The organism is Piezobacter thermophilus (assembly GCF_055386745.1).
In genome coordinates this window covers 1096008-1149148 of the sequence record NZ_AP042380.1, presented here as the reverse complement: position 1 = coordinate 1149148, position 53141 = coordinate 1096008, and the positions used below count along the sequence as shown (strand labels likewise).

The 53141-nt window shown below is 66.1% G+C and carries 64 protein-coding genes and 1 tRNA gene (2 of these 65 cut by a window edge); 36 read left to right on the top strand and 29 right to left on the bottom strand.

Annotated elements, in window-relative coordinates:
• From ACZ5CM_RS05530 to ACZ5CM_RS05480, 11 genes are all read left to right on the top strand, one after another.
• Positions 1–284: the 3' portion of a paraquat-inducible protein A gene (locus ACZ5CM_RS05530; RefSeq protein WP_464642505.1), read on the top strand. Its footprint begins 148 nt before the window's first position; only the last 284 of its 432 coding nucleotides appear in the window; the start codon falls outside the window, past its left edge; its stop codon occupies positions 282–284.
• Positions 281–1645 carry a DNA repair protein RadA gene (gene radA, locus ACZ5CM_RS05525; protein ID WP_464641713.1) on the top strand — a complete coding sequence of 455 codons (1365 nt, stop codon included), beginning with the start codon at positions 281–283 and terminating at the stop codon, positions 1643–1645. Before ACZ5CM_RS05530 ends, radA begins: the two co-directional genes overlap by 4 nt.
• 38 nt (positions 1646–1683) lie before the next feature.
• Positions 1684–2244, top strand: coding sequence for a CvpA family protein (locus ACZ5CM_RS05520; RefSeq protein ID WP_464641712.1), 561 nt, complete (start codon positions 1684–1686; stop codon positions 2242–2244).
• Between the two features lie 153 nt (positions 2245–2397).
• The gene (gene purF, locus ACZ5CM_RS05515; RefSeq protein WP_464642503.1) at positions 2398–3867 is read left to right on the top strand and encodes an amidophosphoribosyltransferase; all 1470 of its coding nucleotides are present in this window, start codon (positions 2398–2400) and stop codon (positions 3865–3867) included.
• A 186-nt stretch (positions 3868–4053) separates the two neighbouring features.
• The gene (locus tag ACZ5CM_RS05510) at positions 4054–4326 is read left to right on the top strand and encodes a hypothetical protein (protein WP_464641711.1); all 273 of its coding nucleotides are present in this window, start codon (positions 4054–4056) and stop codon (positions 4324–4326) included.
• 42 nt (positions 4327–4368) lie between these two features.
• Positions 4369–5004, top strand: coding sequence for an SDR family NAD(P)-dependent oxidoreductase (locus ACZ5CM_RS05505; RefSeq protein WP_464641710.1), 636 nt, complete (start codon positions 4369–4371; stop codon positions 5002–5004).
• 127 nt (positions 5005–5131) lie between these two features.
• Entirely contained in the window at positions 5132–5926 is a 795-nt protein-coding gene (surE, locus tag ACZ5CM_RS05500; protein ID WP_464641709.1) for a 5'/3'-nucleotidase SurE, read from the top strand.
• Entirely contained in the window at positions 5923–6570 is a 648-nt protein-coding gene (locus tag ACZ5CM_RS05495) for a protein-L-isoaspartate(D-aspartate) O-methyltransferase (RefSeq protein ID WP_464641708.1), read from the top strand. Before surE ends, ACZ5CM_RS05495 begins: the two co-directional genes overlap by 4 nt.
• Positions 6571–6629: 59 nt before the next feature.
• Positions 6630–7811, top strand: coding sequence for a peptidoglycan DD-metalloendopeptidase family protein (locus ACZ5CM_RS05490; RefSeq protein ID WP_464641707.1), 1182 nt, complete (start codon positions 6630–6632; stop codon positions 7809–7811).
• Positions 7812–8022: 211 nt separating this feature from the next.
• A complete protein-coding gene (locus tag ACZ5CM_RS05485) occupies positions 8023–8430 on the top strand; it encodes a DUF983 domain-containing protein (RefSeq protein WP_464641706.1) in 408 nt (135 codons plus the stop codon).
• 25 nt (positions 8431–8455) lie between these two features.
• The gene (locus tag ACZ5CM_RS05480; RefSeq protein ID WP_464641705.1) at positions 8456–9157 is read left to right on the top strand and encodes an NUDIX hydrolase; all 702 of its coding nucleotides are present in this window, start codon (positions 8456–8458) and stop codon (positions 9155–9157) included.
• A 9-nt stretch (positions 9158–9166) separates the two neighbouring features.
• Here ACZ5CM_RS05480 and ACZ5CM_RS05475 read toward each other — a convergent pair whose 3' ends face one another.
• From ACZ5CM_RS05475 to ACZ5CM_RS05465, 3 genes are read right to left on the bottom strand one after another with little or no spacing between them, the layout of a single operon-like run.
• Positions 9167–10069 (bottom strand): EamA family transporter, encoded by a 903-nt coding sequence (locus tag ACZ5CM_RS05475; protein WP_464641704.1) that lies wholly within the window; start codon positions 10067–10069, stop codon positions 9167–9169.
• Positions 10070–10088: 19 nt separating this feature from the next.
• On the bottom strand, positions 10089–10997 hold the full coding sequence (locus ACZ5CM_RS05470; RefSeq protein WP_464641703.1) for a fatty acid desaturase: 909 nt from the start codon (positions 10995–10997) through the stop codon (positions 10089–10091).
• Complete coding sequence (locus ACZ5CM_RS05465; RefSeq protein WP_464641702.1) at positions 10990–11193, bottom strand: DUF2061 domain-containing protein; 204 nt, start codon at positions 11191–11193, stop codon at positions 10990–10992. The genes ACZ5CM_RS05470 and ACZ5CM_RS05465 overlap by 8 nt, the downstream gene beginning before the upstream one ends.
• A 105-nt stretch (positions 11194–11298) precedes the next feature.
• Here ACZ5CM_RS05465 and ACZ5CM_RS05460 point away from each other — a divergent pair, with 105 nt between their 5' ends.
• On the top strand, positions 11299–12159 hold the full coding sequence (locus ACZ5CM_RS05460; protein ID WP_464641701.1) for a helix-turn-helix domain-containing protein: 861 nt from the start codon (positions 11299–11301) through the stop codon (positions 12157–12159).
• A gap of 91 nt (positions 12160–12250) precedes the next feature.
• Here the strand turns inward: ACZ5CM_RS05460 and ACZ5CM_RS05455 are convergent, their stop codons facing one another.
• From ACZ5CM_RS05455 to bcoG, 3 genes are read right to left on the bottom strand one after another with little or no spacing between them, the layout of a single operon-like run.
• Positions 12251–12397 (bottom strand): hypothetical protein, encoded by a 147-nt coding sequence (locus ACZ5CM_RS05455; RefSeq protein WP_464641700.1) that lies wholly within the window; start codon positions 12395–12397, stop codon positions 12251–12253.
• Positions 12394–13869, bottom strand: coding sequence for a carnitine 3-dehydrogenase (locus ACZ5CM_RS05450; protein ID WP_464641699.1), 1476 nt, complete (start codon positions 13867–13869; stop codon positions 12394–12396). The genes ACZ5CM_RS05455 and ACZ5CM_RS05450 overlap by 4 nt, the downstream gene beginning before the upstream one ends.
• 46 nt (positions 13870–13915) lie before the next feature.
• Entirely contained in the window at positions 13916–14833 is a 918-nt protein-coding gene (gene bcoG / locus ACZ5CM_RS05445) for a 3-dehydrocarnitine:acetyl-CoA trimethylamine transferase BcoG (RefSeq protein ID WP_464641698.1), read from the bottom strand.
• Positions 14834–14914: 81 nt separating this feature from the next.
• Here bcoG and ACZ5CM_RS05440 point away from each other — a divergent pair, with 81 nt between their 5' ends.
• Both ACZ5CM_RS05440 and ACZ5CM_RS05435 read left to right on the top strand, forming a co-directional pair.
• Entirely contained in the window at positions 14915–15895 is a 981-nt protein-coding gene (locus ACZ5CM_RS05440; protein WP_464641697.1) for a GlxA family transcriptional regulator, read from the top strand.
• 56 nt (positions 15896–15951) lie between these two features.
• On the top strand, positions 15952–16653 hold the full coding sequence (locus tag ACZ5CM_RS05435; RefSeq protein ID WP_464641696.1) for an RlmE family RNA methyltransferase: 702 nt from the start codon (positions 15952–15954) through the stop codon (positions 16651–16653).
• 5 nt (positions 16654–16658) lie between these two features.
• Here the strand turns inward: ACZ5CM_RS05435 and ACZ5CM_RS05430 are convergent, their stop codons facing one another.
• From ACZ5CM_RS05430 to ACZ5CM_RS05420, 3 genes are all read right to left on the bottom strand, one after another.
• Positions 16659–16859: a hypothetical protein gene (locus ACZ5CM_RS05430; RefSeq protein WP_464641695.1), complete on the bottom strand. Its 201-nt coding sequence runs from the start codon at positions 16857–16859 to the stop codon at positions 16659–16661.
• A 319-nt stretch (positions 16860–17178) separates the two neighbouring features.
• A complete protein-coding gene (locus ACZ5CM_RS05425) occupies positions 17179–18471 on the bottom strand; it encodes an MmgE/PrpD family protein (protein ID WP_464641694.1) in 1293 nt (430 codons plus the stop codon).
• A 182-nt stretch (positions 18472–18653) separates the two neighbouring features.
• Complete coding sequence (locus ACZ5CM_RS05420; protein ID WP_464641693.1) at positions 18654–19106, bottom strand: type II toxin-antitoxin system RatA family toxin; 453 nt, start codon at positions 19104–19106, stop codon at positions 18654–18656.
• Positions 19107–19182: 76 nt separating this feature from the next.
• Between ACZ5CM_RS05420 and hpt the strand changes: the two genes are divergently transcribed.
• Positions 19183–19722: a hypoxanthine phosphoribosyltransferase gene (hpt, locus tag ACZ5CM_RS05415; protein WP_464641692.1), complete on the top strand. Its 540-nt coding sequence runs from the start codon at positions 19183–19185 to the stop codon at positions 19720–19722.
• The gene (locus ACZ5CM_RS05410; RefSeq protein WP_464641691.1) at positions 19719–19883 is read left to right on the top strand and encodes a hypothetical protein; all 165 of its coding nucleotides are present in this window, start codon (positions 19719–19721) and stop codon (positions 19881–19883) included. The genes hpt and ACZ5CM_RS05410 overlap by 4 nt, the downstream gene beginning before the upstream one ends.
• Before the next feature lie 124 nt (positions 19884–20007).
• Here the strand turns inward: ACZ5CM_RS05410 and ACZ5CM_RS05405 are convergent, their stop codons facing one another.
• Complete coding sequence (locus ACZ5CM_RS05405; protein ID WP_464641690.1) at positions 20008–20439, bottom strand: DsrE family protein; 432 nt, start codon at positions 20437–20439, stop codon at positions 20008–20010.
• Between the two features lie 89 nt (positions 20440–20528).
• Between ACZ5CM_RS05405 and ACZ5CM_RS05400 the strand changes: the two genes are divergently transcribed.
• A protein-coding gene (locus tag ACZ5CM_RS05400; RefSeq protein WP_464637742.1) for an IS3 family transposase occupies positions 20529–21688 on the top strand; the annotation gives its coding sequence in 2 pieces (ribosomal slippage) (positions 20529–20778 and positions 20778–21688; 1161 coding nt in all).
• Between the two features lie 160 nt (positions 21689–21848).
• Here the strand turns inward: ACZ5CM_RS05400 and ACZ5CM_RS05395 are convergent.
• The 3 genes from ACZ5CM_RS05395 to ACZ5CM_RS05385 all read right to left on the bottom strand — a co-directional run bounded on the left by ACZ5CM_RS05395 (position 21849) and on the right by ACZ5CM_RS05385 (position 23980).
• On the bottom strand, positions 21849–22331 hold the full coding sequence (locus ACZ5CM_RS05395) for a cytochrome b (protein ID WP_464641689.1): 483 nt from the start codon (positions 22329–22331) through the stop codon (positions 21849–21851).
• 135 nt (positions 22332–22466) lie between these two features.
• A complete protein-coding gene (locus ACZ5CM_RS05390; RefSeq protein WP_464641688.1) occupies positions 22467–22649 on the bottom strand; it encodes a hypothetical protein in 183 nt (60 codons plus the stop codon).
• A 122-nt stretch (positions 22650–22771) separates the two neighbouring features.
• Positions 22772–23980, bottom strand: coding sequence for a pyridoxal-phosphate-dependent aminotransferase family protein (locus ACZ5CM_RS05385; RefSeq protein WP_464641687.1), 1209 nt, complete (start codon positions 23978–23980; stop codon positions 22772–22774).
• A gap of 244 nt (positions 23981–24224) precedes the next feature.
• On the opposite strand from ACZ5CM_RS05385, the gene ACZ5CM_RS05380 reads away from it, so the two are divergent.
• Positions 24225–26081, top strand: a complete 1857-nt coding sequence (locus ACZ5CM_RS05380; protein ID WP_464641686.1) for an ABC transporter ATP-binding protein — start codon at positions 24225–24227, stop codon at positions 26079–26081.
• Positions 26082–26122: 41 nt separating this feature from the next.
• Here ACZ5CM_RS05380 and ACZ5CM_RS05375 read toward each other — a convergent pair whose 3' ends face one another.
• The gene (locus ACZ5CM_RS05375; protein WP_464641685.1) at positions 26123–26806 is read right to left on the bottom strand and encodes a TIGR04283 family arsenosugar biosynthesis glycosyltransferase; all 684 of its coding nucleotides are present in this window, start codon (positions 26804–26806) and stop codon (positions 26123–26125) included.
• A 61-nt stretch (positions 26807–26867) separates the two neighbouring features.
• Between ACZ5CM_RS05375 and ygfZ the strand changes: the two genes are divergently transcribed.
• Both ygfZ and ACZ5CM_RS05365 read left to right on the top strand, forming a co-directional pair.
• Positions 26868–27620 (top strand): CAF17-like 4Fe-4S cluster assembly/insertion protein YgfZ, encoded by a 753-nt coding sequence (ygfZ, locus tag ACZ5CM_RS05370; protein ID WP_464641684.1) that lies wholly within the window; start codon positions 26868–26870, stop codon positions 27618–27620.
• A gap of 88 nt (positions 27621–27708) precedes the next feature.
• Complete coding sequence (locus ACZ5CM_RS05365) at positions 27709–28611, top strand: ABC transporter transmembrane domain-containing protein (protein ID WP_464641683.1); 903 nt, start codon at positions 27709–27711, stop codon at positions 28609–28611.
• A gap of 116 nt (positions 28612–28727) precedes the next feature.
• On the opposite strand, the gene efp is transcribed toward ACZ5CM_RS05365, so the two are convergent.
• Positions 28728–29291, bottom strand: coding sequence for an elongation factor P (gene efp, locus ACZ5CM_RS05360; RefSeq protein WP_464641682.1), 564 nt, complete (start codon positions 29289–29291; stop codon positions 28728–28730).
• Positions 29292–29512: 221 nt separating this feature from the next.
• On the opposite strand from efp, the gene ACZ5CM_RS05355 reads away from it, so the two are divergent.
• A complete protein-coding gene (locus tag ACZ5CM_RS05355) occupies positions 29513–29845 on the top strand; it encodes a DUF6280 family protein (protein WP_464641681.1) in 333 nt (110 codons plus the stop codon).
• Positions 29846–29958: 113 nt separating this feature from the next.
• On the opposite strand, the gene ACZ5CM_RS05350 is transcribed toward ACZ5CM_RS05355, so the two are convergent.
• From ACZ5CM_RS05350 to ACZ5CM_RS05340, 3 genes are all read right to left on the bottom strand, one after another.
• Positions 29959–31203 carry a hypothetical protein gene (locus tag ACZ5CM_RS05350; protein WP_464641680.1) on the bottom strand — a complete coding sequence of 415 codons (1245 nt, stop codon included), beginning with the start codon at positions 31201–31203 and terminating at the stop codon, positions 29959–29961.
• Between the two features lie 74 nt (positions 31204–31277).
• Complete coding sequence (locus ACZ5CM_RS05345; RefSeq protein WP_464641679.1) at positions 31278–32696, bottom strand: TolC family outer membrane protein; 1419 nt, start codon at positions 32694–32696, stop codon at positions 31278–31280.
• 113 nt (positions 32697–32809) lie between these two features.
• Positions 32810–33463: a protein-L-isoaspartate O-methyltransferase family protein gene (locus ACZ5CM_RS05340; RefSeq protein WP_464641678.1), complete on the bottom strand. Its 654-nt coding sequence runs from the start codon at positions 33461–33463 to the stop codon at positions 32810–32812.
• Positions 33464–33796: 333 nt separating this feature from the next.
• On the opposite strand from ACZ5CM_RS05340, the gene ACZ5CM_RS05335 reads away from it, so the two are divergent.
• Positions 33797–33870: transfer RNA gene (locus tag ACZ5CM_RS05335), tRNA-Cys, on the top strand.
• Between the two features lie 135 nt (positions 33871–34005).
• Here the strand turns inward: ACZ5CM_RS05335 and ACZ5CM_RS05330 are convergent.
• The 11 genes from ACZ5CM_RS05330 to ACZ5CM_RS05280 all read right to left on the bottom strand — a co-directional run bounded on the left by ACZ5CM_RS05330 (position 34006) and on the right by ACZ5CM_RS05280 (position 40526).
• Positions 34006–35373: a hypothetical protein gene (locus ACZ5CM_RS05330; protein WP_464641677.1), complete on the bottom strand. Its 1368-nt coding sequence runs from the start codon at positions 35371–35373 to the stop codon at positions 34006–34008.
• Positions 35374–35494: 121 nt separating this feature from the next.
• Positions 35495–35707 (bottom strand): hypothetical protein, encoded by a 213-nt coding sequence (locus ACZ5CM_RS05325; RefSeq protein WP_464641676.1) that lies wholly within the window; start codon positions 35705–35707, stop codon positions 35495–35497.
• A gap of 177 nt (positions 35708–35884) precedes the next feature.
• Complete coding sequence (locus tag ACZ5CM_RS05320) at positions 35885–36130, bottom strand: helix-turn-helix domain-containing protein (protein ID WP_464641675.1); 246 nt, start codon at positions 36128–36130, stop codon at positions 35885–35887.
• 157 nt (positions 36131–36287) lie between these two features.
• On the bottom strand, positions 36288–37283 hold the full coding sequence (locus ACZ5CM_RS05315) for a tyrosine-type recombinase/integrase (RefSeq protein ID WP_464641674.1): 996 nt from the start codon (positions 37281–37283) through the stop codon (positions 36288–36290).
• On the bottom strand, positions 37280–37465 hold the full coding sequence (locus ACZ5CM_RS05310; RefSeq protein WP_464641673.1) for a hypothetical protein: 186 nt from the start codon (positions 37463–37465) through the stop codon (positions 37280–37282). Before ACZ5CM_RS05310 ends, ACZ5CM_RS05315 begins: the two co-directional genes overlap by 4 nt.
• Positions 37452–37745, bottom strand: coding sequence for a hypothetical protein (locus tag ACZ5CM_RS05305; protein WP_464641672.1), 294 nt, complete (start codon positions 37743–37745; stop codon positions 37452–37454). The genes ACZ5CM_RS05310 and ACZ5CM_RS05305 overlap by 14 nt, the downstream gene beginning before the upstream one ends.
• A 22-nt stretch (positions 37746–37767) precedes the next feature.
• Positions 37768–38082 (bottom strand): helix-turn-helix domain-containing protein, encoded by a 315-nt coding sequence (locus ACZ5CM_RS05300; RefSeq protein ID WP_464641671.1) that lies wholly within the window; start codon positions 38080–38082, stop codon positions 37768–37770.
• Positions 38079–38300 carry a hypothetical protein gene (locus ACZ5CM_RS05295; protein ID WP_464641670.1) on the bottom strand — a complete coding sequence of 74 codons (222 nt, stop codon included), beginning with the start codon at positions 38298–38300 and terminating at the stop codon, positions 38079–38081. The genes ACZ5CM_RS05300 and ACZ5CM_RS05295 overlap by 4 nt, the downstream gene beginning before the upstream one ends.
• 308 nt (positions 38301–38608) lie before the next feature.
• Positions 38609–38866: a hypothetical protein gene (locus tag ACZ5CM_RS05290; protein ID WP_464641669.1), complete on the bottom strand. Its 258-nt coding sequence runs from the start codon at positions 38864–38866 to the stop codon at positions 38609–38611.
• A gap of 56 nt (positions 38867–38922) precedes the next feature.
• Positions 38923–39216, bottom strand: a complete 294-nt coding sequence (locus ACZ5CM_RS05285) for a helix-turn-helix domain-containing protein (protein ID WP_464641668.1) — start codon at positions 39214–39216, stop codon at positions 38923–38925.
• Between the two features lie 150 nt (positions 39217–39366).
• A protein-coding gene (locus tag ACZ5CM_RS05280) for an IS3 family transposase (protein WP_464637742.1) occupies positions 39367–40526 on the bottom strand; the annotation gives its coding sequence in 2 pieces (ribosomal slippage) (positions 39367–40277 and positions 40277–40526; 1161 coding nt in all).
• A gap of 312 nt (positions 40527–40838) precedes the next feature.
• Here ACZ5CM_RS05280 and ACZ5CM_RS05275 point away from each other — a divergent pair.
• The 14 genes from ACZ5CM_RS05275 to ACZ5CM_RS05210 all read left to right on the top strand — a co-directional run.
• Entirely contained in the window at positions 40839–41462 is a 624-nt protein-coding gene (locus ACZ5CM_RS05275) for a hypothetical protein (RefSeq protein ID WP_464641667.1), read from the top strand.
• A gap of 194 nt (positions 41463–41656) precedes the next feature.
• Complete coding sequence (locus ACZ5CM_RS05270; RefSeq protein WP_464641666.1) at positions 41657–41878, top strand: helix-turn-helix transcriptional regulator; 222 nt, start codon at positions 41657–41659, stop codon at positions 41876–41878.
• A complete protein-coding gene (locus ACZ5CM_RS05265) occupies positions 41865–42728 on the top strand; it encodes a phosphoadenosine phosphosulfate reductase domain-containing protein (RefSeq protein ID WP_464641665.1) in 864 nt (287 codons plus the stop codon). The genes ACZ5CM_RS05270 and ACZ5CM_RS05265 overlap by 14 nt, the downstream gene beginning before the upstream one ends.
• Positions 42725–43069 carry a DUF1064 domain-containing protein gene (locus tag ACZ5CM_RS05260; protein ID WP_464641664.1) on the top strand — a complete coding sequence of 115 codons (345 nt, stop codon included), beginning with the start codon at positions 42725–42727 and terminating at the stop codon, positions 43067–43069. The genes ACZ5CM_RS05265 and ACZ5CM_RS05260 overlap by 4 nt, the downstream gene beginning before the upstream one ends.
• Positions 43066–43524, top strand: coding sequence for a DUF6362 family protein (locus tag ACZ5CM_RS05255; RefSeq protein WP_464641663.1), 459 nt, complete (start codon positions 43066–43068; stop codon positions 43522–43524). Before ACZ5CM_RS05260 ends, ACZ5CM_RS05255 begins: the two co-directional genes overlap by 4 nt.
• Positions 43525–43651: 127 nt before the next feature.
• A complete protein-coding gene (locus tag ACZ5CM_RS05250) occupies positions 43652–44668 on the top strand; it encodes a nucleotidyltransferase family protein (protein ID WP_464642501.1) in 1017 nt (338 codons plus the stop codon).
• A 587-nt stretch (positions 44669–45255) separates the two neighbouring features.
• Positions 45256–46524: a DNA methyltransferase gene (locus tag ACZ5CM_RS05245; protein ID WP_464641662.1), complete on the top strand. Its 1269-nt coding sequence runs from the start codon at positions 45256–45258 to the stop codon at positions 46522–46524.
• Between the two features lie 24 nt (positions 46525–46548).
• Positions 46549–47088, top strand: coding sequence for an elements of external origin (locus tag ACZ5CM_RS05240; RefSeq protein ID WP_464641661.1), 540 nt, complete (start codon positions 46549–46551; stop codon positions 47086–47088).
• Positions 47075–49063, top strand: coding sequence for a phage terminase large subunit family protein (locus ACZ5CM_RS05235; RefSeq protein ID WP_464641660.1), 1989 nt, complete (start codon positions 47075–47077; stop codon positions 49061–49063). Before ACZ5CM_RS05240 ends, ACZ5CM_RS05235 begins: the two co-directional genes overlap by 14 nt.
• A gap of 3 nt (positions 49064–49066) precedes the next feature.
• Entirely contained in the window at positions 49067–49282 is a 216-nt protein-coding gene (locus ACZ5CM_RS05230) for a phage head-tail joining protein (protein ID WP_464641659.1), read from the top strand.
• A gap of 1 nt (position 49283) precedes the next feature.
• Positions 49284–50735 carry a phage portal protein gene (locus ACZ5CM_RS05225; protein WP_464641658.1) on the top strand — a complete coding sequence of 484 codons (1452 nt, stop codon included), beginning with the start codon at positions 49284–49286 and terminating at the stop codon, positions 50733–50735.
• Positions 50732–52063, top strand: coding sequence for a S49 family peptidase (locus ACZ5CM_RS05220; protein WP_464641657.1), 1332 nt, complete (start codon positions 50732–50734; stop codon positions 52061–52063). The genes ACZ5CM_RS05225 and ACZ5CM_RS05220 overlap by 4 nt, the downstream gene beginning before the upstream one ends.
• 26 nt (positions 52064–52089) lie before the next feature.
• The gene (locus tag ACZ5CM_RS05215; RefSeq protein WP_464641656.1) at positions 52090–52470 is read left to right on the top strand and encodes a head decoration protein; all 381 of its coding nucleotides are present in this window, start codon (positions 52090–52092) and stop codon (positions 52468–52470) included.
• A 32-nt stretch (positions 52471–52502) separates the two neighbouring features.
• Positions 52503–53141, top strand: the 5' portion of a protein-coding gene (locus ACZ5CM_RS05210; protein WP_464641655.1) for a major capsid protein. Its footprint extends 381 nt past the window's final position; only the first 639 of its 1020 coding nucleotides appear in the window; it begins with the start codon at positions 52503–52505; the stop codon falls past the right edge of the window.

Here is a 53141-nt window from a genome sequence, read left to right as displayed (position 1 = left end):
GGCTGGCGCTGCTGGTCACCTTCTTCGCCATCTTCGCCCCCACCCTCAAGACCATCGGGCTGGCGCTCATCCATTTCGGCCTGCTCGCCCCATCCACCCTGCCCGCGCTCACATGGCTGGGCAAGCTGGCCATGGCCGATATCTTCCTGATCGCGCTCTATGTGGTGGTGGTCAAGGGAGTGGGCTATGCCACCGTGGAAACCGCCTGGGGGCTCTACCTGTTTGCCGGCTGCATCCTTGCCTCGCTGGCCCTGTCACTGTTCGGCACCCGGATTTCCCCATGAAAAAGACGGCTTCCTTCACCTGCAACGCCTGCGGCGCCACCCACAACAAGTGGTCGGGGCGCTGCGATGCCTGCGGGGCATGGAACACCATCACCGAAGATGCCGGCCTTTCCACGGGCCCCTCCGGGAAATCGCTGGGCGCGCGGCGCGGCCGCACCGTGCCGCTGAGCGATCTTGCCACCGAAGAGGCCCCGCCGCCACGCGCCCGCAGCGGCATTGCCGAGCTCGACCGCGTGCTGGGCGGCGGGCTGGTACCGGCCTCGGCCATCCTGGTGGGCGGCGATCCGGGGATCGGCAAATCGACCCTGCTGCTGCAGGCCGCCGCACGCTTTGCCAGAGCGGGACTGAAGACACTCTACGTCTCGGGGGAAGAGGCCGGCGCACAGGTGCGGATGCGCGCCCGCCGGCTGGGCCTGGCCGAGGCACCGGTGAAGCTGGCCGCCGAAACCAACCTGCGCGACATCCTCACCACGCTCGAATCCGAACGCCCGGGCCTCGTCGTCATCGACTCGATCCAGACCATGTGGGCCGACAACGTGGAAAGCGCCCCGGGCAGCGTGGCCCAGGTGCGCGCCGCCGCGCATGAGCTGACCTCCTTCGCCAAGCGCCGCGGCGTGTCGGTCATCATGGTCGGCCATGTCACCAAGGACGGGCAGATCGCCGGCCCGCGGGTGGTCGAACACATGGTCGATACCGTGCTCTATTTCGAGGGCGAACGCGGCCACCAGTTCCGCATCCTGCGCGCGGTCAAGAACCGTTTCGGCCCCGCCGACGAGATCGGGGTCTTCGAAATGACCGGCGCGGGGCTTGCCGAAGTGACCAACCCTTCGGCGCTGTTTCTGGGCGAACGGGGAAAGCCCACGCCCGGTTCGGTGGTCTTTGCCGGGATCGAGGGCACCCGCCCCGTGCTGGTGGAATTCCAGGCGCTGGTCGCACCCTCGCCGCTCTCGCAGCCGCGCCGGTCGGTGGTGGGCTGGGATGCGGGACGGCTGGCGATGATCCTGGCGGTGCTCGAGGCCCGCTGCGGCATCCCCTTTGCCGGGCTCGACGTCTACCTGAACGTGGCCGGCGGCATGAAGATCAGCGAACCGGCCGCCGACCTGGCCGTCGCCGCCGCCCTGCTGAGCGCGCGCGAGGACGCCCCCCTGCCCGCCGAAACGGTGATTTTCGGCGAAATCAGCCTCTCCGGCGCGCTGCGCCCGGTCTCGCAGACCGAAAACAGGTTGAAAGAGGCGCGAAAACTTGGTTTCACCCGGGCGATCGCTCCGGCCGGGGACAAGGCCGCATCGATCGGCGGTCTCGCGCTCATGCCGGCGGCGACGCTCGCCGGCCTTGTTGGCGAAATCTTCGGCGCCGGCTAGAACGCCGCCAGGACAAGGATGGGGACAGGCAGGAAACCATGGAAGGCTTCACCATCATAGACGGCGTGGTGGCGATCATCATCGTGATCTCCGCGCTGCTGGCCTATTCGCGCGGCATCGTGCGCGAACTGATGGCCATTGCCGGCTGGATCGCGGCGGCGGTTCTGGCCTTCATCTTCGCGCCGCAGGCGGAACCGCTGGTGCGCGAGATCCCGGTGATCGGCGAATTCATCGGCGACAGCTGCGAACTAAGCGTGATCGCGGCCTTCGCCTCGGTCTTTGCGGTGGCGCTGATCGTGGTGTCCTTCTTCACCCCGCTGTTCTCGGCGCTGGTGCAGCGTTCGGCGCTGGGCGGGGTCGATCAGGGGCTGGGCTTCCTGTTCGGCGTGCTGCGCGGGATCATCCTCGTCGCGATCGCCTTCTTCGTCTACGACAAGGTCATGTCCGGGCAGAACTACGCGATGGTGGATGACAGCCGCTCGGCCAGCGTGTTCTCAAGACTCAACGACAAGATCGCCGAACGCGACCCGGAACAGGCGCTGGGCTGGGTGACCGCCCAGTATGATCAGCTGGTGGGCGTCTGCGACAAGGCGAACTGAACCGCCTCCCGCGCGCCCTGCCCGCCGGCCCTGCCGGCCGCCCGGCCCCGGTCAGGCGGCGGCATGTGATAGTTTCGTGACAGTCCCCGGAACAGGGGTTATTAGGAACCCGACGACAATCGCCGGGATTCGGAGCCGCCATCCATGCGCCAGATGCCCCCCGCCCACCCCTTCGACGACGATCACCTGAAAGAGGAGTGCGGCATATTCGGCATCATCGGTGTCTCGGACGCCGCCAATTTCGTGGCGCTGGGCCTGCATGCGCTGCAGCATCGCGGGCAGGAGGCCGGCGGCATCGTCTCGCACGACCCCGAGCACGGTTTCAACAATGCCCGCCGCTTCGGCTATGTGCGCGACAACTTCACCTCGCAGAAGGTGATGGAGACCCTGCCTGGCCCGCTGGCCATCGGCCATGTGCGCTATTCCACCGCCGGATCAAAAGGGCAGACGGCCATTCGCGACGTGCAGCCCTTCTTCGGCGAATTCGCCATGGGCGGGGCGGCGATCGCCCATAACGGCAACATCACCAATGCCGAGGCGCTCAGGCGCGAACTGATCGAGCGCGGCTCGATCTTCCAGTCCTCCTCGGACAGCGAATGCATCATCCACCTGATGGCCCGCTCGCTGCAGCGCGACATCCCCGAGCGGATGGAGGATGCGCTGCGCCGGGTCGAGGGGGCGTTCTCGGTGGTGGCCATGACCGCGAACCAGCTGATCGGCGTGCGCGACCCGCACGGGGTGCGGCCGCTGGTTCTGGGCCGGCTGGGCCCCGAAGAGGATGGCGCCTGGGTGCTGGCCAGCGAAACCTGCGCGCTGGACATCATCGGCGCCGATTTCCTGCGCGAGATCGAGCCGGGCGAGATGGTGGTGATCGACGAAAACGGCCTGGACAGCCGCCACCCCTTCCGCCCGCGCCCCTCGAAATTCTGCATCTTCGAGCATGTCTATTTCTCGCGCCCCGATTCGATCCTCGGCGGGCGCAGCGTCTATGAAACCCGCGAGGCGATCGGGCGCGAGCTGGCCAAGGAGGCCCCGGTCGAGGCCGATATCGTCTGCCCGGTCCCCGATTCGGGCACACCGGCGGCGATCGGCTATTCGCTGCAGTCGGGCATCCCCTATGCCATGGGGATCATCCGCAACCAGTACATGGGCCGCACCTTCATCGAACCGACCGAGCAGATCCGCAACATGGGCGTGCGGCTGAAACTGAACGTCAACCGCGCCCTGATCCGCGGCAAGCGGGTGATCCTGGTGGATGATTCGGTGGTGCGGGGGACGACCTCGCGCAAGATCAAGGAGATGATCCTGGACGCCGGCGCGCGCGAGGTGCATTTCCGCATCGCCTCCCCGCCCACCGCCTGGCCCTGCTTCTACGGGGTGGACACGCCCCAGCGCGAGAAGCTGCTGGCCGCCACCATGTCCGAGGAGGAAATGCGCGAACACCTGGCGGTGGACAGCCTGAAGTTCATCTCGCTGGACGGGCTTTATCGTGCGGTAGGCGAGGCGCAGGGGCGCAACGGCGATTGCCCGCAATATTGCGACGCGTGTTTTTCGGGCGAATACCCGGTCGAACCTTCGGACATGATCGAGAAGGGCTTCCGTCTCAAGGCCGCGGCGGAATAGGCGGAATAGATCGCGCGCCCCGTCCCCGGACCGGCCGGAGTCCGCTCTTGTGCGGGGCGGGTCGGCAAGAATTCGCTGCATCGCAGAAAACCCCGCTTCCGATCGTCGGCCGCGCCTGCTAGACGCCCTGCGGATCACGGGAATCCGGCAGATGGAAGGCCGCGACACGGGGCTGCGAGCACATTCATGAACCTGACGAGAAAGACGGGCGAGACGCCCGCGAACGTGGCGCAACATGCCACCGAGACCGAAATTCTGCCGAAAGGGGAGCCGGTCCTTGTCGGTGTGTTCGGATCCACGGGAAAGATGCGGGCGCTGCTGCGCTATCCCGGAGGGCGGATCGTGAGGCTTCGGGTCGGATCTCGGGTCGGATGGGGGCGCGTGGTCGGGATCGATTTCGACGGGCTGGCGATCGAAAGAAACGGGCGATTGCGGCGCCTCCGGGTGCCGCGCGGCTGATCCGGGGTTGACCCCGGCGGGGCGGCGGTCCAAACCCGCCCCATGACGAAAATCGCCCTCATCACCGGAGCCTCGCGCGGTCTGGGTGCCGCCCTGGCCGAAGCCCTCGCTCCCAGCCATCACATCGTCGCCGTGGCCCGCACCACCGGTGCGCTGGAAGAGCTGGACGACCGCATCCGCGCGCGCGGCGGCAGCGCCACGCTGGCGCCGATGGACATCACCGTGCCCGAGGCCATGGCCACGCTCTGCCGCGGCATCTACGACCGCTGGGGCAGCCTCGACATCTGGCTGCATACGGCCATTCATGCCTCGCCCCTGAGCCCGGCCAGTTCCATCGATCCCAAGCACTGGGAAAAATCGGTGGCGATCAATGCCACCGCCGTATCGGTCCTGATCCCCTATGTGGCGCCGCTGCTGGGGCAGGAGGGGCGCGCGGTGTTCTTTGACGATCCCCGGGCGGGGGAAAAGTTCTTCGGCGTCTATGGCGCGACCAAGGCGGCGCAGATCGCGATCGCGCGCAGCTGGGCGGCCGAGACCGTGCGCACCGGGCCGCGCGTGCATGTTCTGCAGCCCCGTCCGATGCCCACCGCCACGCGGGCGCGGTTCTTTCCCGGCGAAGACCGGGCGGCGCTGGCAAAACCGGCCGACGAGGCGGCGCGGCTTCTGGCGATGCTGTGACCCCGCATGCCGGGAATGGCCCCTGCGGGGCCATGCCTCCGGCGGGGATATTTTCAGCCAGAAAAAGACCGGGTTCTTGCCCGCGCCGGGACCCGGGTCTATCAAGTTGCAAACGAGGCGGGGCGGCATGAGAATTCTTCTGACCAACGACGACGGGATCAACGCGCCGGGTCTGCAGGTGCTCGAGGAGATCGCGGCGGCACTGGCCGGGCCGGAGGGTGAGGTCTGGATCGTGGCGCCGGCCTTCGAGCAGTCGGGGGTGAGCCACGCGATCAGCTATACCCGCCCGATGATGATCGCCAAGCTTGACGAACGCCGCTATGCCGCCGAGGGCAGCCCGGCCGATTGCGTGCTGGCGGGGCTGCATGACGTTCTGGGTGGCCGGCGGCCGGATCTGGTGTTGTCAGGGGTGAACCGGGGCAACAATTCGGGCGAGAACGCGCTTTATTCCGGGACGCTGGGCGGGGCGATGGAGGCCGCGTTGCAGGGCATTCCGGCCATTGCGCTGTCACAGTATTACGGGCCACGCAATCTGGGCCTGGCCAACCCGTTCGAGGCGGCCGCCGTCCACGGGGCCGAGTTGATCCGGAGGGTTCTGGATGCAAATCCCTGCGCGGGCGAGGATTACCGGCTGTTCTTCAATGTCAACTTCCCGCCGGTCCCTGCGGCCGAGGTGCGCGGGGCGCGGGTGACAGCGCAGGGGTATCGCCGCAACACCTGCTTTGCGGTCGAGCCGCATACCTCGCCTTCGGGGCGGCGTTTCCTGTGGATCAAGGGCGGCAACCAGCACGAGCCGACCGCGCCAGGCACCGATGTGACGGCCAATCTCGAGGGCTTCATCTCGGTTACGCCGATGCGGGCGGACCTGACGGCTCATGACGTGCTTGATGCGATGAAAGCCATCGAACGGGCGGGCGAATGAACGGGCCGACGCCAGAGATGCGCATGCAGTTCCTCTTCGCGCTGCGGTCGAAGGGGGTGACGGATTCGCGGGTCCTGGAGGTGATGGAGCGGATCGACCGCGGCCTGTTCGTGCGCGGCCTGTTCGCCGAGCGCGCCTATGAGGACATGCCGCTTCCGATTGCCTGCGGCCAGACGATCAGCCAGCCCTCGGTGGTCGGGCTGATGACCCAGGCGCTGCAGGTCAGCCCGCGCGACAAGGTGCTGGAGGTAGGGACCGGCTCGGGCTATCAGGCGGCGGTGCTGAGCCGGCTGGCACGGCGGGTCTACACGGTGGACCGGCACGCGCGGCTGGTCCGCGAAGCGCGCGAGCTGTTTACGCGGCTGGACCTGGTGAACATCATTGCGGTGACGGCGGACGGCTCGTTCGGGTTGCCCGAACAGGCCCCCTTCGACCGGATCATCGTGACCGCCGCCGCCGAGGACCCGCCGGGGCCGCTCTTGGCGCAACTGAAAATCGGCGGTATCATGGTGGTGCCGGTCGGCCAGTCCGACACGGTACAGACGCTTATCCGCGTGCGCCGGACCGAAATCGGGCTGGAATACGACGAACTGCGGCCGGTTCGCTTCGTACCGTTGGTCGAAGGGCTGGGCAAGGACGGCTGAGGCAACAGGTGAAGAGCGACCAGCCCCCGGACACAAGGGGGCATATCGAGGAACGAGACATGTCAGACTCCAAGCCACAAGCAACCTTCCGCGCCCCCGCTGCGGTCTTGGCGCTGGTTGTCGTGGCAGGCTGTACCGGGCCGCTGGACTACGACCTTCGCGGCAATGCCGGGGCCTTCAGCACCGCCGACGCCGCGCGCGCGGTGAGCACCGCCGAACGGCCCGCTCCGGATGCGCGGGGGGTCATCTCCTACCCCAGCTATCAGGTGGCCGTGGCCCGGCGCGGCGACACGGTGGCGGACGTCGCCGCGCGGGTCGGCCTGCCGGCGGAAGAGCTGGCACGGTTCAACGGGCTCGAACCCGACACCGGCCTGCGAGCGGACGAGCTTCTCGCCCTGCCCCGGCGCGTGGCTGCGGCTCCGGCGGCCGGTGTGGGCGGCGGCGGAGTGGACATCGCCGCGCTGGCCGGAAGCGCGATCGAGAGCGCCCCGGCAACGCCGTCGGTGCAGGCCACACCGCTTGCGGGCGCGGCGCAAAAGCCGAAATCGGCCGGATCACCGAAGGGGGCCGAGCCGATCCGCCACAAGGTGGTGCGCGGGGAAACCGCCTATACGATCTCGCGCCTCTATCAGGTGCCGGTCAAGGCGCTGGCCGAATGGAACGGGCTGGGGCCCGACTTTGCCATTCGCGAAGGGCAATACCTTCTGATCCCGCTCAAGGACACGCCCGCGCCGGAACCCGAACCGGTCGCGAAGGTGACCCCGCCGGGACAGGGGTCGCCGACACCCGTGCCGCCCAGCGCGTCGAAGCCGCTCCCGGACGAGAAGATCGACCCGACCCCTCCCGAACCGCCCAGGATATCCGTGGGCGAACCCAGCCGGGCGGCAGATTCGGCCATGGCCATGCCGGTCACCGGCAAGATCATCCGCACCTATTCCAAGGCAAAGGGACGCGAGGGCATCGATATCGCGGGCGCTCCGGGAACCCCGGTGGTGGCCGCGCGGGACGGGGTGGTCCGCGCCATCACCAAGGACGCCGACAACGTGCCGATCATGGTGATCGATCATGGCGACAACCTGCTGACGGTCTATGCCAATCTTGACCGCATCACGGTGAAGAAAGGCGACCGGGTGACACGCGGCCAGACCATCGCGCAGTTGCGCGACGGCGAGAACGCCTATGTCCATTTCGAGGTGCGCAAGGGCTTCGACAGCGTCGATCCGGCCCCCTACCTCGAATAACGGAGTTGCGGACAGCGGTCGGGGCGGCGCGGTTTACTGCCGCAGCCTGCCGTCGTGGCCGAGGTTTCGATGGACGCGACGACCCGAAACAGGTATCGGGTGCTCATGTTTGCGGGCCCGCCCGCCGATCGGGCCTGACGGTCCCGGCCTCTCCGCCGCCCGGCCACTCGCCCGGATCCGGCACCCGCACCACCAGACCACAGAGACGACCATGCAGATCGACCAGCAGCCCGCCATCATTGCCGACACCATGCCCGAACGCCCCATGGGACAGGCCCTGTGGCGGGGATTCCGCACCCGCTGCCCCAATTGCGGCGAGGGCCGGCTTCTGCACCACTACCTCAAGGTACACGACACCTGCCCCGAATGCGGGGAAGAGCTGTTTCATCATCGCGCCGATGACGGGCCGGCCTACCTGTCGATCCTGATCGTCGGTCACATCATGGCCCCGCTGCTGCTGCTCACCTTCAAGACGTTCCGGCCCGAACCGCTGGTGCTGTTCGCGATTTTCGCGGTTGGCAGCATGGCGCTGGCATTCTACCTTCTGCCGCGACTGAAAGGCATCGTGATCGCTTTTCAGTGGGCGCGGCGCATGGGCGGTTTCGACCGGCCGGCCTGACATTTCCGATCCGGGCAGAGGGGCCATGAGCAGCGACAAGACCGCAATCCGCAATGCCGCAACCGTCATCGTCCTGCGCGACCGCCTCACAAGGCCGGCGGTGCTGATGGGGCAACGGGGGGCAAAGGCTGCCTTCATGCCCAACAAGTTCGTCTTTCCCGGCGGCGCCGTGGACGCGGCGGATGCGGATGTGCCGCTGGCCGCCCCCCTGCCCGAACCGTGCCGGACGCGCCTGCAGGATCACGCGCCCGCCGGCCTGCACCACGCGCTGGCCGTGGCGGCCGTGCGCGAACTGTGGGAGGAAACCGGGCTGATCCTCGGCCTGCCCGGAGAATGGCCCGGCCCCGTGCCCGCGGACTGGCAGGGCTTTGCCGCCACCGGGCATCTACCGGCCGCCCACGCGCTGCAATTCGTGTTCCGGGCGCTCACGCCCCCGGGCCGGCCGCGCCGTTTCGATGCCCGATTCTTCCTGGTCGATGCCTCGGAAATCCGGGGCGATCTCGACGATTTCACCCATGCCTCGGACGAACTTTCTCACCTGCAATGGATCCCGCTGGACGAGATCCGCCGCTTCGACCTGCCCTTCATCACCGAGGTCGTCCTGGCCGAGGTCGCCGAACGCGCCGCAGACCCCGAACCACCCGCCAGCGTCCCCTATTTCCGCAATGACGACGAGGCCAGCCTGTTCCTGCGCCTGCGCGGCATCCCGATGCCGGAAACCGGCTGAGGCCAACGGTCAGATTACCGCGACCAGCAGGACGATGCTGAGCCCCAGAAGCGCCATGCCGGCCACTTCCCGCGGGGTGATCCGCTCGCGGAAGAACAGGACCGACGCCGTCAGGCTGAGGATCAGTTCCACCTGCCCCAGCGCCTTCACATAGGCCGCGTTCTGCAGCGTGAAGGCGAGAAACCAGCAGAACGAGCCCGCCATGCTGAAGATGCCGATGAACACCGCGCTGCGCCGGGCCCGCCACACCGCGTGCAGTTGCGGGCGATCGCGCCAGCCCAGCCATGCGGCCATGGCCAGCGTCTGCATCAGGACCACCGCCGCCAGTGTGACGGCCGCGCGCAGCACCGGCGAATCGCTGGCAACCTCGAGCGTCGCGGCCCGGTAGCCCACGGCCGAAAAGGCGAACAGCACCCCCGATCCCAGCCCCAGCGCCGTCGCGCGGTTGCCCAGCTGGCGCCACCACACCCCGACCTCGCCCGGCGTCCTCGACAGCAGCAGCACCGCGACCAGCCCCAGCAGGATCGCGCCCAGCGCCGCCGCGCTCACCCGGTCGCCCAGGACGATCAGGCCGACGATGGCGGTCTGGATCACCTCGGTCTTCTTGAAGGTGATGCCGACCGCGAAATTGCGCTGCCTGAACAGCAGCAGCACGCAGATCGTGGCCAGGATCTGGGACAGCCCCCCGATTGCGCCATAGAGCCAGAAGGCCGGCCCGACCGGCGGCAGGGCGCGCCCCGTGGCCAGCGACCACGCTGCCAGCGCGGCGAGGATGAAGGACGCCGAATAGACGAAGCGCGCAAACGTCGCGCCCTCGGCCGAGAGCATCTCCGCGCTGAGCGATTTCTGCAGCATGAAGCGCACCGTCTGGAACGCAGCCGCCGCGATGGTGATGGGAATCCACAGGGGCATGCCCCCCTATGGCGCGAAATCAGGATCGATTCCAGAGCGGATGCGGAACCGGATCCTTGGCGCGCAGCAGATAACGCCGGATGATCTCGGCGTATGAGCGATAGACGTAACCGTCATTGCTGGCGACATAGCGGGCGCGCCCCTCGCGATAAAGCCGGGGCAGATCGTACCACGGCGCCCCCGGGTGCATGTGATGGACGACGTGGAGGTTGTTGAAAAGGAACAGAAGGGCCAGCGGCCCCCGGTCCTCGACGATGACGGTCCGCCCGCGCGCCCGCTCATGGGCGCGGTGCTCCAGGAAGGTGCGTATCTTGATCAGGCCCAGTCCCAGCCAGGCACCGATCAGATAAGCCGGGATGGACATGGGCGACAGCGCGACCAGCCACAGAACCACCGCCACGCCCGGCAGGTGCAGCGCCCAGGCCAGCCACACCGCCCGGTCGCCGGACCGCGCCAGGCGCCATTCCTGTGCCATGAACCGCGCCTGCCCAAGCAGCGGACCGATCAGAACGCGGCCCAGAAGCGTATTGTTGGCGCGATAGAGCGCTTTATGCCAGTTCGGCAACGCCTCCCACACCGCCGGGTCGAGAAAATTCGACTCCGGGTCGTCATGGGGATCGGTCAGGCGCGAATCGCGGTGATGGGCAAGATGCAGGTCGCGGAAGCGGCGGTAGGGAAAGGCCAGCGACAGCGGCAGCGCCATCAGTGCCTCGTTCACCGCCCGCCAGCGGGTCGGATGCCCATGCAGCGCCTCGTGGGTAAGCGAGGAGTGCAAAGCCGCGAGGACCGCCACGGCGGCAACGGCCGCCACCCCGGACAGCTCGGCCAGCCGGAAAACCGCCAGAAGCCAGAGCGCATGGCAGACCACGATCAGCGCCAGGGTCGGCCATTCCACGGCCTCCGATGCGGGACGGCGCGGATCAGACATGCCGCCCCCAGCGGATCCGCGCCCAGATCCGTTCATAGATGACATACATCACCAGCCCCAGCGCCGTATTCGCCACGGCCAGCGTCCCGCCCACCGCCGCCGAGCCGGTCGCAACCAGCCCCACAACGGCCATCGTCACCAGACCGATGAGGTTCCAGATCAGCGCCTTGACCAACGATCTCTGTCGCGATTCCATGGGTTTCCCGGTTGGTTGCCTCGCATATCCGTTACCCCGAATGCGGTTTCCCGAACATTCCGTTTCCGATTAACAAAAATCTGCAAACATGATATTTCTCAACGTATGGCGGAAAAAATCGACAAACGTCTGCGCGCCGCGCTGTTCCGCGACCGCCTGTCCCGCGCCATGCAGGAAACCGGCCGAAGCCAGAGCGCACTTGCCCGACAGGTCGGCGTGGACCGCTCGACCATTTCGCAACTGCTTTCGGGCGACGGGGCGCGGTTGCCCAATGCTCAGGTGGTGGGGGCCTGCGCCGGCGCGCTGGGGGTGTCGGCTGACTGGCTGCTGGGCCTTTCCGACCGGCCCGAAAGCGCGGCGGAACTGCTTGCCAGCAGCCTGACCCTGACCGAGGCCCCCCGGGCGCTGGTGGACGAACGCATCTTCGAATGGCACCGCGAGGCGGCCGGCTACAAGATCCGCCACGTTCCCGCAGCGCTGCCGGACATGCTCAAGACCCGCGCCATGCTGGAATGGGAATATGCCCCGCACCTGGGCCGCACGGCCGACCAGGCCATTGGCGCCTCGGAGGACCGGCTGCAATGGATGCGCCAGGCCCGGTCGGATTACGAAATCGCCATGCCGCTGCACGAACTGGAAAGTTTCGCCCATGCCTGCGGCTATTATGCCGGCCTGCCGGCCGGGGTTCGGCTGGAGCAGATCGATCATTTCCTGGCGCTTGCCGACCAGCTGTATCCGCGCCTGCGCATCTACCTGTTTGACGCCCGGCGGCTGTATTCGGCTCCGGTCACGGTGTTCGGCCCATTGCTGGCGGTGTTCTATGCCGGCGGGCACTACATGGCCTTTCGCGACCGCGACCGGATCGAAACCTTCAGCCTGCATTTCGACCGGCTGGTGCGCGAGGCGGACGTGACCGCGCGCGGCTTTGCCGAATATCTGCGCGGGTTGCGGGGTCAGATCGGCTGACGGGCCGCGGCGGAGCGGCCTGTTCCGAAGGCCCAGAACGCGGGCCGAAAACCGCCTGTCGCAAGGTGCTTCGAAACGCCTTGCGCCTGCCTCACGGCTTCGGGTCGGAGTTCACCATGTGCCCGTCCACCGCGATCACCTGTCCCGACATCAGTCGCACCGCATCCGAGGCAGCGCGCGTATCCGTTTCCGCCACCCACGCCCGCGCCCCGGCGGTGATCAGCACCCGGCGGCTCATCCCGGCGCCCGGATCGACGATCCGGCCCCGTCCGGCCAGGGCAGCCCCGCCTGCGCCGAAGCAATCCGTGCCATGCCGGCCTCGATCTCCGCCGAGGGGGCGCAGGGGCGGCGGGTTTGCAGATCCACGTGCAGCAGGAAATGTTCGCCGGTGGCGATCAGATCGCCGCCGCGCATCATCCTGTGAAACAGGTGCAGCTTCTTGCCCCGTCCGAACAGCATCTGGGTGCGCACCTCGATCCGGTCCCCGGCCCGAGCCTCGTCCAGGTGGCGGATATGGGTTTCGGCGGTGAAATAGCTGTGCCCGCCGGCGATGTACTCGGCATCCGCCCCGATCAGTTCCATGAACCGATCGGTCGCCGCGCAGAAGGAATCGAGATAGCGCGCCTCGTTCATGTGCCCGTTGTAGTCGGTCCAGTCGAGCGGCACCGCCCGGGCCAGCGTCAGGATCGGTTGCGACTGCGCCGCCGCCGCGTCGCTCCGCTGCGCCAGCGCCGTACCGGCCCTCAGCCGCGAGTCCTGCGCCTGCAAGACCGCACCCGCGCCCCAGCCGGTGCGCTTGAGCGCCCGCATCATGCCGACGAGGTTGTCGTCGCGGATGCGTTCGAGTTCGCGGATCGAATACGCCCCCGACTGAGCATCCGACTGACCGGCGATCATGTCCACCAGGTCGTCGGTGAACTCGGGCACATCGGTCAGCCGCGTCCACGGCGATTTCAGACAGGGGCCGAACTGGGCCATGAAATGGCGCATCCCGGCTTCGCCCCCGGCGACCCGGTAGGTTTCGAACAGGCCCATCTGCGCCCAGCGAATCCCGAAGCCCATGCGGATCGCCTCGTCGATCTCTTCCGTGGTGGCAATGCCGTCGCGCACCAGCCACAGCGCCTCGCGCCAGACGGCTTCGAGAAAGCGGTCGGCCAGGTGGGCGTCGATCTCGCGCCGCAGGTGCAACGGGAACATGCCCAGCCCCTGCAGGATCTCCTTCGCCCGTGCCACCAGCGCCGCATCGTTCGCCGGTGTCGTCACCAGCTCGACCAGCGGCAGCAGATAGACCGGGTTGAAGGGATGCGTCACCACGATCTGGCCGGGACGCGCCGCGCCCTGCTGCAACTGCGAGGGCCGGAAACCGCTGGTGGACGACCCGATCACCGCCTCCGGCGGGCAGGCCGCCTGTATCGCCCGATATGTTTCGCGCTTCAGTTCCAGCCGCTCGGGCACGCTTTCCTGCACCCACTCGGCGTCGGCGACCGCCTCGGCCAGGCTGCCGTGAAAACTCAACCGCCCCTCCGGCGGCATGGGCGCATCCGCCAGCCCCGGCAGCGATCGGCGGGCATTGTCCAGAACCTCGCCCAGCCTGCGCTCGGCCTCGGGGTCGGGATCGAACACGCGCACGTCAAAGCCGTGCAGCAGGAACCGCGCGGCCCAGCCGCCCCCGATTACGCCGCCGCCGACAATCGCTACAACCCGTGCCATCCCGGCCCCCCTTCCACCGATTTTCCCAATGCCCGCCGAGGGCTTCTCAGCGCGCCCGCGGGGCCCGCTTCACCAGCCCCAGCTTCTCGCGCACCTCCCCTGGGCCGATCACCCGGGCGCCCATGTTCTCGATGATCGTCGCGGCGCGCTCCACCAACTGCGCGTTGGTCGCCAGCACCCCCTTTTCCAGCCAGAGATTGTCCTCCAGCCCGACCCGGACGTTGCCCCCGGCCAGAACGGCGGCAGCCACATAGGCCATCTGGTTGCGGCCCAGGGAAAAGGCCGAGAAGGTCCAGTCCTCGGGCACGTTGTTCACCATCGCCATGAAGGTGTTCAGATCGTCCGGCGCCCCCCACGGTACGCCCATGCACAGTTGCACCAGCGCGGGACTTTCCAGTACACCGTCCTTCACCAGTTGCCTTGCGTACCACAGGTGGCCGGTATCGAAGGCCTCGATCTCGGGCTTCACGCCCAGCGCCGTCATCATCCGCCCCATCGCCTGCAACATGCCCGGCGTGTTGGTCATCACGTAATCGGCCTCGGCAAAGTTCATCGTGCCGCAATCGAGCGTGCAGATCTCGGGCAGGCATTCGGCGACATGCTCGACCCGTTCGGCAGCGCCGGCCATGTCGGTGCCGCCCTCCATCAGCGGCAGCGGAGCCTCGGGCGGACCGAAGACCAGATCGCCACCCATCCCGGCGGTGAGGTTGAGCACCACGTCCACCTCCGCGTCCCGAATCCGGTCGGTGACTTCGCGGTAGTATTCAACCTTGCGCGAGGGCACGCCGGTTTCGGGGTCACGGACGTGGCAATGCACCACCGCCGCGCCGGCGCGCGCCGCTTCGATCGCGGCCTCGGCGATCTGCGCGGGGCTGCGCGGGACATGCAGGCTGCGGTCCTGGGTGCTGCCGGATCCGGTCACGGCACAGGTGATGAAGACCTCGCGATTCATGGCAAGCGGCATCGGATCCTCCTTCCTGTCGATCTGCCGGGAAGGATGCCGCAGGCTTGTCCGCAACAGTTTTCGTGTTACGAATCCGATTTGATGAAATCCGCAAAAAACATTCTTGCCCCGAGCTCCGGGCCGCTGCGGGTGGCGGTGCTGGTTCTGGATGACAGCAACACGCTGTCATTCGCCAGCGCGGTGGACCCGATGCGGGCGGCCAACCGCATGGCGGGCCGGCGGCTGTTCGACTGGACCCACGTCACCGCGACCGGCACGCCCGCCCGGCTGACATGCGGCGTCAACGTGCCGGGGCCGGCGCTGTCGCGGCTGCACCGGTGCGATCTGCTGATCGTGGTGGCGGGGTTTCACCTGGAGCGTCACGCGAGCCCTGCCCTTTGCGCGGGGCTGCGCCGCCTCGCGGCCGCGGGCGCGACGGTGGCCGGGATCGACGGGGGTCCGTGGCTGATGGCCGAGGCCGGGCTGCTCGACGATCGCCGGGCAACGACCCACTGGGAGGATCTGGACCGTTTCGCCGCGCGGTTTCCTCGCGTCACGGTCCTGCGCGACCGGTTTCATGTCGATGGCCCTGTGATGACCAGCGGCGGCGCCATGCCCGCCATCGACATGATGCTGCACCTGGTCGAACGGCGCCACGGAGCGGACCTTGCCAGGCGGGTGGCCGGGGTCTTCATTCACGACACCCGCCCCGACCCCGACCGGGCCCAGAGCCGCGCCGGCGCCCTGCCGCGCCACTCCCGGCTGACAGCGCGCGCCGCCGCGTTGATGGAGGGGCATCTGGACACGCCGCTCTCCGTTGCCGACATTGCCCGCCGCTGCGGGGCCAGCGCGCGCGCGCTAGAAGCGCAGTTCCGCGCGCGCCTTGGCACCACGCCGCGGGCGCACTACCTGTCCCTGCGACTGGACGAGGCGCACAGGCTGGTCACGGACACCGAAATGCCGCTTCTGGACGTGGCGCTGGCCACGGGCTTTGCCTCGGCATCCAGCTTCGCCCGCGCCTTCCGTGCCGCGCATGGGACATCGGCCCGTGCCCTGCGGGCCAGGCGCGGATCGGTGCAATAGCTTGCCGAAGATGCCGGTTCGGGGTATCGGAGCGGATCGAAACGGAGGGCACCGGGATGGCACGGAACACGTCCGGGCGCGGGCAGCGCGATCTCAAGGTCAAGGTCAAGACCGCGCGCGGGCGCAAGCTGAGTTCGACCCGATGGCTGCAGCGGCAGCTCAACGACCCTTACGTGAAACGGGCGCGCGCCGAAGGCTATCGCGGCCGGGCGGCGTTCAAGATCCTCGAACTCGACGACAGGTTCCGTTTTCTCGTGCCCGGCGCGCGGGTGGTGGATCTGGGCTGTGCCCCCGGCGGGTGGTGCCAGGTGGCGGTGAGGCGCGTCAATGCGCTGGGCGAGAAAAAGGGCAAGGCGGCGGGCCGGGTCCTGGGTATCGACCTGCAGGAGGTGGAGCCGATCCCTGGGGCGGAAATTCACCAGCTCGACTTCATGGAGGACGGCGCCGACGAGAAGGTGAAGGCGTGGCTTGCCGGCAAGGCCGATGTGGTCATGTCCGACATGGCTGCGGCCTCCTCCGGCCACAAGCAGACAGATCATCTGCGCATCATCGCCCTGTGCGAAGCGGCCGCGCATTTTGCCTTCGACGTGCTGGAGCAGGGCGGCACCTTCGTGGCCAAGGTGCTGGCCGGCGGCGCCGAAGGCGAATTGCAGAAGCTGCTCAAGCAGAAATTCACGAAGGTCGCCAATGTGAAACCGCCGGCCTCGCGGCCGGACAGTTCCGAGAAATTCGTGGTCGCAACCGGATTCCGGGGCTGAGACCCTCAGCCGGGCGGCAGACGGCGGGAGGAATCCGGCCGCCTCCATGAGCGGGCGGTCAGCGATTGCAGCAGGATCGTCTCACCCGGTCCCAGGGTCGGGCGCGCCCGCCAGCGCAGGCGGGATGCGGTGCGCTCGGACAGGTTCTTCTGGCGGATGAGTTCGAACAGCCGATCATGACGGCGACGGGGAATATGCTGAAGCATGAATGGTCTCGTGGCAGCGATGGGCGCCCCCGCCCGCATCAGTCAGGGTAACGGGCAATATTGCAAATCTGCAGGCCAGATTCGGACATGAAAGAAGCAATTTGCGCAAAATGCGGTGCGGCCATGGCAAAATTGCGGCGCCGGTAGCCACATTTCTGCAAGATCCGGGCCCCGAGCCTCTGCATCCAGCCGCGTAAATGCCCGTCTCGACCGGGGCGCGCCCAGGCCCGGGCGTCGCACGCCCTGCGTTCTTCCTGCAGATGAGATCGGTCAAGCGCGAGATGCGCGATGCGCCAGCGGGTTCTGGAAATCCGCCACCCTACGGGGCCAGCGCCGCCCCGAACTCCGCCGCCATGCCGTCCCCGTTCAGCAGTGTCCAGACGGTTTCGGCCTGCTCGCCCCCGATCAGGGCGGCGGCCTTGTCACGCAGCCGGGATTCGCGCACGGCCAGAGGCATCGGCGCAAGCAGATCGTGCCGTGCCTCGGCGCGCCCGCCGTCATGGCGCACGAGTTCGACCACCGCTTCGGTTTCGGCCAGGCTCGCGTCGGCCTCCACATGGATACGTTCGCGCAGGGCGCGAAGCGCCGGATCGGCACAGATCGCGTCCGAATAGCTTTCCAGCCGCGCGGTGTCGTGCCCCAGCGCCTGCATCGCCAGCACCGTGCCATAGCTGAACTTGGCGCCAAGCCCGGTGGTGGGTGCGGGCTGGTTGCACACGCTCATCCAGCGCGGATGGGTGCGCACCCGCAACGTGGCAATCTCTGCCGCAGTGACGCCCAGCTCGCGCGCGGCCTCCAGTGCCGCGTGCAGCCCGTGGCAGCAGGCATGGAACTTGTGGCTGACCTGTTCGAACAGCCACCGCTCACCCAGGCCGTCCAGCGCCGTGGCTTCGTCCCCGGCTCCGTGATGGGTTGCCCCGAACCCGTATTCGCCCTCCAGCGCCTCGGGGTTCGATTCGAACCCGCGCCGGGCGAGAAGCGCCGCCTCGACCCCGCCAGAGGCGGCAAGCCCGGCATTGTACGGCTTGCCCATGGTTCCGAACTGCGCCTTGAGCCCGGCCGCGCGGGTCGCCGCCAGGCCCAGGGCGTGCCGCATGCCCGTGCCATCCAGCCCCAGCAGCCGCCCCGCGGCCATCGCAGCGCCGAAGGTGCCGGCGGTCGCGGTCTGGTGGAAGCCTGCCTGGTAGTGTCCCCGCCCCAACCACAGGCCGACGCGAATGGAAATCTCGGCCCCGATCAGCGCGGCCTCAAGCAGATCGGCGATGGAGCGGTCGCGCCACTCGGCCACGGCGAGCGCGGCCGGGAAGACCGCGACCGAGGGGTGGCCGATATGGGCGAAATGGGTGTCGTCGTAGTCGAGCGCATGGCTTGTCGTGCCGTTGACCAGCGCCGCCATGCGCACCGGCGCCATCCCGCCCCCGAACAGGTGTGCCTGCGGCGCGCCGGCTTCGTCCATGGCCTGTGCGTGGAGGATGCGGGCGACGGGTTCGGTCGCGCCGGCGCGGCCCACGGCGAACCAGTCCAGGGCCGACAGGCGGATCATCCTTCGTGACGCCTCTGACAGGCGTACCGGGCCGGTGGCAAAATCGGCAAGGATCAAGGTCAGGGGCATGCAGCCTTCTCCGTCGGTGGTGTCGTTCTACGCGGTCTTACCCGAAGCAGGCCGTTCGGCAATGGAAAAGTCGTGGCGACCCGTCGGGACGACCGGGGGCGCTGCCCGTCGCCATTGTCGCTCGGACCAATGGCGCGACAATGGCAACCCCCCGGAATATTTTGGGCAAGAGGAAAGGGGTGTCAGCTCTGGCCGTAGAGGGTTTGCGCGCGGGTCTCGAAGGCGCGCACGATGCGCTGCATCGCCTCGTTGAACACCACTCCGATCACCTTTCGCAGGATGGCGTTGCGGAATTCGAAATCCACGAAGAAGGAGACCTCACAGCCGCCCTCCGGCAGATCGCGGAAGCCCCAGTTCGATTTCAGGTAGCGGAAGGGGCCGTCCAGATATTCGGTGTCGATCTTCAGCGCCTCGGGCCACAGCGTCACCCGGCTGCCGAAGCGTTCGCGGAAGACCTTGAAGCTGATGACCAGGTCCGCCTCCATCAGCACGTGGTCGCCCTGGGGGGTGGTGCGACGGATACGGGCGGCGGCGCACCAGGGCAGGAATTCCGGATACGAGGCGACATCGGCCACCAGGTCATACATCTGGCGGGCGGTATAGGGCAGCCGGCGGGTTTCCGAATGGGTTGGCATGAGAGACGTCATCGTTTGAGGCGTGACAGTGGCGCGTGATGTCCTATGGTTGGCGACGAAGATCAAGGGGGAAGCCATGCCGAAGCGTCCATATGTCATAGAGGAGATGATTTCGGCCAAGGCCATCGCCGCGCGGGTTGAGGCGCTGAGCCGCGAGATTGCCGAGGAATTTTCCGATACCGACAAGCTGGTGGTGGTCGGGCTGCTGCGCGGCAGCTTCATCTTCATCGCCGATCTGGTGCGGGAACTGGACCTGCCAATCGAGGTGGATTTCATCGAGGCCTCGTCCTACGGTGATTCGATGGAATCGAGCCGCGAGGTGAAAATCCTCAAGGACATGCGCGGCACGGTCGAGGGGCGCGACGTGCTGGTGGTCGAGGATATCGTGGACACCGGGCACACGCTTTCCCATGTCACCCGGCTTCTGCAAAGCCGCGAGCCGGCCCGGCTGCGGACCATCGCGCTGCTCAACAAGGCCAGCCGGCGCGAGGTCGAGTTCGTGGCCGACTGGGTCGGGTTCGAGATCCCGGACGAATTCGTGGTGGGCTATGGCATCGACTTCGCCCAGCGCAACCGCAACCTGCCCTTCATCGGCAAGGTGAGCTTCGTCGAATGACCCGATGGCTCCTTCGCATGGCGAAATGGGCGCGCAGGCCGCCGCCGATGTGGAAAGTGAAGCTGGTGCTTCTCATTCTGGCCGTGAGCCTCGCCATCGCCGGGGCCGAGAAGATGGGCTGGTGGCCCGACTGGGCCACCGCCGCGAAGATGCGCCGCTGAGACGGCCATCTGGTGCATCGCCGGAGGCATGAGGAACGCGTGCGCCCCCCCCCCCCGCCCCGGAAAGGGAAACCGATCCGCCCGGAACCGCTCCCCTTCCGCTTCGGCGTGACCGCGCCCCTGATCAGGGGCGGACGTAGGCGTATCCCTGCTCCTGCAACTCGACCAGCCGGACGACACCGGAGGTCACGATCCTGGCCTCTTCCATGATCGGGATCTCCTTCCCGGCCTTTTCGCTCATCTTGCGCAGCGTGTTGCCGCAAGCGGCGAAGGAGACATTCTCCATGCCGAGGCTCATCACCGAAATGCGGTCGGCGACGGGGCTCTTGCCTTCGACGAACATGGTCAGTCCCGGGCCGTAGGCGACCACCTCGATCACCACCTTGTCGCCCTTGGACTCGTAGTATTTCGTCACGTTCTGGACATTGTTGAGCGTGAGGTTCATCACCTTGGGGTCGTTTTCATCCACATGAAAGGCGATGTAATGCGTCTGTCCCTCGGCCAGGGCTGAGGTCGCAAGACCGATGGCAAGTGCGGTTGTCGCAAGTATTTTCATTTTATCCTCCCTGTCTGTGGCCGTGACCTGCCCCCCGCCAACGCCCGCATTTTGAAGTAGAGTCTGCCCGATCAGAAAGGAGCAGACGAATTCGAAAGAGCCGTTTTACGGAGGCGCAAATCATTGCGATGATCAAGGAACAGGAGGCCGGAATGCCGACGGTGGAGGTTTGTCGCCGGCATGGGCTGAGCCCGGCGACGTTCTACAAGTACAAGTCGAAATACGGCGGCATGGGGCTTTCGGACGTGAAGCGCCTGAAGATGCTTGAGGACGAGAATGCCAAGCTCAAGCGCCTGTTGGCCGATGCGATGCTGGACAACGCGGTCCTGAAGGATCTCCTGGGAAAGAACTGACGACGCCGAGCGCGCGGCGTGATGCAGCGCTGCGGGCGATGCGGGATCATGGCATCTCGCAGCGCCGGGCCTGCAGGCTGGTCGGTGTCGATCCCAAGACGGTCCGGCGCGAACGCCCGCCGGACCATCCGGAGATCCGCGAAGCGATGAAGCAGATTGCGGGCAAGCGCCGCCGTTTCGGTTACCGACGGATCGGCGTGTTGCTCGAACGCAAGGGAATGATCATGAACCACAAGAAACTCTATCGCCTGTATCGCGAAGAAGGGTTGTCGGTGAAACGGCGGCGCGGGCGCAAGCGCGCCAGAGGCTCGAGGACGCCAATGCCCGAGGCGATCAGGCCAAACCAGCGATGGAGCCTGGACTTTGTCTCCGACACGTTTGGTGCTTCGCGTCGGTTCCGCATCCTGGCGGTGATCGACGATTGCTGTCGCGAGAACCTCTGCCTGGTTGCCGACACCAGCATCTCGGGCGCGCGTGTGGCGCGCGAGCTTGATGCTCTTGTCCGCCTCCATGGCAAGCCTGAAAGCATTGTTTCTGACAATGGGACCGAGTTCACCAGTCGGGCGATCCTCAAATGGGCGGACGACAATGACGTCGACTGGCATTACATCGATCCTGGCAAGCCTCAGCAAAATGCCTTCATCGAGTCGTTCAATGGCAGCCTGCGTGACGAGCTTCTGAACGAGGAGCTGTTCGATACTCTCGATGACGCCCGCCGAAAACTGGCCCTGTGGCGCTATGATTATAACAACGTCAGGCCCCACTCATCGCTGGGGAACCAGACGCCGGCCCAAGCGCGCCGGACGCTTGAGCGACCCAAAGGCTCCGCGCCCGGCGCGCTTGCCCAAACCGAAACCGCAGATTATGAAAACCAAACCCGCAGACTCTCGTTATGAATGAGGGACCATTGGGGGGCAGGTCAGCCGGTATCCGGCAAGGGAAGGATAGTGAAAAATTCGCAACCGGAATAGACATTTCTGAATATGTGAATGCACCTGCGAAAACCGGGCGCGGAGGGCCGGGGGCATTGCGCCCCCGCGCCCCCGGCAAGGGATCTCAGGCGCCCAGGCGCATCCGGGACAGGATGTTCGTTCCCAGGATGAACTGGTGGAAGAGCGCGCCGGCCACGTGCAGGCCGATCAGCGCCAGCAACAGGCTGCCCAGCGCCTCGTGCAACTCGCCCGCGGCCTCGATGCCGCCGAACCACACGCCCATGCCGACCAGCGGAATCAGCACCAGCAGGGCGTAAATCCCCCAATGCGTCCACCTGGCGATGCGCTTGAGGATATCGGGCTCTTCCTCGGGCGGCTGCGGTGCTCCGATCACGAGGCGCAGCCCAAGGCGCACAAGCGCCAGGATCAGCACGGTGATGCCGCCATAGACATGCAGCCCGGCCAGCAGCCCGGCCGAGGATGCCCCCGTATGGGCGATGCTCTCGAAAGCGTCCCCGATGGCCTCGCTGTTGAGATACTGGGCAGCCAGAAGAACGACCACCGCCCAGTGAAGGATGATCTGGATGCGGGAATATGCCTGCGTCATGTGCAACCTCGGTTCGGTTTCTCTACTTCTCCGCGCCCTTATACCGGCGTGGCCTGACGGATCGCTGACAGGGTCTTTCCCGGTACCCGCCGTCGGGCCGGGCATGACGGAAAACCGTGGCGCGGGCCCGGCGCCCTACTCGCCGCGCATCGAGCGGGCAATCGCCCGTGCAAGCGGAAAGGCCAGAACGAAACCGGCGACGATGACCGCGATGAGCGGACTTGCCCCGGTCATCCCTGCCAGAAGAACGGTGACGATTCCGATGCCGGACAACACGGCGCCGATGAACAGGTGCAGAATGAAAAGCAATTGAAGCATCAAGAATTCCCGAAACCGGTTGCGTGCGCATGAAACAGAGCGCTCACCCTGTGGTGGTATGAAGCGGATCGATATCGAAATCAAGCAATTTGTGCGATTATCGCACGAATTTTTTGGCGACTTCAGCCCCCGGCGATCACCTCGGCCGCGGCATCGACGGCCCCGCGCCCGTGCGAAATGTCCAGCGCGGTCAGCCCTGCCTCGATCCCGCCCAGAAGGCCAAGGATCATGTGCCCGTTCACATGCCCCATGTGACCCAGCCGGAAATGGCCGTGCCATTGCGGGTCATCCGGCGCCGCCATGCCCAGCCCGATGCCCAGCGTGAGACCGAGGTGGCGTTCCACCCAGTTCCGCAGCGCGGTGCCATGGGGGGCCCCGATGTGCAGCGCCGTGACCGCATGCGACCGATGCGCCGGATCGGCCACGTTCAGCGCCAGCGGCCCGCCCCGCCCCCAGACCTCGCAGGCCGCCCAGATCGCCCGCGCCAGCCTTTCGTGGCGCGCCCAGACATGCTCCATCCCCTCGGCAAGGATCATGTCCAGCGCCGCGCGCAGGCCGTAAAGGTGGTGGGTCGGCGCAGTGCCCGCAAAATGCTGGTAGAAGCTTTCCGGCGCCACCCGCGGCGCCCAGTCCCAATAACGGCTGACCCTCGGCATGGCGGCCCGGACCTCGGCGGCGCGGTCGTTGAAGAACACGAAGCCCAGACCGGGCGGCACCATCAACCCCTTCTGGCTGCCGGCCACCATCACGTCCACACCCCAGGCATCCATCTCGAACCGGTCGCAGGCCAGCGAGGCAATGCAATCAACCATCAACAGCGCCGGATGCCCGACCTCGTCCAGCACCCGGCGCAGCCCGGCAATGTCGTTGCGCACCGAGGACGAGGTATCCACATGCACCGCCAGCACCGCCTTGAACCGATGCGCGGCATCGGCCCGCAGGACTTCGGCGATGCGTCCCATGTCCCACGGTCCGGCCCGGCCGAAATCGAGAACCTCGACCTCGACGCCCAACCCCTGCGCCATCTCGGCCCAGCCCAGTGCAAAGGCGCCGCTGGCGGGCACCAGAACCCGATCGCCGGGCGCCGCGACATTGGCCAGCGCCGCTTCCCACGCGCCGTGCCCGTTGCAGATGTAGATGGCCGCATGCCCCCCGGTTCGCGCCACCCGCTTCAGATCGGGAAACAGGCCGCGAGTCATCTCGATCAACTCGCCCTCGTAGATGTTCGGCGCGCCGCGATGCATGGCACGCAGGACGGCCTCGGGCACCACCGAGGGACCGGGGATCGCCAGATAGCCGCGCCCCTGGGCAAGGGTGATATCGTCCTTCATGCAATCTTCCTGCCTGACTCGCCCCCACACTACCGCCACCGCCTGCCACGTCAATCCGCGCGCCCCGGGCGGCTCGCCGTTCTTCCTCTTGCCCCAAATACTCCCGCCGGAGGCCCCCGCCCCCTCCATCCGCGCAAGGCTTGCCATCTTGCCAGCCACCTTGCGCCGCCGGACGGGGCCGATTAAATGGCGCGGACATGAACGGTTCCGCCACCCCCTCCCGCTCCGCCCCGGAGCCCGCCGCATGAGCCAGCGGGGGGAATCGTCGCGCGTGCTGGCCCGCTGGCTGTGGCGCGGCTATCTGCGCCAGCACATGGGGCTGCTCTTCGTCGCAGTACTGTTCATGCTGCTCGAAGGCGGCATGGTCGGCGCGGTCAGCTACATGATGCAGCCGATGTTCGACGACATCTTCATCGGCGGAAATACCGACGCGCTGTTCTGGATCAGCCTCACCTTCCTGGTACTGTTTTCCGTCCGCGGCCTGGCCAGCGTGGCGCAAAAGGTCCTGCTGACCCGCATCTCGCAGAAAATCGCGGCAACCATGCGGCTGGACCTGCTCAACCGGCTGATCCGGCAGGACACGTCCTTTCACCAGCTCAACCCGCCCGGCTTCCTGCTCCAGCGCGTGCAGGTCGATGTCAACGCGGTCAACGACGTCTGGCGGGCGATCATCACCGGCGCGGGGCGGGACCTGATCTCGCTGATCGTGCTGCTGGGCGTGGCCATCAACGTGGATTGGCGCTGGACGGCGATCATGCTGATCGGCGCGCCGCTGACGCTGGCCCCCATCGGCATGGCCCAGCGCTATGTGCGCAAGAAGGCAGCCCAGGCCCGCGACATTGGCGCCGCACTCGCCACCCGGCTGGACGAGATCTTCCACGGCATCGTTCCGATCAAGCTCAACAATCTGGAAAAATACCAGGTCAGACGCTTCGAGGAACAGACCGACCGCTTCATGCGCTCGGAGATCCGCACCGCCTTCGGCGCGGCGACGATCACCGGCATGATCGACATCATGGCCGGCATCGGCTTCATGGGCGTGCTGCTCTATGGCGGGTCGGAGATCATCGAGGGCGACAAGACCGTCGGCCAGTTCATGAGCTTCTTCACCGCCATCGGCCTGGCCTTCGACCCCATGCGGCGCCTGGCCGGGGTCAGCGGCACCTGGCAGGTGGCGGCGGCGGCGCTGGAACGCCTCAAGGGGCTGATGGAGGCACCGGTCCGCCTGGGGTCACCGGCCCGGCCGGTCCCGCCACCGAAGGGGCTGCCCGAAATCGCGCTGGAAAACGTCTCGCTCAGCTATGGCGATGCGCAGATCCTGCACGACCTGACCCTGCGGGCCGAGGCCGGAAAGACCACGGCGCTGGTGGGTGCATCCGGGGCGGGCAAATCCACCGTGTTCAACCTGCTCACCCGGCTGGTCGATCCGCAGCACGGCTCCGTCACCGTGGGCGGCGTGCCGGTGCGCGACATGGCCCTGCCCGAGCTGCGCAACCTGTTCTCCGTAGTCAGCCAGGAGGCAATGCTGTTCGACGAAACCCTGCGCGAAAACATCCTGCTGGGCCGCACCGATGTCAGCGACGAAGAGTTGAAGAAGGTCCTGGATGCGGCCCATGTCTCGGATTTCGTGGCCCATCTGGAACACGGGCTGGACACGCAGGTGGGGCCGCGCGGCTCGGCGCTCTCGGGCGGCCAGCGCCAGCGGGTGGTTATCGCCCGGGCGCTGCTGCGCGACACCCCCGTGCTGCTTCTGGACGAGGCGACCAGCGCGCTGGACGCGCAGTCAGAGAAGGTCGTGCAGGACGCGCTTGACCGGCTGGCCGGCGGGCGCACCACCATCGTCATCGCCCACCGCCTGTCCACCATCCGCAATGCCGACAGGATCGTGGTCATGGATCGCGGCCGGGTGGTGGACGAGGGCACCCACGAAGAACTCCTGGCGCGCGGCGGGCTTTACGCCGACCTCTACCACCTGCAATTCCAGGCCGGCAAAGAGGTGATCGACCCCGCCGGCGCGGCTGCGCTGGCACAGCATGTACCGGAAATGGCCGCGCCGCGGGAATCCTGGCTGCGCCGCTTCGCGCGGCGCCTTCTCGGCTGAACCGGGAGAGGCCGGCCAACCGAAAACCGAAAACCGAGCATTCAGCGGCGATAACTGGCATCCAGCCGCGCGGGATCTGCCCCCGCGAAATAGCGCGCCAGCGTCCACAGGTTCCGCGCACCGCGCCGCAACCAGCCGTCGCGCAGATAGCGCTCGGCCCCGGTCCACGCGACGACCGGCAGCAGGGCGACGGGCCGCCGCAATGCCCGCACCAGCGCCACATCCTCCATCAGAGGCTGGTCGGGATAGCCGCCGGCGCGCGCATAATCCTCGCGCCGCAGCAACAGCCCCTGATCGCCATAGGGCAGCCGGAACAGCCACGTGCGCAGATTGGCCCAGCCGGCAACCCAGCGCGGCGCCAGCCCTTGCGCCCGGAAAGCCAGCCGGAAACAGGCCGGCCCGGCCTCGCGCCGCCGGATATGGGCCGCAACGACCTCCGCCCAGCCCGGCTCCAGCACCGTGTCCGCATGCAGCACCAGCAGCCACGCCCCCCGCGCCGCCGCACAGCCCCGCCGCAACTGCCCCCCGCGCGAAGGTGCCCGGCGGATCAGCTCTGCCCCTGCCGCCTCGGCAATCTCGGCCGTGGCATCCCGCGACCCGCCATCCGAGATGACGAGTTCGCAGATCAGCCCCGCCTGCACTCCCTCGATCAGTGCCGAAAGGCAGGCCGGCAGCGCCCCTTCGGCATTCAGCGTCGGAATCACCACCGAGATCGCGGCCGGCATGGAACGGCTCCCCTGTTCATTGCCCGGCATTTTCCTATATGACCGCAGGGGAAACGCAAGGATGACCACGACCATGACCAACCAGCGCCGCGTGCTCCGAATTGGCGGAGCCGATGCCGAAAGCTTCCTCCAGGGCCTGATCACCAACGACATCGCCCGGCTGAAGGATGGCCTCGTCTACGCCGCCCTGCTCACCCCGCAGGGCAAGTATGTCGCCGACTTCTTCCTCGCCCGCGACAATGGAGACGTGCTGCTGGACGTGGCCGAACCGCTGGCCGATGCGCTGGAGCAGCGTCTGAACATGTATCGGCTGCGCGCAGACGTTCAGATCGCACCCTCGGGGCTGAACCTGCAACGGGGCTCCGGCCCGGCACCGCAAGGCGCCCTGCCCGACCCGCGCCATCCCGAAATGGGCTGGCGCGCCTACAGCCCCGCCCCTGAAAGCGACGACGGCACCGACTGGGACGCGATCCGCGTGCGCCACTGCATCCCGGAAACGGGGATCGAACTGACCCCCGACACCTTCATCCTCGAGGCAGGGTTCGAGCGCCTGCACGGCGTCGATTTCCGCAAGGGCTGCTATGTGGGCCAGGAAGTGACCGCGCGGATGAAACACAAGACCGAACTGCGCAAGGGGCTGACCACGGTCGAGATCGACGGCACCGCGCCGCCGGGCACGGCAATCACCGCCGACGGCAAACCCGCCGGCACGCTGTTTACCCAGTCCGGCGGCCGGGCCATCGCCCATTTGCGCTTCGACCGGGCCGGGGGAGAGATGCGCGCCGGCGATGCAGTGGTGCGGTGGACCGGCTGACCTCGCCGCCGGGCATCGCCTTGCCTCGCCCGGCGATCCGGGCCAGATTGCCACGGCAAACGCCAAGCAACCCGAGGCATCTCTGCCCGTGATCCAGCTTTATGCCGCCATCTGGCAAGCCAGCGACCGCCGCCAGATCATCCTGATCCTGCTCTCGCTGGCCATTGCGGGACTGGCGGCGGTCCCGCTCGAATTCCAGAAGAATATCGTCAACCTGCTGGCCGACGGCACGCTCGCCGCGCGCGAGCTGTATCTTCTGGGAGCGGGAATGATGGCGGCGATCCTGCTCAGCCTGACGCTGAAGGGGATCGCCGGCTATCGGGCGGGAGTTCTGGGAGAAGACCTGATCCGGCTGATCCGCACCCATCTTGTCGAAGAGGCCAAGACCCAGGCACCGGGCCGGCGGGTGCCGGCAGGAAGCCTCGCAACCGCGGTTTCGGCCGAAGCGGAAGAGCTGGGAAAGTTCGCCGGCAGCGCGTTCTCCGAACCCGTCGTGCAGATCGGCACCCTGATCAGCGTGATCGGCTACATCGCCATGACCCAGCCGGGGCTCGGCCTCATCGCCCTGGCGATGATCGCGCCGCAGGTGGTTCTGGTGCTGGTCACGCAAAAGCGCATCAACCTGCTGGTCGCCGAACGGGTCCGCCTGCTGCGGCGGGCGACCGATGTCATCACCTCGGCCGACCTGGACGAGGCCGCGCGCCGGGTAACGAACGAGTTCGACGCGATCTTCGAAGCGCGGCGAACGATGTTCATCTGGAAACTCTCGACCAAGTTCCTGCTCAGCACGATCAACGGCGCAGGCGTGATCGCCGTCCTGATGCTGGGCGGATGGCTGGTGCTGAAGGGGCGAAACGGATGTGGGCACCGTGGTCGCCGCAACCGTGGGCCTCGGTCGCATTCAGGCGCCAACCAGGTGAAATTCGAGCTTCTGCGCGGACTGCTGCGAGACCCCGAAGAGCCCGCGCCGGACCGCGCCACACGGCGGTAAGCGCCCGCCCCTTCCTCTTGCCCCAAATACTCTCGGGGGAGCGCGAGGGGGCAGACGGCCCCCTCGCCCCTGCTTCGCCTTCCTGCCGAATTCCGTCAGACCGGCCCCGGCCAGCCTCAGGCCCGTTCGGCGTATTCCATCGTCTCGGTATTGACGACGATCATTTCATCGGGCCCGACGAAGGGGGGAACCATCACCCGCACCCCGTTGTCCAGAACCGCCGGCTTGAAGCTGTTGGCTGCCGTCTGCCCCTTCACCACCGGCTCGGTCTCGACAACCTTGCAGGTCACCTTCTGCGGCAGCGTCGCGCTCAGCGCCTCGTTCTCGTAATACTCGATCTGCACCACCATGCCATCCTGCAGGAACGGACGCCGCTCGCCGAGAATCTCGGCCGGCAGCTCGATCTGCTCGAAGGTTTCCTGGTCCATGAACACCAGCATCCCGTCGTTCTCGTACAGGAACTGCTGGTCCTTCTGCTCCAGCCGGACCCGCTCTACCTTGTCGGCGCTGCGAAAACGCTCGTTCAGCTTCGAGCCGTTGCGCAGGTTGCGCATCTCGACCTGAGCATAGGCCCCGCCCTTGCCGGGCTTGACATGATCGACCTTCATCACCGCCCACAGCCCGCCGTTATGCTCCAGCACATTGCCGGGGCGGATTTCATTGCCATTGATCCTGGGCATGACACATATCCCTTTGCATATGCTTGATGATTGCTTGGCCGCTCCTATATCTGGCGGGGCCGGACCTGGCAAGACAACGACATCTCGTGCTGCAGGCGCAGAAAGCCATGCAATACGCGCAATGCTGATATGCGTTTTAGGGGTATCCGAATCACCCAGGATCGGTCATAAGCGACGCCACGCCGGAAATTGCAAGAGCAAGAACAACCAAGGGAAACGAGATGAAAGATTTCGTTGACGGCACCGCCTTCAACAACGAGCAAGGCAACCGTGCCCGCAAACTGTTCGCGGCTGTTGTGCTGGCCGCGCTGGACGATGCCATTGCCGACGACAAGAAATACGGCAACGGCCCCGAGCAGATCGCCCGCTGGGCCCGGTCGCGCGATGGGCGCGAGGTGCTGACCTGTGCCGGCATCGACCCGAACGAACGCGTCGTCAAGGGATTGATGGAATTCGTCGCCAAGGGCGTGCGGACCTCTGTTGCGCTGTCGCGCGAAGAAAGCGAGCGCCGCAACGCGGCCGCACAGGCCGAGGCCCGGGCCAAGGCCGCCTGAGCCCGCGGCAGCAGGACCGCTCAATGCAGGGCGCGCCGGTGGCGCGTCCTTTTTCCTTGCCGGAATGGCAACACGGGTCGGGACGTCGGTCTCGCCGTCCCGGCAGGGCCCGCCTATTCGAAATTCCGCATGGTCAGCGCGCGGTGAATTTCACGTCGCACCAGCTTGCGGACGTTTCGGGTGATGCGTTCGCCCAGCGCCCCCTGCAATTCCTCGCGCACGATCTCGGACACCAGTTCGCGCAGGCTGGCTTCGTCGAGAACGGCCTCGTCGGCGGCAAGAATGTCGGTTTCGCTCTCGGGGTCGGTCTCCGGCGCATCATCTGCCCCGGTGCCCTCGTCGTGATCTTCCCACGCAATCGTCTGCACCGGCGTTCCGGCATAGTCGTCACCGCCAGCGCCATCGGGCTCCCACATGTCGCGGCTGCGGCCGATCGCGGCCTCCAACGCCTGAATCTTCGCGGCAAGCGTCTCGGCCCGGGCCGCTGCGGCGGCCGGATCATCCTCCGCCGCGCCGGCTTCGGTGACGGCTTCCCCGGATCGGTCGGTGTCGTCTTCGGGCGCTGCAAGGTCGTCATCCCCGACATGGTCGTCCCGCAGACCCACTTCGACCTGCTCACCCCCATCCGCAGCAGGTTCATCCGCAATCACGTGGACCGAAGCAGCGGTGCCATGGGAGTCGTCTTCTTCGGCCATCGAGGCAGCTTCGCCCTGCCCCCCGGAATCGGATGCGGGCAGCTCTTCGCCACCGGCTTCGCGCGCGGATCCCGCGGCGATGTCGCCCAGCAGCCCAGCCGCGACCGAATCCGCCCAGTCCGATGACGCCTCGGCCGAGGCAGGTTCGCCGCCCCCTTCGGCGGTGTCCCCGGTCCCGTCCTGCACCGAAGGCTCCGAGATGCCCGCCTCGTGCAGAATGTCCTGGAGAATCCGATCCGCCGAATCCGGCGGCAGCGACTCGTCGCCTTTGGCAGGTTCCGCGCTGCCCCTGCCCTCCCAGGGCTCGCTGTCCGGGAACGCGGCGCGCGCCACTTCGAAAAGCGTAGCCTTGGGATCCGACCACGGCTCATCGCCCAAGGAAGCGTCGCCCTGCCGATCCTCTGCCGCCTCGTCGGTCAGTTCAGCGGGGGCCGATGCCTCGGGGGTCTGGCGGTCGCCGCCCTCCTCCGGCGGTGGCGCCGCCACGCGAAGTGCCGGCGTCAGCACCAGGCGATCCTTCTCGGGCGTCGCGGAGCGCGACCCCTTCGCCGGCGACCGACTCCCCGGTGCCCGGCGCGATTCGAACCGGATATCCTCGCTGACAAGTCTGCGGATCGAGGAAAGAATATCCTCGATTTCTGATTTCGATACGGGATCAGACATCGGCCTCTACCACTCTCGCCTCGGGGTGGAGTGTAGCGGCACTATCGGATTCTCACAACCGCGCCTTGCCCGGTTCACTCACGGCGCAAGGCTTTCAGGACACGGTCCAGATCCTGCCCCCGTTTGCTCAGCCGCGCCGGCGCGTCCTTGACCATGTTGTAATAGAGCGTCGGATCATAGATCTGCACAGCCAGACCAAGGCGTTCGGCGGTCAGAAGCCCCTGTGCCGCAAGAACGCTGAAGGCCGCCAGGGACTGCCCCGCACGGGCGGTGATCAGCAGCGTCTCGGCGTCCAGGAGGTTCTGTTCGGCGGTCAGCACGTCCAGCGTGGTCCGCGCGCCAAGCTTGGCCTCTTCGCGCAGCCCGTCAAAGGCGATCTGGGCCGCCCGAACCTGTTCGCGCGCCGAAACCAAGCTGGCGCGGGCCACCCGCAGCTGCACCAGCGCATCCGACACGCCCTGCCGGACATTCTTCTGCACGCTCAGAAGGGCGGCGCGGGCGGCATCGCGCGACGCGATGGCGCGGCGATGCTGGGCGGCCAGCGCGCCACCCTGATAGATGTTCTGCCGAAGACTCAACGAGATGTCGGCCGTCCGGTTGTAGTTGCTGCTGCCGATATTTTCGGTCGCGCCGATCTGGGCACGAAGATCGATCCGCGGGCCATAGGCCTTGGCCGCGCGCTGCACCAGCAACTCGGCCGCCGCCACCTGGTGCTGCGCAGCCAGGAGATCGGGATGGGTCTTCATGGCAATGGCCACAGCCTTCTCTTCCGATTCGACCACCTTCGGCAGCTTCGGCTGTCCGGCCAGCTTACCCGGCGCATGGCCGACCGCGTTGACATATTCGGCCTTGGCATTTTCCAGGTTGCCGCGCGCCTGCACCAGCCCCGAGCGGGCATTGGCCACCCGCGATTCCGCCAGCGCCACATCGGTGCGCGTCACCTCGCCGACCTCGAACCGGTCCTGTGCCGCCCTCAGTTCCTCCAGCAGGACACGCACGTTGTTTTCCCGCAGCCGCACGGTTTCCGAGGTGAGAATGACGTTTAGATAGGCCCGCACCGCACGCAGCAGAACCTGCTGCTCGATCGAAAGCAGCGACTGGCGCGTGGCCAGAACCGATTCCTGCCGCGCCTGCCGCAGCAGACGGGTCGCGCCGCCGTCGTAAATCAGCTGGTTGAGCACGAGACCGGTGAAGAAGTCGGAGGTAAACACCCGCGACGAACCAAAGCCGAGATCGCGTTCGTTCAGCGCCCGGCTGATCGAAACTGTCCAGTCGATGATCGGCCGCAGCGCCGCCGTGGCCGCGGCCGCATCTTCATCGGCCGCCCGCAGCAATGCGCGGTTCTGCTCCAGCAATCCGCTGGTGTTGTAGGCGCCCACCAGCGCATCGGCCAGATTGTCCGCCCGGGACCCGGTTGGCGCCAGGGCCGCCAGCACCATCCCCCCGGCGACCACGGCCGCCTTCGCGAAACCCGATTTGACTGCCTTGCGCATCTTCACCTCTCCGCTCCGTGCAAGCTGCCTGCTCCGACTCCGGGCCTGCAATGCCCGAGTTTGCGTCCTGTTGCCCCCCGGGGCAACCCCTGACGCTCCGGCCTCCGGTCACGTTACAGCGCGAAGGCGCGCCGTTTCTCGAATCCCGGCAGGACCGGCGCCGTCGCGTTGAACTCGAATCGCCACGACACCGGACCGTCAAGCTTGTAGCCCACGCGAACCGCGCCCAGCGTCTCGTCCATGAAGATGCAGGCGATCCGCCCGCCTTCCTTGAGCTGATCGATCAGCGCGGCGGGCACCTCCTCCACGCCACCTTCGACGATGATCACGTCATAGGGCCCGTGTTCGGGCGCGCCCTCGGCCAGCGGGCCGGCGTGAACGATGGCATTGTCCGCCCCCGCCTCGGCCAGCAGGCCGGTGGCCTCTTCGGCCATGGTCTCATCCTCTTCGACCGCGACCACTGCCTGCGCGAGGCGTGCCACCACAGCCGTGGAATAGCCGTAACCGCAGCCGACATCGAGTACCAGCTCGTCCTCGGCGATGTCGAGCGCATCGAGCATCTTGGCGAAGGTCCGAGGCTCGAGCAGCACCCGCCCGTTGCCGAGATCGAGATTGGCATCGGCATAGGCGGCCTCGCGCTGCGCGTCGGGGACGAAGATTTCCCTTGGCACTTCGAGCATGGCCGCGATGATGGGAAACCTGGTCACGTCCGAGGGACGGATCTGCGTGTCGACCATGAGCTGTCGACGGCTTGCGAAATCGGTCATTTCTGCACTCTTCCCGTCAGGTGGTTGCGGGGCTTTTGCCACATCCCCACCCTACCGGCAACGGGCAGCGGCGAAAAATCGGCGCCGCAGGCCGGGGTCGTTTGCCGCAGCCCGACGGTACAGCGGTGCCGCGGGCCGGGACTGCCGCCTGCCCGGCCGGATCACTTTTCCGGGCCTCACCGTTCGGCCCCGGTCGCTTCAGGGGGAATGCGTCTGACGAGGGGCTGGACAAGTCCCGAAAAAGCGGCAATAACCCCGTCGGTCGCAGGCCCTGCCGGGGCTGGAGGCGATCCTGTCTTCCGGTCGGCAAGTTTCCGGCCCAACACCACGAGAGGCGAGTTGGCGGAGTGGTGACGCAGCGGATTGCAAATCCGTGTACACCGGTTCGATTCCGGTACTCGCCTCCAATAAAATCAAAGACTTAGCGGATAGGCGGCGCGCAAAGGGCGGATGTTTTCACATCCGTTTTCACGTTTCCCGGTTTGTTTGTGGTTTGTTCGGGGAGGGGTGTGAGGGCCGGGCAAAACGGCAACGGCTTCCGGTCATTCCTGAAATCCCTGTCCGCCTTCACCCGAATGACGCACCTCGTCGGCGGCAACGGCCTCGGGCATGTCCTCGTCTTCGGCCGGCTTCACGGGTTTGGGCGGTGCGGGCTGCCATTTCCGCAGTTTCGCACCTGCCAGAGCGTAGAATTCGGGGACGATCCTCTCGAGGTCCTCGATGAAGGTTTTTCGGCCCCCGAAGCGTTTGCCGGTCCGTTCCAGCAGAATGACCTCGAAGGAATTCGGCGCGACCGACGGATTGTCCGGCTGGATCGCGTCCGGGCTCTCCCGCAACTCGGCGACGGGCTTCGTCGTGTGGGGAATGCGACCCGGCCAATGCGCACGCACCAGAAGGCGCTCGTCATCTTCGCCGAGCATCCTCAGCAGCCAGTTGACGCGGGCCTTCGTGCTCTTGCGGTCAGTTGGTGCGGCCAGCCGCATGCCAGCCGATATTGTCCGTGGTCCCAAGCTTGCGCAGACCGTGATCTCCGCAGCGGCGTTCGGCACGGTGAAAGCAGCCGAAAGCGTCTGCTGCTCCACCAGTTCGGTGATGCCGGCCCGCAGCCTGGCGGCGGGATCGGCGATCAGACTGCGCGGGATTTTCTCGGTCACCGGAACACCGAGGCGGCTGGACAGATGCAGGGACAGGTCGCGGGTTTCGGCGAACCAGCAGGCAACTGCTTCCTCGGTTTCCGGCGCGCCCTTCTTGAGCGTCGCGCCGTTGGTCACGTCCTGGACGACCGATTTCCAGTTCGGACCCATCTGCGTGAAACGCTCCACCCCTGTGGACGAGTGCCGCAGGAAATCCAGGAACTGGGCCAGAAGATAGGCCTGCTCGGCGTCCTCGACCACGGACTGGAGATGGAGGATCTCGCACTGCGTGGTCAGCCATGACCATGACCAATGGAACAGCCGGGTCTTGCGCAGCAGGGTCTTCGGGAGCCGCACTGGGGAATGATCTGCGCGCGCCACGAACTGGTTCGAGATCGTGATAACGGCATCGATCCCGTTGGCGCGGGCGAGACGGACATACCTCTCCACCTGGTCTTCGCCGAGATCGTTGCGCGCGATCTTGGTTTCCAGCAGCGCGGTCCATATCTTCGAGCCATTCCGGACCACCAGCAGCCCGTCCGGGCGGTTGTCGCTGTCGATCCTTTCCTTCAGCACCACCTCCGTGAAAGCCTCGATTCGCGTTCTCTTGCCGACGTTTACGCCGATGCTCCTGAGCGCCGTTTCCGCGAGTGCAGGAATCTGGGTGAGAACGGCCAGAAAGATGCTTGTTACTCTGCGCTCGCGGTTGGTCTCCGCGAGAACCGGGAACAGACGGGCACGGTCGCCATATTCAACGCACTCGGGAAGGTCGGTCATGTGTGTGATCCTCGTACAATGCTGCTTAAAAAAGGTATCGTATTCCTTGCCTTCGAACTCTTTGTTCTCTTCCATACATGTTCCGTCCCAATCCTGCCCCCGTGCAAGAGCCTTGTCCAGTTTACCGGTTTGTTTGCGGTCTGATCCGCGCCTCCTGCGCCATCATCGCCCGTGCCTTCTGCCGCGCGGCGCCGGCATAGCGCGCCACCATTGCCCGGCTGGTATGGCCGGTCACGGCCATGATCGGCTCGTCCGACAAGCCCAGCGCGGCCAGGTCTCTGGCGCAAAGAATGTCGTCCGGTCGGAATGGCTTGCCAACCGTCGGTGGAGCCATCAACCGAGCCAGCGTTTCAATCAGACGCCGTTTGACTTTCAATTGGTCGGGCTCGCGCTTTCAATTGGGCGGGTTTTTCCGCGCTGGCATCCGTGCCTTCTGCCGCGCAGCCCCGGCATGGCGTGCCACCGTCGTCCGGCTGGTGTGTCCACCAACCATCATGTGTCCAGCCAACCATCAGAAGATATCCTCGATCTCAACCGAGCCGCCACGTTTCGCCAACCGAAATTCGAGCCCAAGCACGGCCATGATGGCCATCACCGTGGCAAGCTTGGTCCCTGCACTGCCATTCTCCAGCGACGAAATCGTTGCAACACGCAGATTGGTGCGCGCACTGATATCGCTTTGGGTCCACCCGCGTGCTTTGCGCGCTCGCTTGAGCGCGTGACCGAGTTGTCCGGCCGTTCGTGCTGTAAGATCCATATTGAGGCTCCTGTTATGGCGCAACGCAAATCACCATATTTTACGCTGCAGCGTCAAAATCGGAAATTTACGCTGTGGCGTAAAGAGAATCAATTTTGCACCCCCGACAAAGGGCCGAATTGGATGGAGATATACACCTGCAACACCGGGATGCCGGTCAAGGACGCGTTTTGGTACGCGCCTCCTGTGCCATCATCGCCCGCGCCTTCTGCCGCGCAGCACCCGCATAGCGCACGACCATCGCGCGGCTGGTGTGGCCGGTCACGGCCATGATCAGTTCGTCCGACAGGCCCAGCGCGGCCAGTTCCGACGCGGTGGTGTGGCGCAGGGCGTGGATGTCGTAGTCTTCGGCGCCGATCTCCTTGCGCACCTGCATCACCGCGTAAGCCGCGACGCGATAGCTGAGCGGGAAGCCGTCTTCGGCCGCCACGATCGTCTCCCCGGTCCGCAGGGTGGCCTCCAGCACCGCGGCCAGGCGGGGCGTGAAGGGAACCCACAGCTCGGCGCCCGTCTTGTTCTGGCGCACGTTGATGCCGTCGCCCTCGATATCGTCCCAGCGCATTTTCAGCACATCGCCGATCCGCTGCCCGGTGCCAAGGCACAGCTCGAAGATCAGCAGCGCCCGGCCTGTGGCCTTTTCGCGATAGGCCGCGATCATCTCGGCCGGCCAGGGCTTGCGCGGTGATGTCTTGCTTTTCAGCATCGAGACGCCGCGGGCCGGGTTGCGCTCGGTCCAGCCGATGTCGATGGCATGCTCGAACAGCACCCGGAGCACCTGCACGAGGTAGTTCGCCCAGCGCACCTTTTCGGCATTGTCCATCTGCATCTGGATGACATGGCGCCGCTTCATCCGGGTGGGATCAAGCCCGCCAAGCTTTTCCTCGAAGAACAGCAGGCACCTGTCGTAGTCGCGCCTGGTCCGGGGCGCGAGCTTCTCGAAACGGTAGCTGCGCTTGTAATGGGCGATCAGGACCTTGAAATTGCGCTTAGGCGGTGTCGCCTCCAACCCCCTGCGGGCCGCCTCGTAGCGGGCGAGGAAGTCGGGAGAGTCCGGCGGGGGCAAGCGCGTGCGGTTGCCCAGTCGCTCGAAATACCAGTAGGTTTTCCCGCGCGAAACCTTCTTGCGCAGATGGGGAAGCTGGACCTTCTTCAACTTGAGAAGTCCACTGCATCGAACAGGTCGCTCAGCGCCTCGCCTCCCTTGGTGACGACGCGAATTTCCTGTCCCTTCACGGCATAGGCCGAAACGTCGAGTCCCGCCTTCTTTGCCGCCGACAGAACGCGCATGATTTCGGCCTGCGTCGGGGCGCGCCTGGGCTTGTCAGTGTCGTCCATCTTGATCCTCCTCGTTTTCACGGGCCGCCAGCACATTCCGCGCCGCCCGCATCCAGTTTCTCGGCAATTCCTCCAGCGTTTCCGCCATGGCGTGCACTCCGAACACCTGCAGCGAGACCAGTGCCGGGCGGTAGATGCCGGGCAATTCCGACGGCAGGTCCCATCGTCCTCCGTTCGTGATCACCGCCCGCTTGAGGGCATCGAGGCGATGGGCGGCCGGCAATGCGGCCAAGGCATCGACCAGCGCGCCAAGCGCCGCGGTTTCAGGCTTGTCGTCCATCAGCCGTAGCGGTGTTTCACAGTCAACAGGCATCCGCAGACAAATCCCTGTTTTTCATCGGTTTTTGCTGACAACGGCCCGCATTCGCGCGGCGTTTTCCGGCCGTTTCCGCCGGTTCGCCCGAAAACGCCGGGAAAAAGTGGCAAACGGGGACATTCAGGGCCCTGGCGGCACGCCACAGGCGCGACGCCGCGATGCGGTTCTGGCCGGTTTCGTATTTCTGGATCTGCTGGAACCGCACACCCACCGCCCTAGCCAGTTCCGGCTGGGTCATGCCCAGCTCAAGGCGGCGTTCGCGTATCCTCCGCCCCACATGAAGATCGACCGGGTCCGTCATGGCGATACCCCGTCCAGCGCCCGCACCGCGCGCCCGATCGCCTGGGCCTCTTCATCCGGACGCACCAAGGTGAGGCCGCTGAGCACCTCGCCATCGGCGGTTTCGACGTCAAAGAACTGCCGGCCGAAGGTGCGCGCAACCACGCGGGCGTGAAACTCGGGCTCGCCGGGCCCGCGACGGGCGATGACCGGGGCTCCCAGGTTGATGGTGTGGCGCATTCGGTGTCGGGCCGGCCTGCGCTCTGTCTTCTTTCTGCTCATCTCGATTTTACCCATTTCGCCACGTTTGCGAGAAAATCGACGGGCGGGCATGTCCGTGAGTGGTGCTCTTGCGGCCCGCCCGTCAGGTGTCGGGGCGCTCAGTGCCGCGCCCCGCAGAGGCATCTGCAATCCGTCATTTCACGTTGCCCGCAGGCTGCCGCTGGACGACGACCAATCGGTTCAGCCCGGACTGGCTGATCGTCTGCCCTCGGGCAGCCTTGAGAACCGCCCAGGCCCAGCGCCGCAGGCTCTGTTGTTGAACCTCGTCAGGTCTGGCGATGACCGCCCTTGCCCTTTGGATGATCGGCCCGGTGATCGCCGGGCTTGTGGATGCGCCCCTCAAGCCGAAAACTCCTCGTTGCCGGTGTGTTCTCACACCCGCATCGATAACTGGAGAATTTTTCCAGTGTCAACAAAATTCTGGAAACTTTTTCGAGAATTTTTTTGTTGACGCTCTCCCATATGGAGAAAATGATGCCGCAATCATGCGAGCGATTCTTGGAAAATTTGTCGTAATGATCCACGAGAAGTTGTTGTTCGGCTGGTGCAACACCTTCGGCACATCCCTTGATCGTACCTTTCAGTCGCCCGCATTCAGATTGTTGAGAATGCTGGAGCGCAGATGCTCTGGCAGATCTGACAAGCGGCCACGGAACAGATAGTCCATGCTGACCCCCCAACGTTCTGCGATAATGAAAGCCGCTTCCGATCTGAGCTGCTTCTCGCCGTGCACGGTCTTTGTGTAGCTGCTCGGGTCGAGGCCGAAACTATCGGCAAACTCCTTCCGGGTCAGACCCAGCGCGCGCCGCAAGGCCTCCAGGCGGCTCCCGACGCCACGCATGTCAATCCGGGGCATATCTTTGCGATTCTTCATACATACAGGTAGGCGCATAATCGAAAAAATTTCCATAGAATTTTCGCTACATCTTGACGGCCGGAAAATTTTTCCAGTATCCAGAGGCATGGACGTAATTTCCAGCATACGTGACCTCATCGGCTGACCTGCCCCCCAATGGTCCCTCATTCATAACGAGAGTCTGCGGGTTTGGTTTTCATAATCTGCGGTTTCGGTTTGGGCAAGCGCGCCGGGCGCGGAGCCTTTGGGTCGCTCAAGCGTCCGGCGCGCTTGGGCCGGCGTCTGGTTCCCCAGCGATGAGTGGGGCCTGACGTTGTTATAATCATAGCGCCACAGGGCCAGTTTTCGGCGGGCGTCATCGAGAGTATCGAACAGCTCCTCGTTCAGAAGCTCGTCACGCAGGCTGCCATTGAACGACTCGATGAAGGCATTTTGCTGAGGCTTGCCAGGATCGATGTAATGCCAGTCGACGTCATTGTCGTCCGCCCATTTGAGGATCGCCCGACTGGTGAACTCGGTCCCATTGTCAGAAACAATGCTTTCAGGCTTGCCATGGAGGCGGACAAGAGCATCAAGCTCGCGCGCCACACGCGCGCCCGAGATGCTGGTGTCGGCAACCAGGCAGAGGTTCTCGCGACAGCAATCGTCGATCACCGCCAGGATGCGGAACCGACGCGAAGCACCAAACGTGTCGGAGACAAAGTCCAGGCTCCATCGCTGGTTTGGCCTGATCGCCTCGGGCATTGGCGTCCTCGAGCCTCTGGCGCGCTTGCGCCCGCGCCGCCGTTTCACCGACAACCCTTCTTCGCGATACAGGCGATAGAGTTTCTTGTGGTTCATGATCATTCCCTTGCGTTCGAGCAACACGCCGATCCGTCGGTAACCGAAACGGCGGCGCTTGCCCGCAATCTGCTTCATCGCTTCGCGGATCTCCGGATGGTCCGGCGGGCGTTCGCGCCGGACCGTCTTGGGATCGACACCGACCAGCCTGCAGGCCCGGCGCTGCGAGATGCCATGATCCCGCATCGCCCGCAGCGCTGCATCACGCCGCGCGCTCGGCGTCGTCAGTTCTTTCCCAGGAGATCCTTCAGGACCGCGTTGTCCAGCATCGCATCGGCCAACAGGCGCTTGAGCTTGGCATTCTCGTCCTCAAGCATCTTCAGGCGCTTCACGTCCGAAAGCCCCATGCCGCCGTATTTCGACTTGTACTTGTAGAACGTCGCCGGGCTCAGCCCATGCCGGCGACAAACCTCCACCGTCGGCATTCCGGCCTCCTGTTCCTTGATCATCGCAATGATTTGCGCCTCCGTAAAACGGCTCTTTCGCATTCGTCTGCTCCTTTCTGATCGGGCAGACTCTACTTCAAAATGCGGGCGTTGGCGGGGGGCAGGTCACGGCCTCTGGCCCACCCGGTCCAGTCTTGCCGATGACCTCCGCGCCCTCTCACCTGGCATCGACGTGACCACGGCCCGGGTTCACAAATGGGCAGAGAATGGCGCGATTCCTGCCAGATACCAGCTCCCGGTTCTGATGGCCGGACGCCGAAGGGGGTTCGACCTGTCCGCGGAACTGATCCTCAGACTGCATGCGCCACGTAGCGGTGAACCGAAGCCGAGGCGATGATGAGCGGGCGGGATGGCATGACTGACGCAAGTGCAAAGGCTCACAACGACCGCCTGCTTCTTCACGATTCAGCCGACCTGCCGGAATATCCCATTGCCCCGGACGAACGCCTGGAAGGCCACTATTTCGTCCCCTTCTGGTTCAACCGCTGGCTCAACAGCGACTTCCGCCTGCGCGCCAGCGCCGAGGTTCGCGGCTATGGCCTCGACCTGTTCTTCATCGCCCAGAACCAGTCGCCGGTGGGCACCCTGCCCACCGATGACGCCGTATTGGCCAAGCTCCTGATGATCGACCTCGCGACCTGGAAGGATCTGTGCGCGCGCGAGATCGGCCCGCTCTATAACTGGCGCCCCTGCCGCTGCGGCGACGCGGTGCGGCTGATGCACCCGGTGGTCACGGAACAGGCGCTCGATGCGCTGAAACGACGGCGGGATCAGTTCGCGGCGCGCGAGCGCGAGCGGGAACGCAAGCGGCTGATCGCGCTGAAACGGCAGATCGTCGAGGCGGGCGGGCATGCCGGCATGACCCGGAACCCCGAATACCTCGGCCGGCTCGATGCCTGGCTGCTCGAAAACTGCCCCGGCAACCGGACCCCGGCCCGGGTGCGCGAAGCGATGGAGGCGCTCGACCAGGGTTTCTGAAACGCGCCGTTTCCTTCCGGCGGAAGAAATCGGGAAGGACGGCGGAAGAAAACAGGAAGGACCGGGACGGATTTCGGAAGGAAGGGGAAAGTCCGCGCGCATTCTCTCCGCGGAATTCCGCTCTGACAGGACAAGAAATGACATGAAAAGAAAGAACAATTCCGCGCCGCACCCGGAACCGAGCAGCAAGACCAATGAAGCCGAAACAGGCTGAGAAAAACAAAGGCATCCTGTCCGACTGGATCGAACGGGCCGCGCTGGCCGAAGAACTCGGCCTCACCCCCGACACGCTGGCGCGCTGGGCGACGACAGGTTTCGGCCCGCCGCGGGTGAAGGTGGGACGGCGCGTGTTCTACCGCCGGTCGGCGGTGCGCAAATGGCTGGAAAAACAGGAAAGGGGGAATGAAAATGGGTGATGTGAGCACGGCGGGATCACCCTATGCCTTGCCTGACGGCCATGTGCAGATCGCCTTTTCCGGCGGTCGGACCTCCGCTTTCATGCTGCATCAGATCCTCGAGGCCAACGGCCCCCTGCCAGATCGCGTGCAGGTCACGTTCCAGAACACCGGCCGGGAAATGCCGCAGACGCTCGATTTCGTGGCAGAAGTCGGCCGGCGTTGGGCGGTGCAGATCGTGTGGCTGGAATACCGGTCCGACGCGCCATTCTTCGAAATCGTCAGCCACAACCGCGCGGCGCGCAGTGGCGAACCGTTCGAGGCGCTGATCCGCAAGCGCCGATACCTGCCAAACCAGCAGGCGCGGTTCTGCACCACGGAGCTGAAGATCAGGACCGCAAAGCGGTATCTCCGCAGCCTGGGCTGGGACCATTGGACCAACTGCGTCGGCCTGCGGGCCGATGAACCGCGACGCCTGAACAAGCCCGCCCCGAAGGATCGCTGGACGGTCTGGACCCCGCTCGCCGATGCCGGCGTGTCCCGGCACGATGTCGCCGCCTTCTGGCGGAGGCAGCCGTTCGACCTGCGCCTGCCGAATGTGGGCGGCCGATGCTGGCTCGGCAACTGCGACGGCTGCTTTCTCAAGAGCGAGGCCAATATCGCTGCCTTCACACGCGAATTCCCGGATCGCGCGGCATGGTGGGAACGGATGGAGGCGCTGGCGTCGGGCCTGACCTCCGGGTCGGCGGCGCATTGGTCGAAGCGATACTCGCGCGCGGAAATGCGCGACTTCATGGCGCGACAGGGAGATTGGGCGCTCGGGACCGAGGGCGCCCTGTGTCAGGCCGATGGCGGGGAGTGTTTCGCATGATCCGAAAACGCAGGAACAAGTTTTCCGCCAAGCGCACCGTGCTCGACGGGATTCCGTTCGATTCCAAGCGCGAAGCGAAGCGCTGGGCCGAGCTGTGCCTGCTGGAGAAGGCTGGCGAGATTGCCGACCTGCGCCGGCAGGTGCCGCTGGACCTGGAAGGCCGCGACGGGCCACTGTTGACCCGGACGGGACGGCGCATGCGACTGACCGTGGATTTCGCCTACACCGACCTGCGCACCGGGCTGACGGTCTATGAGGACGCCAAGGGCGTGCCGACTCGCGACTACGAGGTACGCCGGGCAGTGGCGGCGGCGCAGGGGATCGAGGTGATCGAGATATGAAACAGCGGCAGTACACGCTGCGCGAGGTCGAGGACCGGTTCGAGGACGCCGCCCGCACCCTCCGCCGTCTGCCCGACCCACCGGGCTCAGGCCCCAGGGGCTACGGCCGCTCCTGGCCGGAATACGTGCATGAAGCCAAGCACGCCTATGGCTGGCACCAAGCGACGATGAAGATTGTGCCGTCGGCGGCCGAGATCGCCCGGATGGAGGAATGCCTCGAATGGCTGAGTCTCGTCGATCCGGTCGATGCCAAGATCATCTGGCTGCGCGCCGAGGGCTATCGCTGGCGGCAGGTGTGCATCCAGACCGGCCTCGTCCGACAGACGGCCTGGCGGCGCTGGGTGGCGGCGTTGCAGACCGTCACGAACCGGCTCAACGGTCGGGTCAGGTCCGGGCAGAGCGCTGGTGGGGTAGAACGGAACGCTTCGTCCGCGTCTCGGCACGCATCGACGTAATGCTGTCCTCCTGATGAATTGCGTTCACAGGGGGTAAGGCCACAGCCATGTTCAACGTCTTTTATTTTTGTTGAACACAGGCTATGCTCAACAAACCGGAATTTTGTTGAACACGAAAGGCCGCCCCTTGTTCAAGCGCCACTCGCCCACGGCTCACGCTGCCTATCACGACCTGCTCCGGTCGCTTCAGGATGATGCGGCCTCGGAAATCCGCGGCACACCGACGCGCGTCGAGCGCAACGGCAAGGTCTACTGGTATGATACCTACCGTGTCGGCTCGGACGTGAAAAAGCGCTATATCGGCGAGGACAGCGACGAACTGCGCGCCCGCCTGAAGAAACACGAAGCCCTGAAAGCCGAGACGGAAGCCCGCCGCAAGGCACGAACCCGCCTTGTCCGCCTGCTGCGCGCCGAAGGTTTTCTAGGCGTGGATGCCGGCACCGGCAGCCTGCTTGCCGCCATGGCGGCGGCTGGTGTGTTCCGGCTTGGCGGAACAATCGTCGGCACACACGCTTTCCGGCTTTACGAGGGTGAACTTGGTGTCCGGTTCGATCTCGACATGGCTGCGCAGACCGGCGACATCGACATTGCAAGCTTCTCGCGCCTGTCACTGGCATTGGGGGATGTGGCATCGCCACCTTTGCAGGAGGTTTTCCGAGACTTTTCCTTCGTTCCACAGCCTGGTTTGCGGAAAGGACGCACATGGCGCTGGAAGCAGACAGCGGGCGACACTCTGGTGGAGTTCCTGACCCCATCCTTCGAAGCGGACGAGGGGCTTCGCGAACTGCCCGCGCTGGGCGTGGATGCACAGGCCCTGCATCACCTGAACTATCTGATCGCGGAACCGATCAGGGCGGCCGTGACCTATCGCAGCGGTGTGCTCGCCCAGATCCCGCGCCCCGAGCGGTTCGCGATCCACAAGCTCATTGTCGCGGATCGCCGCCGCGTGGGAGAAGAGGCACTCAAGTCCGAAAAAGACCGGCGCCAAGCGGCGTTCCTGATCGAGGTGCTTGCCGAGGACCGCCCGGACGAGTTGCGCGAGGCTCATGAGGATGCGTTGTCGCGTGGACCTAAATGGCGCGAGAGAATCGCGGCCTCGCTGGAACGCATGCCGGAAACGCGGGCGATATTGGAGGGCTTGTGACGGCTCCCACCGACCGGGAAACGGCCAAGGTCACGTCCTGAACGTTTGAAGCGGAGAAACCACCAAACCGGTGAGAATGGCCTATTTCTCAACAGGCTGAGAAGCAAAGATATTCTGATCGTTCGTCGTCGTTCGGATGGCGCTGGACGTGGCGAAAGCGGATGAAACCGTCGAACTTTGGGCGCGACATTTTCGGGCGTTTCGTGGCAGAAAACGGATAGGCTCGAAGAAGCCTGCTCTCCTCAAGCCACGCCATTCCCCCACCTTGGGTCCTCCCGGGCCGAGATCGTATACGGGGGGGCTAGGCGCGGCATTTCTCTAGCGACAGGGTGTTGTTTTGGGTCCGCGGTCCGCGGGTCCGCACCCCTTGTTGGAAACAGGAAACCTCAAGTTTTACAGGGCCCTGAGCCAATCGCGACCGGGTGCGGACCCAGGCATTTGGGTCCGCACTTTGGGTCCGCGCGTCCGCACCCGGGTCCGCGGGTGGTCCGCATCCCCAAGAGATACCGCCTCCCTGCTGGCAACTTTGGCCCCGCCTTTGCGCGGGGCCGTTTTCTTTCGGGGCCAGGCAAACGCAAGGAAAGACCGTGAAGATCAGGATGACACCGCTGGGCGACCTCACCCCCTACGCCGGGAACGCCCGCACCCACTCCGATGCGCAGATCGCCCAGATTGCGGCCTCGATCGAGGAATTCGGCTTCACCAACCCGATTCTTGCCGATGGCGAAGGCGTGATCATCGCAGGCCACGGTCGTCTGCTGGCCGCGCAGCGCCTCGGGATGGACAAGGTGCCGGTCATCACGCTGGACCACCTGAGCGAGGCCCAGCACCGCGCGCTCGTGATCGCGGACAACAAGATCGCCGAGAATGCCGGCTGGGACGAGGAACTGCTGCGGGCAGAACTGCAGGCCCTGCAGGAGATGGACGTCGACCTCGACCTGGTCGGGTTTTCCGACGAGGAACTGGACGAGCTGTTCGACGGGCTGGGGGACGACGACGAACCCGAGGGCGACATCGCCCCCGCCCCGGTGCCCCAGCCGCCCGAAGACCCGGTCACCCGTCCGGGCGATCTCTGGCTGCTTGGCAACCACCGCATTCTGTGCGGCGACAGCACCAACCTGAAGGACGTCGAGCGCCTGATGGACGGCCAGACCGCCGCGCTGTTCTCCACCGACCCGCCCTACCTGGTCGACTACACCGGCGCTGGGCGGCCGGGCGGCGCCGGGCATGACTGGTCGGACCTCTACCGCGAGGTGGACATCAAGGATGCCGAAGGCTTCCTGCGCGCCGTGTTCCGCAACGCGATCAAGGTCACCCGCAAGGACGCCGCCTGGTATTGCTGGCACGCCCACAAGCGCGCCGCCCTGATCGAGGCAATCTGGACGGAACTCGGCATCCTCAACCACCAGCAGATCGTCTGGGTCAAGCCCGCCGCCATTCCCACCCACAGCTACTACCCCTGGCGGCACGAACCCTGCCTGATGGGCTGGCAGCAGGGCAACAAGCCGCCGCACCTGGGCGGGAATGATCACAACGTCACCAGCGTCTGGGAACTGGACTGGGAGGGCGCGGCGCGGCCGGCCGGGGCCGAGCACCCGACCCAGAAGCCGCTCGAGGTATTTGCCATCCCCATGCGCCTGCACACGAAGAAGGGCGAGATCTGCTTCGAGCCGTTCTCGGGCTCCGGCTCGCAGATCGTCGCCGGCGAAGCGCTGGGCCGGAAGGTCTTTGCCATGGAACTGCAGCCGGCCTTCGTGGATGTAGCGATCAAACGTTGGCAGCAGGCAACCGGCCGGCAGGCCGTGCTGGAGGAAACCGGTCAGACCTTTGCCGATGTGGCCGACAACCCGCGCTGATTGCAATCTGATCGGAGGATTTCCATGGGACTTTCTCGTCGCGCCTACGCCCAGCACCGGGGCGTCAGCGAAAAGGCGGTGCGCAAGGCCATCGCCACGGGTCGCATCACGCTGGAGCCAGACGGCACCATCGATCCGGTGAAAGCCGACCGGCAGTGGGAGGCCCAAACCGACCCGGTCAAACGGCATTCCAAGACCGGCCCTGTCTCTGGTGCCGCTCGGAAAACCGTCGATGACACCCTGCGCGAGGCCGGCACAACGGCCCCGGGCGGCCCGGCGGCCTACATGCGCGCGCGTGCGGCACGGGAAATGATCGGCGCCCAGGTCGCCAAGGTGAAGCTCGCGAAGATGAAGGGCGAACTGGTGGATCGGGCCAAGGCCACGGCCCTTGTCTTCGACCTCGCCCGGCGCGAGCGGGACGCCTGGATGAACTGGCCGCCCAAGGTCGCAGCCGACATGGCGGCCGAGCTTGGCGTTGACGCCCATCTGATGGAGCAGGTGCTGGAGCACCACCTCCGCCGGCACCTCGCGGAGCTGGCGGAGATCGAGATTGAGCTCGGATGACGGCGATGGAACAGGGGAGATCAGGAAGGCCTGGCTGAGGGGCCTGGCCCCTGACCCGGCGCTGACGGTGTCCGAGTGGGCCGACCGACACCGGATATTGTCATCCCGTGCAGCCTCGGAAGCCGGCCCCTATCGCACCGCGCGCACCCCCTACATGCGGGGGATCATGGATGCGCTCTCGCCCGGCGATCCCGCCCGGCGCGTGGTGTTCATGAAACCCGCCCAGGTGGGGGCCACCGAGGCCGGCAACAACTGGATCGGGTTCTGCATTCACCGCGCACCGGGGCCGATGCTGGCGGTGCAGCCGACGGTGGATCTGGCCAAGAGGTTGAGCCAGCAGCGCATCGATCCGCTGATCGAGGACAGCCCGGCGCTGAGGGACCTGGTCAGCCCGTCGCGCTCACGCGACAGCGGCAACACGGTGCTGGCCAAGCGCTTCCCGGGCGGGCAGCTGATCCTGACCGGGGCGAACTCGGCGGTGGGCCTGCGCTCGATGCCGGCGCGCTGGGTATTCATGGACGAGGTCGATGCCTATCCGGGCGACGTCGATGGCGAGGGCGACCCGGTGGCGCTGGCCGAAGCCCGCACCAACAGCTTCGGGCATCGGGCGAAGATCTTCCTCGCCTCGACCCCGACGGTGACGGGGCTGAGCCGGATCGAGCGGGAGTTCCTGCTCTCCGACCAGCGCCGGTACTTTGTTCCCTGCCCCCATTGCGGCGGCCTGCAATGGCTGAAGTTCGAGCGCCTGCGCTGGGAGAAGGGCAAGCCGGAAACCGCGGTCTATGTCTGCGAACATTGCGAAGAGCCGATCGAGGAACGCTTCAAGACGCAGATGATGGCCGAGGAGAACGGTGCCTGCTGGCAAAGTACGGCCGACGAAGAAACACGAAAGAAAGCCGAAGCCGCTGGCATTGTCGGCTTCCACATCAACGGCCTCTACTCACCGCTGGGCTGGCTGAGCTGGGCCGCGATTGCCCGCAAGTGGGAAGAAGCAAAGGGCAACGATTCCGCCTTGAAGACGCTGAAGAACACCATCCTCGGTGAGACCTGGGCCGAAAGCGGCGAGGCGCCCGACTGGCAGCGGCTCTACGAGCGCCGCGAGCGCTGGGCGGCAGGCAAGGTGCCGGAACGCGGCCTGTTCCTGACCGCCGGGGCCGATGTGCAGAAGGACCGCCTGGAAATAGACGTCTGGGCCTGGGGACGGGGCCTGGAAAGCTGGCTGGTGGATCACATCGTCATCGACGGCGGGCCGGCCGAACCCGGGGCCTGGGAAGAATTGTCGGGTCTTCTTGGCCACACCTGGCCGCATGAAAACGGCGCCCAGATGCAGATCGGCAAGCTGGCGATCGACACGGGGTATGAATCGGCCGCCGTCTACAGCTGGGCACGCCAGCAGACCGGTGCGCAGGTGTCGCCGGTGAAGGGCGTCGAGGGCTTCAACCGGGCCTCCCCTGTAACGGGCCCGACCTTTGTCGATGCCACCGAGGGCGGCAAGCGCATCCGGCGGGGCGCAAAGCTCTGGACCGTCGCCACCGCCACCTTCAAGGCCGAGACCTATCGGTTTTTGCGCCTGCGCCGGCCGACGTCCGAGGAACGGAAACAGGGCGCCGCCGATCCCCCGGGCTTCGTTCACCTGCCCGACTGGGTGGATTCCGAATGGCTGAAGCAGCTGACCGCCGAACAACTGGTCACCCGCCGAGACCGGCGCGGGTTTGCCAAGCTGGAATGGCAGAAGATGCGCGAGCGCAACGAGGCGCTGGACTGCCGCGTCTACGCCCGCGCCGCCGCCTGGCTGTTCGGGGCTGACCGCTGGGCCGAAAGCACCTGGCAATCGCTGGAGGCGCAGGTGGGGATTGTGCCGGAGGAGGAGGTGACCGGTGCCGAAGAGACGGCCCAGCCGCCCGAACCGACCGCCGGCCAGCCGCGCACCCCGCGGCGCAAGCGGCGGGTCTATACACCGAACATGATGAGGTAAACGATGACCCTTGCAGAGATGCAGGCACAACTGGACGCATTGCTGGCGGCCAGATTCCGCGGCGTGCGCTCGACCAGCTATGACGGCAAGACCGTGACCTACGGCTCGGACGCCGAAATGGCGCGTGCCATTGCCGACCTCGAAGCCCGTATCGCTGCCGTAAGCGGCACAACCGCCAACCGTCGCGTGACCCGCGTCACCGCATCCAAGGGCCTCTGAGATGGCGGTGATGACAGGCCTGCGCAAACGCATCGGTGCCTTCATCGGCGGCTTCGAGGCCGGGCTGCAGGGCCGGCGCCTGCTGCGCTTTCAGGCCAGCCGGGCGCATGTGAACACGCTGATCGCGCAAGCCGGCCCCACCATTACCGCCCGCGCGCGCTGGCTGGTGAGGAACAACGGCTATGCGCTGAATGCACTGGAAAGCTGGACCGGCAATGCGGTAGGCGACGGGGTCAAGCCGACCTCGAAAGTCGAGGACGATGCCCGCAAGGCCGAGATCCAGGCGCTGTGGCAGGAGTGGGTAGCGGAAGCCGATGCCGAAGGCCTGACCGACTTCTACGGGTTGCAGCGGCGCGCCGCGCGGGAGCTGTTCCTCGCCGGCGAGGTGTTCTTCCGCTTCCGGCCGCGCAGGCCCGAGGATGGTCTGTCGGTGCCCTTGCAGCTGCAGATGATCCCGGCCGAGATGCTGCCGCTCGACGACAACCGCGATGTATCTGGTGGCGGCATGATCCGGCAGGGGGTCGAGTTCGACCCCATCGGCCGCCGCGTGGCCTATCACTTCCTGCGCCGGCACCCGGGCGATGTGACGGAAACCGGGCAGGCCGGCGAGAAGGTCCGCGTGCCCGCCTCCGAGGTCATCCACGTCATCGACCCGGTGGAAGCCGGCCAGGTCCGCGGCGTCTCGCGCTTTGCGCCGGCCATCGTCAAGCTGTTCTTCCTCGACCAGTACGATGATGCCGAGCTCGAGCGAAAGAAGGTCAGCTCGATGTTCGCGCTGTTTGTCACCTCGCCGCAGGTGGATGCGCCGCTCGATTCCCCCGACGAGCCCTTGGCGGTAGAGCCCGGCCAGGTGGTGCGGCTCGACCCGGGCGAGGCGATCGATACGCCCTCGCCGCCTGACAGCGGGCCGACCTATGAGCCGTTCCAGTACCGCACGCTGCTGCAGGTCTCGGCAGCCCTGGGCGTGCCCTACTCATATGTCAGCAATGATCTTGCCAAGGCCAACTTCGCGAACTCGCGCCTGTCGATCATCGAGTTCCGGCGGCGGCTGTCGGCCTGGCAGCACCGGGTGCTGATCCACCAGCTGTGCAAGCCGGTCTGGGCCCGCTGGATGGACACGGCCGTGGTGGCGGGAGCGCTGGACCTGCCGGACTACGCCGCCAAGCGCCGCGCCTGGCTGAAATCCGACTGGCTGCCGCCCAAGTGGGACTGGGTCGATCCGCTGAAGGACATCTCGGCCGAGGTGGCCGAGATCGAGGCCGGTCTCAAGAGCCGCTCGATGGCGATGGCCCAGCGTGGATACGACGCCGACCGGGTGGATGCAGAGATTGCCGCCGACCGGGCCCGCGAGGCAGCCCTCGGCCTTGACTTCCGCCGCCCGGGCTCGCCGGCGCAGGGGGCGGCACAGCTGGTCGATGCCCCGAGCGATACCACGGACACTTTGAGCCCATGACCCGAACCGACATGCTTGCCCGCCGGCTCGCCGCCCGCCCGCTGGCGCTGGCGCCGCGCGCGCTGGAGGCGCTTCTGGGCGAAACCCCGGCACCGCAAGCCACCGCCCCCGGCTGGCAGATGACCGAGGGCGGGATTGGGCATCTGCCCGTTCTCGGCCCGTTGATCCAGCGCGGCGACTGGCTGACCGAGATGTTCGGAATTGCCAGCTACGACGACATTGCCGCCGCGGCCGAGGCCGCCTTCACTGAGCCCGGCACCCGCGCGGTGCTGATGGAGATCGACAGCCCCGGTGGCGAGGTTGCGGGGCTGTTCGATCTTGTTGATCGCCTTGCGGCGCTGAAGGCCGAGACCGGCAAGCCGCTCTGGGCAATTGCCCGGGAACAGGCACTGTCGGCGGCGTATTTGGTTGGGGCCGTTGCCGACCGGTTGTTCGTGACGCAAACCGGCGAGGTCGGTTCGGTCGGCGTGATTGCCGTGCACGTGGACCAGAGTGCCCATGACCAAGCCGAGGGCCGCAAATACACCCTGATCCATGCGGGTGCGAAGAAGGCGGATGGCAATCCGCATCTTCCCCTCTCGCCCGAGGCCCTCGCCGACATCCAGGCCGATGTCGATGATCTCTATGCCAGGCTCGTGGCCCGGGTGGCTCGCGCCCGGGGCATGAACCCAGAGGCCGTCGCTGCCACCGAGGCCGCCATCTTCCGCGGTTCGCACGCGGTGGCGGCCGGGCTGGCTGACGGCATCGCCACGCTCGAAAGCGCGCATGCCGACCTGCTGGCCGCGATTGATGCTTTACCACTCACCAGAACCCCCACACGCAAAACCTTTGACAAGGAAAGGACCGACACCATGGCAGTGAAAGGCAAGACTGATGCAAAACCTGCGGCATCGGAGGAAACGACGGAGGCGGGAGCGACTGCGCCCGAGATGGGGGCAACGCCCGAGGCAACTGCCCCGGTCGAAGAACCGGTTCCCGCGCAGGCTCCGGCAATGCGCCCGGCTGGTGGGCCCGCCACGGTGACCCCTTCGGCACCCCCGTCTACCACACCCAATGCCGAGACCGCCGAACAGATCCGAGCCCAGGCAGCCGAGATTGCCGAAATCGCGGCTCAGGCAAGCCGGCTGGGGCTGACCATCGATGCCGCCGAGGCCGTGCGGGCCGGCACGCAACCCGATGCCCTGCGCCGTGCCGTGCTGGAACAACTGGCGAAGACCACCGATGTCACCATCGTCGCCTCCATCGCCCCGCCGACAGTCGAGCCCGCGCCGAAGGAAAGTCCGCTGATTACGGCGGCAAAAGCGGCCGCGGCTGGCGCCACCACCTGAATACTTGCAGATGAAGGATCCCCACCATGCCCGTTCTCACCCAGCCGCCCTCCATGGGCGATCTCCTCAAATACGAGGAAAACCCCGACTATTGCCGCGAGACCGTTACCCTGCTCGCCGGCACGAACTATCCGCTTGGCGCCGTGCTCGGGAAAATCACCGCCAGCGGCAAATACAAGCTCTCGCCCGATACCGGCACCGATGGCGCGGAGGTCGCCGTCGCGGTGCTGATCGAGGCGGTGGACGCCAGCGCCGCCGATGCCGTGGGCCTGATCGTGGCACGCGGCCCCGCCATCGTCTCGAAGGCCCAGCTGAACTTTGACGCCACCGTCGGCACCGCCGCCAAGATCGCCGCCAAGGAAGGCCAGCTGGCCGCCGCCGGGATCGTGCCGCGTGATGCGGCCTGATCCATCCCCCATTTCCACCCGGAGACATTCCCATGCCCACCATCATCAACCCGTTCGACGCGGGCGGTTATTCCCTCGCGGAAATGACCCGCGCCATCAACATCCTGCCCAACATCTATACCCGCCTCGGCCAGCTCGGCCTGTTCCGTTTCGAGGGCATCACACAAAGGACCGTGGTCATCGAGGCCCGGGAAGGGGTGCTGTCGCTGCTGCCGTCCGTTCCCCTTGGCGCGCCCGCCACCGTCGGCACGCGCGAGGGGCGCACCATGCGTTCCTTCGCGGTGCCGTGGATCCCGCACAACGACGTCATCCTGCCGGCCGACATCCAGGGCGTACGCGCTATCGGTTCCGGCAGCGATGCCGACCCGCTGGTTGCCGTCATGACCCGCAAGCTGACGCTCATGCGCAACAAGCATGCCCAGACCCGCGAGTACATGGAGATCAACGCACTGCGGGGCATCGTCAAGGATGGCGCCGGCACCACGCTCTACGACTACTTCACCGAGTTCGGGATTGCCCAGCAGCAGACCGACTTCGTCCTCGGCACCGCCGGGACCAAGGTGCAGCAGAAGGTGCGCGCCGTTTTGCGCCAGATCGAGACCGAGCTGAAGGGTGAGACCATGACCGGGGTGCGCGCCCTGGTCTCCCCGGAGTTCTTCGACAAGCTGATC

Excerpts from the sequence above, each read along its gene's own strand:
- ACZ5CM_RS05495 (WP_464641708.1), top strand. The coding sequence starts at position 5,923 with ATGAACGGGCCGACGCCAGAGATGCGCATGCAGTTCCTCTTCGCGCTG.
- ACZ5CM_RS05505 (WP_464641710.1), top strand. The coding sequence starts at position 4,369 with ATGACGAAAATCGCCCTCATCACCGGAGCCTCGCGCGGTCTGGGTGCC.
- ACZ5CM_RS05385 (WP_464641687.1), bottom strand. The coding sequence starts at position 23,980 with ATGAAGGACGATATCACCCTTGCCCAGGGGCGCGGCTATCTGGCGATC.
- ACZ5CM_RS05275 (WP_464641667.1), top strand. The coding sequence starts at position 40,839 with ATGACTGACGCAAGTGCAAAGGCTCACAACGACCGCCTGCTTCTTCAC.
- ACZ5CM_RS05440 (WP_464641697.1), top strand. The coding sequence starts at position 14,915 with ATGAAATCCGCAAAAAACATTCTTGCCCCGAGCTCCGGGCCGCTGCGG.
- ACZ5CM_RS05455 (WP_464641700.1), bottom strand. The coding sequence starts at position 12,397 with ATGAGCCGCCGGGTGCTGATCACCGCCGGGGCGCGGGCGTGGGTGGCG.
- ACZ5CM_RS05260 (WP_464641664.1), top strand. The coding sequence starts at position 42,725 with ATGATCCGAAAACGCAGGAACAAGTTTTCCGCCAAGCGCACCGTGCTC.
- surE (WP_464641709.1), top strand. The coding sequence starts at position 5,132 with ATGAGAATTCTTCTGACCAACGACGACGGGATCAACGCGCCGGGTCTG.
- ACZ5CM_RS05310 (WP_464641673.1), bottom strand. The coding sequence starts at position 37,465 with ATGGACGACACTGACAAGCCCAGGCGCGCCCCGACGCAGGCCGAAATC.
- ACZ5CM_RS05230 (WP_464641659.1), top strand. The coding sequence starts at position 49,067 with ATGACCCTTGCAGAGATGCAGGCACAACTGGACGCATTGCTGGCGGCC.
- efp (WP_464641682.1), bottom strand. The coding sequence starts at position 29,291 with ATGCCCAGGATCAATGGCAATGAAATCCGCCCCGGCAATGTGCTGGAG.
- ACZ5CM_RS05215 (WP_464641656.1), top strand. The coding sequence starts at position 52,090 with ATGCCCGTTCTCACCCAGCCGCCCTCCATGGGCGATCTCCTCAAATAC.
- ACZ5CM_RS05240 (WP_464641661.1), top strand. The coding sequence starts at position 46,549 with ATGGGACTTTCTCGTCGCGCCTACGCCCAGCACCGGGGCGTCAGCGAA.
- ACZ5CM_RS05355 (WP_464641681.1), top strand. The coding sequence starts at position 29,513 with ATGAAAGATTTCGTTGACGGCACCGCCTTCAACAACGAGCAAGGCAAC.
- ACZ5CM_RS05490 (WP_464641707.1), top strand. The coding sequence starts at position 6,630 with ATGTCAGACTCCAAGCCACAAGCAACCTTCCGCGCCCCCGCTGCGGTC.
- ACZ5CM_RS05430 (WP_464641695.1), bottom strand. The coding sequence starts at position 16,859 with ATGCTTCAGCATATTCCCCGTCGCCGTCATGATCGGCTGTTCGAACTC.
- ACZ5CM_RS05330 (WP_464641677.1), bottom strand. The coding sequence starts at position 35,373 with ATGACCGACCTTCCCGAGTGCGTTGAATATGGCGACCGTGCCCGTCTG.
- ACZ5CM_RS05225 (WP_464641658.1), top strand. The coding sequence starts at position 49,284 with ATGGCGGTGATGACAGGCCTGCGCAAACGCATCGGTGCCTTCATCGGC.
- ACZ5CM_RS05465 (WP_464641702.1), bottom strand. The coding sequence starts at position 11,193 with ATGGAATCGCGACAGAGATCGTTGGTCAAGGCGCTGATCTGGAACCTC.
- ACZ5CM_RS05345 (WP_464641679.1), bottom strand. The coding sequence starts at position 32,696 with ATGCGCAAGGCAGTCAAATCGGGTTTCGCGAAGGCGGCCGTGGTCGCC.
- ACZ5CM_RS05435 (WP_464641696.1), top strand. The coding sequence starts at position 15,952 with ATGGCACGGAACACGTCCGGGCGCGGGCAGCGCGATCTCAAGGTCAAG.
- ACZ5CM_RS05475 (WP_464641704.1), bottom strand. The coding sequence starts at position 10,069 with ATGCCCCTGTGGATTCCCATCACCATCGCGGCGGCTGCGTTCCAGACG.
- radA (WP_464641713.1), top strand. The coding sequence starts at position 281 with ATGAAAAAGACGGCTTCCTTCACCTGCAACGCCTGCGGCGCCACCCAC.
- ACZ5CM_RS05220 (WP_464641657.1), top strand. The coding sequence starts at position 50,732 with ATGACCCGAACCGACATGCTTGCCCGCCGGCTCGCCGCCCGCCCGCTG.
- ACZ5CM_RS05325 (WP_464641676.1), bottom strand. The coding sequence starts at position 35,707 with ATGGCTCCACCGACGGTTGGCAAGCCATTCCGACCGGACGACATTCTT.
- ACZ5CM_RS05485 (WP_464641706.1), top strand. The coding sequence starts at position 8,023 with ATGCAGATCGACCAGCAGCCCGCCATCATTGCCGACACCATGCCCGAA.
- ACZ5CM_RS05380 (WP_464641686.1), top strand. The coding sequence starts at position 24,225 with ATGAGCCAGCGGGGGGAATCGTCGCGCGTGCTGGCCCGCTGGCTGTGG.
- ACZ5CM_RS05480 (WP_464641705.1), top strand. The coding sequence starts at position 8,456 with ATGAGCAGCGACAAGACCGCAATCCGCAATGCCGCAACCGTCATCGTC.
- ACZ5CM_RS05510 (WP_464641711.1), top strand. The coding sequence starts at position 4,054 with ATGAACCTGACGAGAAAGACGGGCGAGACGCCCGCGAACGTGGCGCAA.
- ACZ5CM_RS05460 (WP_464641701.1), top strand. The coding sequence starts at position 11,299 with ATGGCGGAAAAAATCGACAAACGTCTGCGCGCCGCGCTGTTCCGCGAC.
- ACZ5CM_RS05340 (WP_464641678.1), bottom strand. The coding sequence starts at position 33,463 with ATGACCGATTTCGCAAGCCGTCGACAGCTCATGGTCGACACGCAGATC.
- ACZ5CM_RS05270 (WP_464641666.1), top strand. The coding sequence starts at position 41,657 with ATGAAGCCGAAACAGGCTGAGAAAAACAAAGGCATCCTGTCCGACTGG.
- ACZ5CM_RS05390 (WP_464641688.1), bottom strand. The coding sequence starts at position 22,649 with ATGCTTCAATTGCTTTTCATTCTGCACCTGTTCATCGGCGCCGTGTTG.
- ACZ5CM_RS05300 (WP_464641671.1), bottom strand. The coding sequence starts at position 38,082 with ATGACGGACCCGGTCGATCTTCATGTGGGGCGGAGGATACGCGAACGC.
- hpt (WP_464641692.1), top strand. The coding sequence starts at position 19,183 with ATGCCGAAGCGTCCATATGTCATAGAGGAGATGATTTCGGCCAAGGCC.
- ACZ5CM_RS05285 (WP_464641668.1), bottom strand. The coding sequence starts at position 39,216 with ATGAAGAATCGCAAAGATATGCCCCGGATTGACATGCGTGGCGTCGGG.
- ACZ5CM_RS05375 (WP_464641685.1), bottom strand. The coding sequence starts at position 26,806 with ATGCCGGCCGCGATCTCGGTGGTGATTCCGACGCTGAATGCCGAAGGG.
- ACZ5CM_RS05425 (WP_464641694.1), bottom strand. The coding sequence starts at position 18,471 with ATGCCCCTGACCTTGATCCTTGCCGATTTTGCCACCGGCCCGGTACGC.
- ACZ5CM_RS05265 (WP_464641665.1), top strand. The coding sequence starts at position 41,865 with ATGAAAATGGGTGATGTGAGCACGGCGGGATCACCCTATGCCTTGCCT.
- ACZ5CM_RS05295 (WP_464641670.1), bottom strand. The coding sequence starts at position 38,300 with ATGCGCCACACCATCAACCTGGGAGCCCCGGTCATCGCCCGTCGCGGG.
- ACZ5CM_RS05410 (WP_464641691.1), top strand. The coding sequence starts at position 19,719 with ATGACCCGATGGCTCCTTCGCATGGCGAAATGGGCGCGCAGGCCGCCG.
- ACZ5CM_RS05320 (WP_464641675.1), bottom strand. The coding sequence starts at position 36,130 with ATGGATCTTACAGCACGAACGGCCGGACAACTCGGTCACGCGCTCAAG.
- ACZ5CM_RS05305 (WP_464641672.1), bottom strand. The coding sequence starts at position 37,745 with ATGGACGACAAGCCTGAAACCGCGGCGCTTGGCGCGCTGGTCGATGCC.
- ACZ5CM_RS05255 (WP_464641663.1), top strand. The coding sequence starts at position 43,066 with ATGAAACAGCGGCAGTACACGCTGCGCGAGGTCGAGGACCGGTTCGAG.
- ACZ5CM_RS05420 (WP_464641693.1), bottom strand. The coding sequence starts at position 19,106 with ATGCCAACCCATTCGGAAACCCGCCGGCTGCCCTATACCGCCCGCCAG.
- bcoG (WP_464641698.1), bottom strand. The coding sequence starts at position 14,833 with ATGCCGCTTGCCATGAATCGCGAGGTCTTCATCACCTGTGCCGTGACC.
- ACZ5CM_RS05450 (WP_464641699.1), bottom strand. The coding sequence starts at position 13,869 with ATGGCACGGGTTGTAGCGATTGTCGGCGGCGGCGTAATCGGGGGCGGC.
- ACZ5CM_RS05405 (WP_464641690.1), bottom strand. The coding sequence starts at position 20,439 with ATGAAAATACTTGCGACAACCGCACTTGCCATCGGTCTTGCGACCTCA.
- ACZ5CM_RS05470 (WP_464641703.1), bottom strand. The coding sequence starts at position 10,997 with ATGTCTGATCCGCGCCGTCCCGCATCGGAGGCCGTGGAATGGCCGACC.
- ACZ5CM_RS05395 (WP_464641689.1), bottom strand. The coding sequence starts at position 22,331 with ATGACGCAGGCATATTCCCGCATCCAGATCATCCTTCACTGGGCGGTG.
- ygfZ (WP_464641684.1), top strand. The coding sequence starts at position 26,868 with ATGACCACGACCATGACCAACCAGCGCCGCGTGCTCCGAATTGGCGGA.
- purF (WP_464642503.1), top strand. The coding sequence starts at position 2,398 with ATGCCCCCCGCCCACCCCTTCGACGACGATCACCTGAAAGAGGAGTGC.
- ACZ5CM_RS05350 (WP_464641680.1), bottom strand. The coding sequence starts at position 31,203 with ATGTCTGATCCCGTATCGAAATCAGAAATCGAGGATATTCTTTCCTCG.
- ACZ5CM_RS05520 (WP_464641712.1), top strand. The coding sequence starts at position 1,684 with ATGGAAGGCTTCACCATCATAGACGGCGTGGTGGCGATCATCATCGTG.